53 protein-coding genes (1 of these 53 cut by a window edge) are annotated in these 57671 nt (G+C 71.4%); 31 read left to right on the top strand and 22 right to left on the bottom strand.

The genetic code is table 11. The annotated features are described in order from the left end of the window. Together Vse01_RS05240 and Vse01_RS05245 are read right to left on the bottom strand one after the other, a co-directional pair. Positions 1-466, bottom strand: the 5' portion of a protein-coding gene (locus tag Vse01_RS05240; protein WP_093401466.1) for an MBL fold metallo-hydrolase. 188 nt of this gene lie to the left of the window's left edge; 466 of the gene's 654 nt are visible here — the first part of the coding sequence; it begins with the start codon at positions 464-466; its stop codon lies beyond the left edge, outside the window. Between the two features lie 6 nt (positions 467-472). Then, positions 473-1189 (bottom strand): maleylpyruvate isomerase family mycothiol-dependent enzyme, encoded by a 717-nt coding sequence (locus Vse01_RS05245; RefSeq protein WP_093401465.1) that lies wholly within the window; start codon positions 1187-1189, stop codon positions 473-475. A 251-nt stretch (positions 1190-1440) separates the two neighbouring features. Here Vse01_RS05245 and rsgA point away from each other — a divergent pair, with 251 nt between their 5' ends. The 3 genes from rsgA (at position 1441) to Vse01_RS05260 (ending at position 6376) form a co-directional block, all read left to right on the top strand. Then, entirely contained in the window at positions 1441-2484 is a 1044-nt protein-coding gene (rsgA, locus tag Vse01_RS05250; protein ID WP_093401464.1) for a ribosome small subunit-dependent GTPase A, read from the top strand. A 276-nt stretch (positions 2485-2760) separates the two neighbouring features. Next, positions 2761-5703 carry an excinuclease ABC subunit UvrA gene (gene uvrA / locus Vse01_RS05255; protein ID WP_093401463.1) on the top strand — a complete coding sequence of 981 codons (2943 nt, stop codon included), beginning with the start codon at positions 2761-2763 and terminating at the stop codon, positions 5701-5703. 193 nt (positions 5704-5896) lie between these two features. Beyond that, entirely contained in the window at positions 5897-6376 is a 480-nt protein-coding gene (locus Vse01_RS05260) for a Rieske (2Fe-2S) protein (RefSeq protein WP_373870640.1), read from the top strand. Positions 6377-6432: 56 nt separating this feature from the next. On the opposite strand, the gene Vse01_RS05265 is transcribed toward Vse01_RS05260, so the two are convergent. Further along, positions 6433-9684, bottom strand: a complete 3252-nt coding sequence (locus Vse01_RS05265) for a penicillin acylase family protein (RefSeq protein ID WP_093401461.1) — start codon at positions 9682-9684, stop codon at positions 6433-6435. A 191-nt stretch (positions 9685-9875) separates the two neighbouring features. Here Vse01_RS05265 and uvrC point away from each other — a divergent pair, with 191 nt between their 5' ends. After that, entirely contained in the window at positions 9876-11855 is a 1980-nt protein-coding gene (gene uvrC, locus Vse01_RS05270; RefSeq protein WP_093401460.1) for an excinuclease ABC subunit UvrC, read from the top strand. Positions 11856-11942: 87 nt separating this feature from the next. On the opposite strand, the gene recQ is transcribed toward uvrC, so the two are convergent. The 5 genes from recQ to Vse01_RS05295 all read right to left on the bottom strand — a co-directional run bounded on the left by recQ (position 11943) and on the right by Vse01_RS05295 (position 18272). Then, positions 11943-13823 carry a DNA helicase RecQ gene (gene recQ / locus Vse01_RS05275; protein ID WP_093401459.1) on the bottom strand — a complete coding sequence of 627 codons (1881 nt, stop codon included), beginning with the start codon at positions 13821-13823 and terminating at the stop codon, positions 11943-11945. Between the two features lie 115 nt (positions 13824-13938). Beyond that, complete coding sequence (locus tag Vse01_RS05280; protein WP_093401458.1) at positions 13939-15597, bottom strand: alpha/beta hydrolase; 1659 nt, start codon at positions 15595-15597, stop codon at positions 13939-13941. 92 nt (positions 15598-15689) lie between these two features. Then, positions 15690-16382 carry a response regulator gene (locus Vse01_RS05285; protein ID WP_093401611.1) on the bottom strand — a complete coding sequence of 231 codons (693 nt, stop codon included), beginning with the start codon at positions 16380-16382 and terminating at the stop codon, positions 15690-15692. 8 nt (positions 16383-16390) lie between these two features. Next, complete coding sequence (locus Vse01_RS05290; protein WP_093401457.1) at positions 16391-17566, bottom strand: sensor histidine kinase; 1176 nt, start codon at positions 17564-17566, stop codon at positions 16391-16393. Between the two features lie 52 nt (positions 17567-17618). Next, entirely contained in the window at positions 17619-18272 is a 654-nt protein-coding gene (locus Vse01_RS05295; RefSeq protein ID WP_093401456.1) for a hypothetical protein, read from the bottom strand. A 242-nt stretch (positions 18273-18514) separates the two neighbouring features. Between Vse01_RS05295 and rapZ the strand changes: the two genes are divergently transcribed. The 8 genes from rapZ to Vse01_RS05335 all read left to right on the top strand — a co-directional run bounded on the left by rapZ (position 18515) and on the right by Vse01_RS05335 (position 25467). Next, a complete protein-coding gene (gene rapZ / locus Vse01_RS05300) occupies positions 18515-19387 on the top strand; it encodes an RNase adapter RapZ (RefSeq protein WP_093401610.1) in 873 nt (290 codons plus the stop codon). Next, complete coding sequence (locus Vse01_RS05305; RefSeq protein WP_093401455.1) at positions 19384-20355, top strand: gluconeogenesis factor YvcK family protein; 972 nt, start codon at positions 19384-19386, stop codon at positions 20353-20355. Before rapZ ends, Vse01_RS05305 begins: the two co-directional genes overlap by 4 nt. 54 nt (positions 20356-20409) lie before the next feature. Then, positions 20410-21390, top strand: coding sequence for a DNA-binding protein WhiA (gene whiA / locus Vse01_RS05310; RefSeq protein ID WP_093401454.1), 981 nt, complete (start codon positions 20410-20412; stop codon positions 21388-21390). Positions 21391-21638: 248 nt separating this feature from the next. After that, positions 21639-22643 (top strand): type I glyceraldehyde-3-phosphate dehydrogenase, encoded by a 1005-nt coding sequence (gene gap, locus Vse01_RS05315; RefSeq protein ID WP_093401453.1) that lies wholly within the window; start codon positions 21639-21641, stop codon positions 22641-22643. Then, positions 22640-23839, top strand: a complete 1200-nt coding sequence (locus Vse01_RS05320; protein ID WP_093401452.1) for a phosphoglycerate kinase — start codon at positions 22640-22642, stop codon at positions 23837-23839. The genes gap and Vse01_RS05320 overlap by 4 nt, the downstream gene beginning before the upstream one ends. Continuing rightward, positions 23839-24630: a triose-phosphate isomerase gene (gene tpiA / locus Vse01_RS05325; RefSeq protein ID WP_093401451.1), complete on the top strand. Its 792-nt coding sequence runs from the start codon at positions 23839-23841 to the stop codon at positions 24628-24630. Before Vse01_RS05320 ends, tpiA begins: the two co-directional genes overlap by 1 nt. Positions 24631-24725: 95 nt before the next feature. After that, a complete protein-coding gene (secG, locus tag Vse01_RS05330; RefSeq protein ID WP_093401450.1) occupies positions 24726-24986 on the top strand; it encodes a preprotein translocase subunit SecG in 261 nt (86 codons plus the stop codon). Between the two features lie 136 nt (positions 24987-25122). Next, complete coding sequence (locus tag Vse01_RS05335; protein ID WP_093401449.1) at positions 25123-25467, top strand: RNA polymerase-binding protein RbpA; 345 nt, start codon at positions 25123-25125, stop codon at positions 25465-25467. Between the two features lie 23 nt (positions 25468-25490). Here the strand turns inward: Vse01_RS05335 and pgl are convergent, their stop codons facing one another. From pgl to tkt, 5 genes are all read right to left on the bottom strand, one after another. Then, on the bottom strand, positions 25491-26255 hold the full coding sequence (gene pgl / locus Vse01_RS05340; protein ID WP_093401448.1) for a 6-phosphogluconolactonase: 765 nt from the start codon (positions 26253-26255) through the stop codon (positions 25491-25493). Between the two features lie 58 nt (positions 26256-26313). After that, complete coding sequence (locus Vse01_RS05345) at positions 26314-27330, bottom strand: glucose-6-phosphate dehydrogenase assembly protein OpcA (RefSeq protein ID WP_093401447.1); 1017 nt, start codon at positions 27328-27330, stop codon at positions 26314-26316. Between the two features lie 100 nt (positions 27331-27430). Beyond that, positions 27431-29002: a glucose-6-phosphate dehydrogenase gene (gene zwf, locus Vse01_RS05350; protein ID WP_093401446.1), complete on the bottom strand. Its 1572-nt coding sequence runs from the start codon at positions 29000-29002 to the stop codon at positions 27431-27433. 248 nt (positions 29003-29250) lie between these two features. Then, positions 29251-30432 carry a transaldolase gene (gene tal / locus Vse01_RS05355; RefSeq protein ID WP_093401445.1) on the bottom strand — a complete coding sequence of 394 codons (1182 nt, stop codon included), beginning with the start codon at positions 30430-30432 and terminating at the stop codon, positions 29251-29253. Between the two features lie 17 nt (positions 30433-30449). After that, the gene (gene tkt, locus Vse01_RS05360) at positions 30450-32588 is read right to left on the bottom strand and encodes a transketolase (RefSeq protein WP_093401444.1); all 2139 of its coding nucleotides are present in this window, start codon (positions 32586-32588) and stop codon (positions 30450-30452) included. 289 nt (positions 32589-32877) lie between these two features. Between tkt and Vse01_RS05365 the strand changes: the two genes are divergently transcribed. The 3 genes from Vse01_RS05365 (at position 32878) to Vse01_RS05375 (ending at position 35297) form a co-directional block, all read left to right on the top strand. Continuing rightward, positions 32878-33834, top strand: coding sequence for a heme o synthase (locus tag Vse01_RS05365; protein ID WP_093401443.1), 957 nt, complete (start codon positions 32878-32880; stop codon positions 33832-33834). A gap of 191 nt (positions 33835-34025) precedes the next feature. Next, positions 34026-34361, top strand: a complete 336-nt coding sequence (locus Vse01_RS05370; RefSeq protein WP_093401442.1) for a hypothetical protein — start codon at positions 34026-34028, stop codon at positions 34359-34361. A gap of 6 nt (positions 34362-34367) precedes the next feature. Next, a complete protein-coding gene (locus Vse01_RS05375; protein ID WP_093401441.1) occupies positions 34368-35297 on the top strand; it encodes an ATP-grasp domain-containing protein in 930 nt (309 codons plus the stop codon). Between the two features lie 39 nt (positions 35298-35336). Here the strand turns inward: Vse01_RS05375 and Vse01_RS05380 are convergent, their stop codons facing one another. After that, positions 35337-36290, bottom strand: a complete 954-nt coding sequence (locus tag Vse01_RS05380; RefSeq protein WP_093401440.1) for a COX15/CtaA family protein — start codon at positions 36288-36290, stop codon at positions 35337-35339. A gap of 178 nt (positions 36291-36468) precedes the next feature. Here Vse01_RS05380 and Vse01_RS05385 point away from each other — a divergent pair, with 178 nt between their 5' ends. The 10 genes from Vse01_RS05385 (at position 36469) to Vse01_RS05430 (ending at position 44881) form a co-directional block, all read left to right on the top strand. Further along, positions 36469-37206 (top strand): helix-turn-helix transcriptional regulator, encoded by a 738-nt coding sequence (locus Vse01_RS05385; protein WP_093401609.1) that lies wholly within the window; start codon positions 36469-36471, stop codon positions 37204-37206. Next, complete coding sequence (gene sufB / locus Vse01_RS05390; protein WP_093401439.1) at positions 37203-38633, top strand: Fe-S cluster assembly protein SufB; 1431 nt, start codon at positions 37203-37205, stop codon at positions 38631-38633. The genes Vse01_RS05385 and sufB overlap by 4 nt, the downstream gene beginning before the upstream one ends. Before the next feature lie 54 nt (positions 38634-38687). Further along, positions 38688-39830, top strand: coding sequence for a Fe-S cluster assembly protein SufD (gene sufD / locus Vse01_RS05395; protein WP_093401438.1), 1143 nt, complete (start codon positions 38688-38690; stop codon positions 39828-39830). Next, positions 39830-40156: a non-heme iron oxygenase ferredoxin subunit gene (locus tag Vse01_RS05400; RefSeq protein WP_093401437.1), complete on the top strand. Its 327-nt coding sequence runs from the start codon at positions 39830-39832 to the stop codon at positions 40154-40156. The genes sufD and Vse01_RS05400 overlap by 1 nt, the downstream gene beginning before the upstream one ends. Continuing rightward, complete coding sequence (gene sufC / locus Vse01_RS05405) at positions 40156-40929, top strand: Fe-S cluster assembly ATPase SufC (protein ID WP_093401436.1); 774 nt, start codon at positions 40156-40158, stop codon at positions 40927-40929. Before Vse01_RS05400 ends, sufC begins: the two co-directional genes overlap by 1 nt. 27 nt (positions 40930-40956) lie before the next feature. Beyond that, positions 40957-42261 (top strand): cysteine desulfurase, encoded by a 1305-nt coding sequence (locus Vse01_RS05410; protein WP_093401435.1) that lies wholly within the window; start codon positions 40957-40959, stop codon positions 42259-42261. Beyond that, entirely contained in the window at positions 42261-42737 is a 477-nt protein-coding gene (gene sufU, locus Vse01_RS05415; protein ID WP_093401434.1) for a Fe-S cluster assembly sulfur transfer protein SufU, read from the top strand. Before Vse01_RS05410 ends, sufU begins: the two co-directional genes overlap by 1 nt. After that, complete coding sequence (locus tag Vse01_RS05420; RefSeq protein WP_093401433.1) at positions 42734-43153, top strand: metal-sulfur cluster assembly factor; 420 nt, start codon at positions 42734-42736, stop codon at positions 43151-43153. Before sufU ends, Vse01_RS05420 begins: the two co-directional genes overlap by 4 nt. Positions 43154-43471: 318 nt before the next feature. Next, positions 43472-44188: a LysE/ArgO family amino acid transporter gene (locus Vse01_RS05425; protein ID WP_093401432.1), complete on the top strand. Its 717-nt coding sequence runs from the start codon at positions 43472-43474 to the stop codon at positions 44186-44188. Positions 44189-44218: 30 nt separating this feature from the next. After that, the gene (locus Vse01_RS05430; protein ID WP_093401608.1) at positions 44219-44881 is read left to right on the top strand and encodes an acVLRF1 family peptidyl-tRNA hydrolase; all 663 of its coding nucleotides are present in this window, start codon (positions 44219-44221) and stop codon (positions 44879-44881) included. Between the two features lie 78 nt (positions 44882-44959). Here Vse01_RS05430 and ypfJ read toward each other — a convergent pair whose 3' ends face one another. Further along, positions 44960-45868, bottom strand: a complete 909-nt coding sequence (gene ypfJ, locus Vse01_RS05435) for a KPN_02809 family neutral zinc metallopeptidase (protein ID WP_093401431.1) — start codon at positions 45866-45868, stop codon at positions 44960-44962. Positions 45869-46099: 231 nt separating this feature from the next. Between ypfJ and Vse01_RS05440 the strand changes: the two genes are divergently transcribed. The 4 genes from Vse01_RS05440 to Vse01_RS05455 all read left to right on the top strand — a co-directional run bounded on the left by Vse01_RS05440 (position 46100) and on the right by Vse01_RS05455 (position 50991). After that, a complete protein-coding gene (locus Vse01_RS05440) occupies positions 46100-47704 on the top strand; it encodes an ABC-F family ATP-binding cassette domain-containing protein (RefSeq protein WP_093401430.1) in 1605 nt (534 codons plus the stop codon). A 146-nt stretch (positions 47705-47850) separates the two neighbouring features. Then, the gene (locus Vse01_RS05445; protein WP_007072022.1) at positions 47851-48078 is read left to right on the top strand and encodes a helix-turn-helix domain-containing protein; all 228 of its coding nucleotides are present in this window, start codon (positions 47851-47853) and stop codon (positions 48076-48078) included. A 58-nt stretch (positions 48079-48136) separates the two neighbouring features. Further along, a complete protein-coding gene (locus tag Vse01_RS05450; RefSeq protein WP_093401429.1) occupies positions 48137-48904 on the top strand; it encodes an enoyl-CoA hydratase/isomerase family protein in 768 nt (255 codons plus the stop codon). 110 nt (positions 48905-49014) lie between these two features. Beyond that, positions 49015-50991, top strand: coding sequence for an ABC transporter ATP-binding protein (locus tag Vse01_RS05455; RefSeq protein WP_093401607.1), 1977 nt, complete (start codon positions 49015-49017; stop codon positions 50989-50991). A 21-nt stretch (positions 50992-51012) separates the two neighbouring features. On the opposite strand, the gene mug is transcribed toward Vse01_RS05455, so the two are convergent. The 6 genes from mug to Vse01_RS05485 all read right to left on the bottom strand — a co-directional run bounded on the left by mug (position 51013) and on the right by Vse01_RS05485 (position 55370). Next, positions 51013-51657, bottom strand: a complete 645-nt coding sequence (gene mug, locus Vse01_RS05460; protein WP_093401428.1) for a G/U mismatch-specific DNA glycosylase — start codon at positions 51655-51657, stop codon at positions 51013-51015. Further along, entirely contained in the window at positions 51654-52415 is a 762-nt protein-coding gene (locus Vse01_RS05465) for an SDR family oxidoreductase (RefSeq protein ID WP_093401427.1), read from the bottom strand. Before Vse01_RS05465 ends, mug begins: the two co-directional genes overlap by 4 nt. A 64-nt stretch (positions 52416-52479) precedes the next feature. Then, on the bottom strand, positions 52480-52968 hold the full coding sequence (locus Vse01_RS05470) for an SCO6045 C-terminal-like domain-containing protein (protein ID WP_093401426.1): 489 nt from the start codon (positions 52966-52968) through the stop codon (positions 52480-52482). Continuing rightward, a complete protein-coding gene (locus Vse01_RS05475; protein ID WP_093401606.1) occupies positions 52965-53783 on the bottom strand; it encodes an MbnB/TglH/ChrH family RiPP precursor modification enzyme in 819 nt (272 codons plus the stop codon). Before Vse01_RS05475 ends, Vse01_RS05470 begins: the two co-directional genes overlap by 4 nt. Continuing rightward, positions 53780-54694, bottom strand: a complete 915-nt coding sequence (locus Vse01_RS05480) for a TIGR04222 domain-containing membrane protein (protein ID WP_093401425.1) — start codon at positions 54692-54694, stop codon at positions 53780-53782. The genes Vse01_RS05475 and Vse01_RS05480 overlap by 4 nt, the downstream gene beginning before the upstream one ends. Positions 54695-54797: 103 nt before the next feature. Further along, positions 54798-55370 (bottom strand): TetR/AcrR family transcriptional regulator, encoded by a 573-nt coding sequence (locus tag Vse01_RS05485; RefSeq protein ID WP_093401424.1) that lies wholly within the window; start codon positions 55368-55370, stop codon positions 54798-54800. 153 nt (positions 55371-55523) lie between these two features. On the opposite strand from Vse01_RS05485, the gene Vse01_RS05490 reads away from it, so the two are divergent. Then, a complete protein-coding gene (locus Vse01_RS05490) occupies positions 55524-56168 on the top strand; it encodes an HAD family hydrolase (protein ID WP_093401423.1) in 645 nt (214 codons plus the stop codon). A gap of 161 nt (positions 56169-56329) precedes the next feature. Next, complete coding sequence (locus Vse01_RS05495; protein WP_093401422.1) at positions 56330-57262, top strand: serine protein kinase RIO; 933 nt, start codon at positions 56330-56332, stop codon at positions 57260-57262. A 64-nt stretch (positions 57263-57326) separates the two neighbouring features. Here the strand turns inward: Vse01_RS05495 and Vse01_RS05500 are convergent, their stop codons facing one another. Beyond that, positions 57327-57575 carry a DUF2630 family protein gene (locus Vse01_RS05500; protein ID WP_093401421.1) on the bottom strand — a complete coding sequence of 83 codons (249 nt, stop codon included), beginning with the start codon at positions 57573-57575 and terminating at the stop codon, positions 57327-57329. Positions 57576-57671: the final 96 nt, after the last annotated feature.

Below are 57671 nucleotides of genomic sequence, written 5' to 3' on the forward strand. Positions count from 1 at the left end.
GACTGTCGCCGGTGAAGAGGTGCGGCACGCCACCGGGGTCGCGGTAGAGCAGCGCCACCGAACCCGGGGTGTGCCCCCGCAGGTGGATGACCTCCAGGGCGCAGTCGCCGACCGGTACGACGTCGCCCTCGGCGAGGGTCTGCGCCTCGATCGGCAGCCCGTCGGCGTCGTCGGCGTGCACCAGCGCACGGGCACCGGTCTTGGCCACCACCTCTTCCAGACCCACCCAGTGGTCCATGTGCTGATGGGTGGTCACCACCGCGGTGAGCCCCGCGTCGCCGATCAACTCCAGCAGGCGGGGCGCCTCGTTGGCGGCGTCGATCAGCACCTGCTCACCGGTGTCGCCGCAGCGCAGCAGGTACGCGTTGTTGTCCATCGGGCCGACCGACACCTTGGTGATGGTCAGCCGGTCGAGTTCGCGTACCGCCGGCGGGCCGCCGGGGGTGACTTCTCCGCTGTAGGTCATGGCTCCCTAGATCCATTCGGGCGGGTGGGGCAGCTGCCCGTCGGGGGTGACGGTCAGCGTGGCGCCGGGGTCGCGGCCGGTCAACCATGCGGCGAGTTCGGCCGCCGAACCGGTGACGACCGGTGCCGCTGCCCGGTCGCCGAGCACCAGTTCGTGGCTGCTGCCGTCGAAGCGAAGCACCATCGCCGGTACGTCGTCCCGGTCGGCGAAGCCGCTTGTCACCTCGTGCAACAGCCGGTGACCGAAGTCCGGTGACCAGTCCGTGGGCCGGTAGCCGGCCGCCAGGTCGACATGGTGGATCTCCAGCTCCCGCAGTCGACCCCAGACGAGCAGGGCCGCCGGCTGCGAGCCGTGCCGGGTCTCGACGGTGGCACCCCATGCCGGCACCGGCATCGCGGCCACGGCCTCGGCGAACCGGTCCGCGCTGCGCCGCAGGTCGTCCAGCTGCTCCTCCGGGGTACGCGTGGCCCCCGCCTCGATGTCGGCGGTCCGGGCGGCGGCGCTGGCGTACATCGGGATCGGTTCGCCGGTGCGGGCCGAGGTGAGCAGGTTGACGAAGCCGTCGGCATTGCGGCAGAGGTGGGCCAGCACGTGTCCTCGGCTCCACCCGGGCAGCAGGGACGGTGCGGCGAGGTCGGCGGCGTCGAAGGTGGCCGCCGTGCGCAGCAGGCGCGCCGTGGCCTCGTCCACGTCGCCGGTCAGCAGCAGCGGATCCATCGTCACGGTGCTGACCCTAGTGGCCCGCGCCCACCCGCGTCGCCGGGGAATTCACTTCCGGCGTGGCGTGGCCCGACCTACCGTCTGTGCCAGCGACCCCTTCGACCGGGTCACGCGACGCTCGTCTGCTGCCTCGCGGCCCGGTCACCACCGAGGGAGGTCGACCAGGTTCGTGCGTGGCGCCGGAGCGGAGGAGGTGGTGGTCATGCCGGTCACCGCACCCGTGTATCACCCGCACCGACACTGAACGAGGAGCCATGACCATCTCGCTGACCGCCCTGGGCTGGGACACCGACCGGGCGGCCCACCTGCGACGTATCCGTACCGATCAGCGTCCCGGCCGGGTGGCCCGGGTCGACCGGGGCGTCTGCACCGTACTCACCGAGGCCGGGCCGGTGCGCGCCTCGACCGGCGGGGCGCTGCTGGCCGCCGCCGTGCGCGACGCGACCCGGCTGCCCGGCGTCGGCGACTGGGTGCTGCTGTGCGCCTGGCCCGACGGGCGGGTGACGGTGGAGGTGGTACTGCCCCGGCGTACCGCGTTGATCCGGCGCACCGCCGGTAAGGACGCCAGCGGTCAACTGCTGGCCGCCAACCTCGACGTGGCCGCCGTGGTGGAGCCGGTGCACCCGGCACCGGACGCCGCCCGGATCGAGCGGCTGCTCTCCCTGGTCCACGAGTCCGGTGCCCGGCCGCTGGTGGTGCTGACCAAGACCGACCTGGCGGCCGATCCGGCGGCGGTAGCCCGTCAACTGGCGGCCCTGGCTCCGGGGGTGCCGGTGCTGCCGGTCAGCGCCGAGCACGGCACCGGACTGGAGGCGCTGCGCGCCGAGGTCGGCCCCGGCCGAACCCTCGGGCTGCTCGGGCCCTCCGGCGCTGGCAAGTCCAGCCTGGTCAACGCGCTCGTCTCGGCGGTGGTGATGCCCACCCAGGCGATCCGCCGGGTCGACGGTAAGGGTCGGCACACCACCACCTGGCGGGCGCTGGTGCCGCTGCCGGGTGGGGGCGCCGTGGTGGACACGCCCGGGGTCCGGGCCGTCGGCCTGCTCGACGGCGCGACCGGGCTCGACCGCGCCTTCGCCGACATCGCCGACTTGGCCGCCAGCTGCCGGTACGGCGACTGCCGGCACGAGGCCGAACCCGGCTGCGCGGTGCGGGCGGCGCTGGATGCCGGCGCGCTGACCGCCCGCCGCTACGACAGCTGGCGCCGGCTGCAACGGGAGGTCGCCCACGAGACCCGTCGCCGCTCCACGCGCCCCACCCGTGTGTCCCGCGCCACCCGCCGCACCCCCCACCCCCGCTAACCACTTCCCACCCCACCCGTGTGTCCCGCGATCATGCAGTTGTGGTCGTCGCTACGGGCGATTTGACTGCTTTGTTCCGTGCCACAACTGCATGGTCGCGCGCAGCTGGGCGGGGAGCGGGTGGGTGGGGGAGGGGTGGGATGTGTGGGTGGGGGAAGTTGTCGGGGGTCGGGTCTACAGTTGCCGGGGCGCACTCTCCGCGCTGACACAACCGCTGGGGTCACCTCAAAAGCGGACAGATCTTCCTCTTCATTCTCACCCGGGAGTACACGGACCGTGGCCGACCGTTTGATCATTCGTGGCGCGCGCGAGCACAACCTGCGTGACGTCAGCCTCGACCTGCCCCGGGACGCCCTGATCGTGTTCACCGGGCTGTCCGGGTCGGGCAAGTCGAGCCTGGCCTTCGACACGATCTTCGCCGAGGGGCAGCGACGCTACGTCGAGTCGCTGTCGTCGTACGCCCGGCAGTTCCTCGGCCAGATGGACAAGCCGGACGTCGACTTCATCGAGGGCTTGAGCCCGGCGGTGTCGATCGACCAGAAGTCCACGTCCCGCAACCCCCGCTCCACCGTCGGCACGATCACCGAGGTCTACGACTACCTGCGGTTGCTGTTCGCCCGCGTCGGCGAACCACACTGCCCGGTCTGCGGCGAGCGGATCTCCAAGCAGAGCCCGCAGCAGATCGTCGACCGGGTTCTCGCCATGGTCGAGGGCACCCGGTTCATGGTGCTCGCCCCGGTGGTGCGGGGACGCAAGGGCGAGTACGTCGACCTGTTCGCCGAACTCCAGGCCAAGGGGTACGCGCGGGCCCGGGTCGACGGTGTGGTGCACCAGCTCACCGACCCGCCGAAGCTGAAGAAGCAGGAGAAGCACACCATCGAGGTGGTGATCGACCGGCTCAGCGTCAAGCCCAGCGCCAAGCAGCGGCTGACCGACTCGGTCGAGGCGGCCCTGGGCCTCTCCGGTGGTCTGGTCCTGCTCGACTTCGTCGACCTGGCCGAGGACGACCCCGACCGGGAGCGGCGCTACTCCGAGCATCTGGCCTGCCCCAACGACCACCCGCTCGCCATCGAGGACCTGGAACCCCGGGTCTTCTCCTTCAACGCGCCCTACGGCGCCTGCCCGGAGTGCACCGGCCTCGGCACCAAGAAGGAGGTCGACCCGGAACTGGTCGTCCCCGACCCGGAACGCAGCCTGCGCGAGGGCGCGATCCAGCCCTGGGCGACCGGGCACAACCTGGAATACTTCCTGCGCCTGCTGGAGGCGCTCGGCGAGGCCGAGCACTTCGACGTCGACACCCCGTGGCGGGCGTTGCCGTCGCGGGCGCAGAAGACGATCCTGCACGGCTCCGACGACCAGGTGCACGTGCGCTACCGCAACAAGTACGGCAGGGAGCGGTCGTACTACACCGGCTTCGAGGGTGTGGTGCAGTGGATCGAGCGCCGGCACTCCGACACCGAGAGCGAGTGGTCGCGGGAGAAGTACGAGGGCTACATGCGCGACGTGCCCTGCGCGGCCTGCGGCGGTGCCCGGCTCAAGCCCGAGGTGCTCGCGGTCACCCTGGCCGGGCGCAGCATCGCCGAGGTGTGCAACTTGTCGGTAGGTGAGTGCGCCGACCTGCTGGCCGGCATCGAGCTGACCGACCGGCAGAAGCTGATCGCCGAGCGGGTGCTCAAGGAGATCAACGCCCGGCTGCGCTTCCTGCTCGACGTCGGGCTGGACTACCTCTCCCTGGACCGCCCGGCCGGCACCCTCTCCGGCGGTGAGGCGCAGCGCATCCGGTTGGCCACCCAGATCGGGTCGGGCCTGGTCGGGGTGCTCTACGTGCTCGACGAGCCGTCGATCGGCCTGCACCAGCGGGACAACCACCGGCTGATCGAGACGCTGGTGCGGCTGCGCGGCCTGGGCAACACGCTGATCGTGGTCGAGCACGACGAGGACACCATCCGCACCGCCGACTGGATCGTCGACATCGGTCCCGGCGCGGGGGAGCACGGCGGTCGGATCGTGCACAGCGGCTCGGTGCCGGCGCTGCTGGAGAATCCCGAGTCGCTGACCGGGGCGTACCTGTCGGGTCGGCGGGAGATCCCGACCCCCCGGGGACGCCGCCCGCAGACCCCCGGGCGGGAGCTGGTGGTGCACGGGGCCCGCGAGCACAACCTGCGCAACCTGACCGTGAGCTTCCCGCTCGGCCAGCTGATCGCCGTCACGGGCGTCAGCGGCTCGGGCAAGTCGACGCTGGTAAACGACATCCTCTACGCGGTGCTGGCCAACCAGATCAACGGCGCCCGGCTGGTGCCGGGCCGGCACACCCGGGTCTCCGGCCTGGAGCACGTCGACAAGGTCGTCGGCGTCGACCAGTCACCGATCGGCCGTACCCCGCGCTCCAACCCGGCCACCTACACCGGCGTCTGGGACCACGTGCGCAAGCTGTTCGCCGAGACCACCGAGGCCAAGGTTCGGGGGTACGGCCCCGGACGGTTCTCCTTCAACGTCAAGGGCGGTCGCTGCGAGGCGTGCTCCGGCGACGGCACCATCAAGATCGAGATGAACTTCCTGCCCGACGTGTACGTGCCGTGCGAGGTCTGCAAGGGCGCCCGGTACAACCGGGAGACCCTTGAGGTGCACTACAAGAGCAAGACCGTCTCCGACGTGCTGGAGATGCCGATCGAGGAGGCGGCCGAGTTCTTCTCCGCGATCCCGGCCATCCACCGGCACCTCAAGACGCTCGTCGACGTGGGGCTGGGCTACGTACGGCTGGGGCAGCCCGCGCCGACCCTCTCCGGTGGCGAGGCGCAGCGGGTCAAGCTCGCCTCGGAGTTGCAGAAGCGCTCCACCGGGCGGACGGTCTACGTGCTCGACGAGCCGACCACCGGCCTGCACTTCGAGGACATCCGTAAGCTGCTGCTGGTGCTGGAGGGCCTGGTCGACAAGGGCAACACGGTGATCACGATCGAGCACAACCTGGACGTGATCAAGAGTGCCGACTGGTTGATCGACATGGGCCCGGAGGGTGGCCACCGGGGCGGCACCGTGCTCGCCACCGGCAGCCCGGAGGAGGTCGCCGAGGTCGCCGAGAGCCACACCGGGCAGTTCCTGCGTACCGTCCTCAGGCTCGACGGCGCGGCGAAGGGCGCCGTGGCGGCGACCACCAGGGCGGCGAAGGCGAACGGTAGCCGGGCCCGGGGCGGTCGGAAGACCACAGCTGCCGCGCGCTGACGGGCCGACTCCGCCGGGCGGGATACCGACAGGCGGCGGTCGGCGGGTGTCTGACGGTCGGACGGCGCGCCCGGGTGGCCGATCGGGTGAACCGCCGGGCAGAGTGGTGCGTGCAGGGAGAGTAGCGACACATCATGCACCGGAGTGACCGACGGAGGGGCGAGGCATGAGCGAGCCGCAGGGCAGCGCTGGCATTGGCGACGATCAGGTGCCGGCCGGGCCTGGAGTGCGTAGCCGTCGGGCCGTGCTCACGGGCGCGGGGGCGGTCGGCGCGGCGGTGGTGTTGGCCGCCTGCGGCGGTGAGGACGACGACGGCGGCGCGGCACCGAGTCCTGGACCGCAGGTCACCAACACCGGCGACGCTGGCGGCGGGGATCGTGAGGGCGCCCAGTCACTGGCCCGGACGACCGACATCCCGGTCGGCGGCGGCGCGGTCTTCGCCGCCCAGGGCGTGGTGATCACCCAGCCCACCGCAGGTGACTTCAAGGGTTTCGACCCGGTCTGCACCCATCAGGGCTGCCCGGTGTCGAACGTCGACGGCGGCACCATCAACTGCACCTGCCACGGCAGCAAGTTCTCCATCGAGGACGGCTCCGTCACGGCCGGCCCGGCGACCACGCCGCTGCCGGCCAAGAACATCAAGGTCGACGGCGACCAGATCGCGCTGGCCTGAGCCGGCCGAACGACGGTCGCGGCCGGGACGTGCCGTCCCGGCCGCGACCGTCGACGTCACCGGGCGTAGACCGACATCTCCCACAGCGAGAAGCCGTAGGAGGTGCCCCGAGTCAGCCCGTACATCCGCACGTACCGGGCCTGTTGCGTGGCGAAGCTGACCACGTCGGTTCCGCCGTTCCCGGCGGTGGTCGACCAGGCCGGCCGCCAGGTGGCGCCGTCGGCGGAGACCTCCACCCGGTACGACCGGGCGTAGGCCGCCTCCCAGGCCAGGACCACCCGACCGACCTGCCGTACGGAACCGAGGTCCACCCGCAGCCACTGGTTGTCCGACCAGGAACTCGCCCACCGGGTGCCCAGGTCACCGTCGACGGCGCGGCCGGCACCGTTGAACAGTTGACTGCTGGACGCGGTGACCGGGCGGCCGGCGGCCAGGTTGGTCAGGTCGTCGCCACGGCGGGCGGGGAACGAGACCACCTGCTGGTAGGTGGGGCGGTTCTGCCAGGCGATGGTGGCGTGCTTGACGCCGCCCAGCGGTGACTGGACGATGGCGTCGGCGCACCACTGGTCACCGGCGGCGCACGTCGAGTCACCCGGATAGGTCTGCGTGGCCGGCGTCGCCGCCGCCGTCCGCAGCGTGTCCAGCAGGATCTGCCGGCAGGCGGCGAGGTCGCCGTCGCCGCAGAAGGTACGCCCAGGCCCGCCGGCCACCGGGTCACCCAGGACGGCTCGCAGATCCTTGTCGACCCAACCCCACCACCCGTACTGGAACGCCGAGCCCTTGTGGGTCTGGGCGCTGTTCGCCGACGACGGCAGGTTCGACACGTCGCCCTGCTGGTGGCCGGAGGGTGACTCGTTGACCTGGAGAGTGTTGACCAGGGACTGGTACAGCTCCGTGCCGAGCGGTTCCCGGAACATGCCCCGCACCAGCAGCGGCCACCAGGCGTCGAGGGTCCGGATCGCCTCGGCGTGCTGGTAGACCTTGCTGCCCTCGGCCGTCTCCACCCGCAGCGCGCCGGCCTGCCGCCACGCCTTCAGCCGCGCGATCTCGCTGGCCAGGGCGGTGTCGGTGACCGGTTGGCTCTCCAGTACCCGGATCAGCTCGCCGAGCACTTCGGCGCCGCGTAGATCGGTCAGCCCGGCCCGCTGCACCAGCTCGGTGAGCGAGGCCCGGTCGAAGGTGCGGCCCGCCGCGAGTGCCGCCTTGACCGGCCGGTCCAGCAGGTCCCCGCGGTGTACGGCACCGAAGCTGAAGTTGCCGTCGGCGGCGCCGAAGTCCTTGGCCTGCTTGTTGTTCCAGCTGACGTAGTAGTCCTGGTTCACCGACTGCGGGTGGGCCGACGCCGGCGCGTACCGGGCGGTGCCGGTCTCCGGGTCGAAGTCCTGCCACTCGTACGCCCGTTCGGCCTTCATCGGCAGGCTCGGATTGCTGCCGGATGCCCGCAGCGGGTTGAGTCCGGAGTTGAAGTACGCCGACTCGGTGGAGTTGACGTAGAACCAGTTGAACGCGTACTCGACGTTGTTCGCCGAGGCGCGGAAGGCCGCCGCGGAGCCCATCTGGGTCGGGTCGTTGTACATCTGGAAACCGATCGCGGAGTCGGCTTCCCGGCCGTAGGTGGACCGCAGGTGGGTGAAGGCGTGCGGCACCCCGCCGACGGTGCCCCGCCAGGCCACCAGGCCGAGCTTGGTACGCCAGGCGACAAGCTTGTACGACCCGGCTGCGGTGCCGTCGGCGACGGTCGGGCTCCACCGGTTGACGTGGGACAACTCCTCCATCGCCAGGCACTGGCCGCGGAACAGGTAGTGGTTGCTGCCCAGCGTCGGCGTGCCACCGCCGGGTACGCAGAGCGGCACCGCGTACGTGTCGGTGATGTCGTGCACGGAGGAGGTGGCGCTCCAGGCGTAGTCCTGGCCCCGGCCGAGCAGGACGTACAGGTTCAGCCCGGCGAAGGCGGCACCTCGGGCGCTGATGCCCGGCCCCTGCAACTCCTGGACCATCAGCAGTTGGGGGGAGAAGTAGCCGGTCTGCGGCCCGAACACCGCCACCGGGTGCCCGCTGATGGAGTGCTCTGCCGAGATCACCGCCGCGTTCGACATACCGCGGTGTGCCGGGTCGATGGTCAGCCCGGACAGCGCGGCGGCCAGCTCGGAGCCGCTGTTCGAGGTCGTGGCGGTGGTCGCGGAGCCGGTCGGGTCGGTGAAGATCGGTTCGACCCGGGCCGAGCCCGCGTCCGGCAGCACCACGCTTGGCGCATCGGGGGAGGCGTCGCCGTACGGGAAGCTCTGCCCGTCGTGCAGCGTCAGCACGGTCTCCGGGTCGTTCTGGCCCCGGAAGCCGTTCCACACCCGGTCGCCCTCCACCGGGCCGAACTTGGCCCGGGCGGCGATGCGGACCAGCGCGGACTGTATCTCGGTGCCGCCCCCGCCGCCGAATAGGCCACCGACCACGCCAGCGATGGCGACCAGGTCGGTCAGCACGAACGGCTCGGGCCCACCGGCGTTGGTGATCGCGTCGAGGTGCCCGGTGAGCACGTACTCGCCGGGGCAGTTGCGGTTGGCCATGCAGGTCCGGATGTAGGCGTTGATCCCGGCGATGTACTCCTGCACGTCGGTGTAGAGCTGCTCACCGCGGTCACCCTTCTGCCGCAGCGCGGCGACCTGCGCCGACAGGTCGGCCTCGGTGTACGGGGAGGTCCGCCAGACGCTCTGCTCCAGCGCCCGGTTGCCCGGTGCTCCTCCCGCGAACGGGGTAAGCGTGCCCCGGCCGACGTGCCGCAGCAGGTCCATGGTGAACAGCCGGTCCTCGGCCCCGGCGTACCCGGCGCCGAACATGGTGCCGGCGCGGGTGGTGCCGGTGATGTGTGGGACGCCGGTGGCCCGGTCCCGCAGGATGCGGACGTCCGAGCGGGGTGAGTAGTCGCGTTCCACCTGGCTGGGTGCGACGCCGAAGGAGGCGTCGTTGAAGAAGGTGTCGATCTGGTCCTCGCGCAGCCCGGCGTAGCCGTAGACGAGGTCGGCGTACCTGTCGAGCTGGTCGGCGGAGTGCCGGGGCAGGGTGCCGAGAGCCTGGTTGCCCAGAATTTCGACGAGGGTGGCGTTGCCGTTCTGGCCCGGCGGCAGGATCTCCGAGCATTCCCCGAGGCAGTAGTCGTTGGCGGCGAAGGCGTTGGCGACGTTTGTCGCGAGGGTGCTCTCGGTCGGGGTGCTGGCTGCGGTGGCGGTGGTCGGGGCCGCGACGAGGAGGGCGGCGACGGCGGTGGCGGTCGTGGCACCGGCGAGCAGCCGGCGGGCGGTGGTGTGACCGGTCATGGCGATCCTCTGTGGACGGGGGCCATCGGACGGGATCATTACATGAAGAACATTCGGTTACTGGATGGTAGGCCGCAGTGCTCGATATTGGAAGGCGTCGATCGGGGCGGCGGGGTGCTGGCGTCGGCCAGGGTGAGAACGGCCATCCAGGGATGATTCGGGCTGTCGGGGGCGGCGACTAATCTCGGAGTGTGGCTGATCCGTCGACCTACCGGCCCGCGCCGGGCACGATCCCCGAGGCGCCGGGGGTCTACCGCTTCTACGACGGCACCGGCCGGGTGATCTACGTAGGCAAGGCGAAGAACCTGCGCAGTCGGCTCAACTCCTACTTCGCCGACCTGTGGGGGCTGCACCAGCGCACCCAGCAGATGGTCACCACTGCCGAGTCGGTCGACTGGGTCACCGTGGGCACCGAGGTCGAGGCGCTCCAGCTCGAATACCTCTGGATCAAGCAGTACGACCCGAGATTCAACGTCCGGTACCGCGACGACAAGTCGTACCCCTACCTGGCGGTGACCCTCGACGAGGAGTATCCCCGGCTCCAGGTGATGCGCGGCGCAAAGCGCAAGGGGGTGCGCTACTTCGGGCCGTACTCGCACGCCTGGGCGATCCGCGAGACGCTCGATCTGCTGCTGCGCGTCTTCCCGGCCCGCACCTGCTCCGCCGGGGTGTTCAAGCGGGCCGGCCAGGTCGGCCGCCCCTGCCTGCTGGGTTACATCGGCAAGTGCTCGGCCCCCTGTGTCGGCAGCGTCTCCGCCGAGCGGCACCGCGAGATCGTCGACGACTTCTGCGACTTCATGGCCGGGCGCACCGACACCATGGTCCGCAAACTGGAACGCGAGATGGCCGAGGCCAGCGAGCAGTTGGAGTTCGAGCGGGCGGCCCGGCTGCGCGACGACGTCGCCGCGCTGCGCCGGGCGATGGAGAAGCAGACCGTGGTGCTCGGCGACGGCACCGACGCCGACGTGGTGGCCTTCGCGGACGACCCGCTCGAAGCCGCGGTCCAGGTCTTCCACGTGCGGGGCGGCCGGGTACGCGGCCAGCGCGGCTGGGTGGTGGAGAAGACCGAGGAACTGACCACCGGTGACCTGGTGCACCACTTCTGCACCCAGGTCTACGGCGGCGAACACGGCGAGGCCGATGTGCCACGTGAGTTGCTGGTGCCCGAGCTGCCCGCCGACGCCGACGCGTTGGCCGACTGGCTCTCCACCCACCGGGGCGGCCGGGTGACGCTGCGGGTGCCGCAGCGCGGCGACAAACGGGCCCTGATGGAGACGGTGGAACGCAACGCGAAGGACGCCCTGGCCCGGCACAAGCTCAAGCGGGCCGGTGACCTCACCACCCGCAGCAAGGCCCTCGACGAGATCACCGAGGCGCTCGGGCTGCGGACGGCGCCGCTGCGCATCGAGTGTTTCGACATCTCGCAGATCCAGGGCACCGACGTGGTGGCGAGCATGGTCGTCTTCGAGGACGGGCTGCCCCGCAAGAGCGAGTACCGGCGATTCATCATCCGGGGTGCCACCGACGACCTCTCGGCGATGTCCGAGGTGCTGCGCCGCCGCTTCGCCCGCTACCTCGACGCCCGCGCCGAGACCGGTGAGGTGGGTGTCGAAGCCGACGCCCCCCCGGCTGAGCTGGGCGCGACCGACGGCAGCGACGAGCCGCGGATCGGAACGTTGGTGGACCCGACCACCGGCCGGCCACGCAGGTTCGCGTACCCGCCGCAGCTGGTGGTGGTCGACGGCGGAGCGCCGCAGGTCGCCGCCGCCGCGCAGGCCCTCGCCGAGCTGGGTATCGACGATGTGGCGCTCTGCGGGCTGGCCAAGCGGTTGGAGGAGGTCTGGCTGCCCGACGACGACTTCCCGGTCATCCTGCCGCGCGCCTCCGAGGGGCTCTACCTGCTGCAACGGGTACGCGACGAGGCCCACCGCTTCGCCATCACCTTCCACCGGCAGCGCCGCTCCAAGCGGATGACCACCTCGGCGTTGGACAACGTCCCCGGCCTGGGCGAGGTACGCCGCAAGGCGCTGCTACGTCACTTCGGCTCGCTGAAACGCCTCTCGGCCGCCACCGTCGAGGAGATCACCGAGGTCCCCGGCGTCGGCCGCCGTACCGCCGAAGCAATCCTCACCGCCCTCCGCACCCCCACCCCCGAACCTCCCGCAAGCTGACAACATCGGGGATGTTGCGGTCTCCACGGCGTCTGGGACAGCAACATCCCCGAAAGTGCGCGGATCTTGATGAGGGTGGGCGGCACCTCAGGTGGCGTCGGCGAGCACCCCGAGGAGCTGCTCGCCGTACTTGGCCAGCTTGTTCTCGCCGACGCCGCTGATCCGGGACAGCTCGGCCAGCGACGACGGCGCGTCGGCGGCGATCTGGCGCAGCGTCGCGTCGTGGAAGATGACGTACGCGGGTACGCCCTGCTCCTTCGCGGTGGCCGCCCGCCAGGCCCGCAGCCGCTCGAACGTGCCGGCCGCCTCCGCCGGCAGCTCGGCGACCACGGTGGCCGCGCCGCGGGGCTTGGCCGCCTTCGCCGGGCGGGCCGCCTCACGACGCAGCATCACGGTACGACGCCGGCTGAGCACCTCGGCGCTGGCGTCGGTGAGTGTCAGGGTGCCGTAGTCGCCCTCGACGGCGAGCAGTCCCTCGGCGAGTAGTTGTCGGACCACGCCGCGCCACTCCGCCTCGCTCAGCTCCCCGCCGATGCCGAACACGGTAAGCGAGTCGTGTCGATGCTGGCTGATCTTGTCGGTGCTACGACCGAGCAGGATGTCGATGCAGTGCCCGGCGCCGAACCGCTGGTTGCGCTCCCGGTCCAGCCGAAAGACGGTGGAGAGCAGCTTCTGCGCGGCCACCGTGCCGTCCCAGGACTCGGGTGGCTCCAGGCAGGTGTCGCAGTTGCCGCAGCCGCCGGTGGCCGGCTCGCCGAAGTACTCCAGCAGCTGCGCCCGGCGGCAGCGGACCGTCTCGCAGAGCGCCAGCATCGCGTCGAGGTGGGCGGCGAGATTGCGCCGATGCGCCAGGTCACCCTCGGACGTGTCGATCATCTTTCGCTGCTGGACCACGTCCTGAAGCCCGTACGCCAGCCAGGCGGTCGACGGCAGGCCGTCGCGGCCGGCGCGACCGGTCTCCTGGTAGTAGCCCTCAACCGACTTCGGCAGGTCGAGGTGGGCGACGAACCGTACGTCGGGCTTGTCGATGCCCATTCCGAAGGCGATCGTCGCCACCATCACCACGCCGTCGGCGCGTAGGAAGCGCTGCTGATTGGCGGCGCGGGTGGCCGCGTCCAGGCCGGCGTGGTAGGGCAGCGCGTCGATGCCGTTGGCGACCAGAAAGTCGGCGGTCTTCTCCACCGAGGCGCGGGACAGGCAGTAGACGATGCCCGCGTCGCCGGGATGTTCGTCGCGCAGCAGGGCCAGCAGTTGCTTGCGCGGCTCCCGCTTGGGCACGATCCGGTACTGGATGTTGGGCCTGTCGAAGCTGGCCACGAAGTGCCGCGCGTCGGTGAGGCTGAGCCGGGTGGCGATCTCGGCCCGGGTGGCACTTGTCGCGGTGGCGGTCAGCGCGATGCGGGGTACGCCCGGCCAGCGTTCGTGCAGCATCGACAGGTTGAGGTAGTCGGGCCGGAAGTCGTGGCCCCACTGCGACACGCAGTGCGCCTCGTCGATGGCGAAGAGGCTGATCCGCCCCCGGTCCAGCAGGTTCAGCGTGCCCCGGCTGGCCAGCGCCTCCGGCGCGAGGTAGAGCAGGTCGATCTCGCCGGCCACGAACTCCGCCTCCACCAGCCGGCGGGTGTCCGGGTCGAGGGTGGAGTTGAGGAAACCGGCCCGCACCCCGACCGCGGTCAACGCGTCCACCTGGTCCTGCATCAGCGCGATCAGCGGCGAGATCACCACGGCGACACCGTCGCGGACCAGCGCCGGAATCTGGTAGCACAACGACTTGCCGCCGCCGGTGGGCATCAGCACCAGCGCGTCGCCGCCGGCCACCACATGGTCGATGACCTCCCGCTGGAAGCCCCGGAACGAGTCGTACCCGAAGACCCTCCGCAGCACGTCGAGCGTCGCTGTCACCTTCTCGGCGGTGGGTGCGTCGGAGGCGGCCAGGTCGGTGACGCTCACGTCGGCGGGAGAGACCATCCGAGGATTCTACGAGCCACGTTGGGTGACACGGGTTGCGGCATGTCGCGGGTATCCGCGCTGGCGGAAGCCACGACATGCCGCATCTCGCGTACCGGGTAGATCGATGACGCGGTTACCCCGCCGGTGCCGCGCCGGCGGACCCGGACGGCGAGGGCCCCAGCGGCCGGGTGGTGGCGGGTGGCACGGCGTCGCACACGGTGCCCTCAGCGGGTAGCACTCCGTCGATCAGTGCGGCGTCGATGGCCGCGTCGACGCACGGGCCGCTGGTGCGGTAGGAGGTGTGGCCGACGCCCTCGCGGGTGAGCAGGACGGCGTCCTCCAGCCGCTCCGCCATCGCCTCGGCCCAGTGGTGCGGGGACACGTTGTCCAACCGGCCGCCGACCACCAGGATCGGCGGGGCGCCCGCGCCGGTGAGTTCCCGGGTGACCCGGTCCTCATTCTCGACGGGCCACAGCGCGCAGTTGAGCGCACTGTAGGCGGCCCGGCTGCCGAGCCGTTCGCCGCGTTCGGTGATCTTCTTGGCCGCGACATGATGCTCGGACAGTTTGTCCAGCTTCGGCCAGTCGACGCATCGCACGGCGGTGTGCGGTTCCTGAAGGATCGCGAACGGGCCACCGAACGGCGCAACGGTGACGAATGAGACCACGAAGTGCAGGCCCGTGCCATCACCCTGCTGCGCGGCAAGGAGGCCCGCGGTGAGTACGGGCCAGAGTGCCCGGTTGCCCGCGGCGGCCCGTGCAGCCTCCAGGGCCATTGCCCCGTCGAGCGTGCCACCCGGCGTGAGGCCCTCGACCGGGGGGACCACCAGCGGCTTCGCCTCCAGCTTGGTGATCAGGGCGTCGAAGGCGGCCCGCGGGTCGCCGTCGCCGAACGCGCACACCTGCACGCCCTCGGCGCGGCACGTGTCGAACCAGGCGTCGAGCGTCTCTTCGTTGGAGCGGGCGACGTCGTCCAGGAGTCGCAGCGGGTCGTTCTGCCACAGGTCGGTGTCGACCGGGGCGTCGATCACCATCTGGCGTACGCGGTCGGGGAAGAGTGTGGCGTACATCGGACCCACCACCGTGCCGTACGAGGCACCGTAAAAGGTGATCTTCTCCTCGCCGAGCGCGGCACGCACCTGGTCCAGGTCGCGGGCCACGTTGTCGGTGGACAGGCTCGCCAGGAACTCGGGGCTCTGCTGGTCCAGACAGCCCTTGATGAAGGTGCGGGCGTCGATGAGCAACTTCCCGAACGGCTTCCCACCCGGGATGCGTGGGTCGCGGTTTTCGGTTGCCTGCTCGGCCCGCTGCTCGTCGGTGAGGCAGCGCACGGCACCGGACTGACCGACACCGCGCGGGTCCATGCCGACAACGTCGAACCGGGCGACGACCTCGGGCGTGTAGGGGCCGGTGTCGTTGGCGGCGTCGATGGACGCGACCGTCTCGGTAGCCGGCACCCCCGGACCACCCGGATTGATGAACAGGCTGCCGATGCGCCGGTCCGGGTCGGTGGCCCGGTGCCGGGTCACGGCGAGGCTGATCTGCTCCCCGTCGGGTTCGGTGTACTCCAGCGGCACCTCGACGGTGGCGCAGTCGAGGCTCGGCCCGCACTCCTCCCACTGCACCGGGTCCGGGATCGGGGCGGGCACGGTCGGGCCGGAGGAAGGCCGGCCCGCTGCCGCCGTACTGACCCCACCGGTGCAACCGGTCAGGGCAAGCACGGCGGCGGCCAGCACCGCGGCGGTCCGTCGGGGTACCGGTGACACGCGGGTATGTCGGAGTGAAGGTGGCATGACATCGACGCTAGGCGGGCCGGCTGGCTGCGTTCTCCGTCCAAGGCTCCGGATCCACAGACCAAAGTAGGAACGTGCCCGGTGCTGCCCGATCAGTCCGGGGGAACGAGCCCCGCCTCCTGCACGAGGAGTGCGACCTGCACGCGATTGTTGAGATCCAGCTTGGTGAGGATCGCCGACACGTGGGTCTTGACCGTGGTCAGGCCGAGGTGGTGCCGCGCGGCGATCTCCGCGTTGGTGCGCCCAGCGCCGATCTCGACCGCGACCGTCCGCTCGCGGTCGGCGAGTACGTCGAGACGGCGTCGGGCGGTGTGCTGCCGGCCGTCCTGCCCCGACTCCGCGACCCGCGCGATGAGTCGACGCGTCACCTCGGGCGAGAGCACGGGACGCCCCTGTGCCGCGTGCCGGATCGCGACGACGAGTTCGTCCGGCGGCGTGTCCTTCAGCAGGAACCCGGCCGCGCCCGCCCGTAGGGCACGCAGCACGTGGGCATCGGCGTCGAAGGTGGTGAACACGATGACCTGCGGCGCGGACGATTCGCCGCGCAGCGTTTCCGTGGCGGTGAGCCCATCGGTGCCCGGCATCCGGATGTCCATCAACACCACGTCGGGTCGGTGACGCCGGGTCAGTTCCACCGCCTCCGCGCCGTCGCTCGCCTCAGCCACTACCCGCAGATCGGGAGCTCCGCTCAGCATCATCTTCAGCCCGAACCGGACCACCGGGTCGTCGTCGACCACCAGTACGTCGATGACTGGCTGGCCGCCGACCGCGTTGTCGGCAGGCATCGGGTGGGTCACGACGGCCAGGGTAACCGGAGCCGGACCCGCCAGCCGCCCGACTCCGTCGGGCCGTGGTCGAGCTGCCCGCCCACGAGCCGGGCGCGCTCACCAAGCCCGCGCAACCCCGCCCCGGAACCGTCGGGGCGCGAGCGTGGACCCGCCGGCCGGGCGTTCACCACCTCGGCGGTCACGTGGTCGCCGGGCCGCCCGGTGATCCGGACCACCACCGGCGTACCCGGGGCGTGCTTGCGCACGTTGGTCAGGGCCTCCTGCACGAGGCGGTAGAGCGTGCGACCCGGCGTCGCCGGGAGGATCCGGTCATCGGTCGTCACCCCGGCCTCGTCCCGCAGCTCGACCGGTGTTCCGGCCTGGCGAGCCTCGTCGATCAGCTCCAGAACGTCCACGACGCCCGGCAGCGGCAGCTCGCCCACGGGGGCCCGGAGTACCCCGATCACCTCGCGGAGATCCTGCAGGGCGCGGTGCGCGTTCTCGCGGACCACCTCGGCCGCCCGCGCCCGGTCCTCGGCCGGCGCGTCGCGGGAGTAGGTGAGGGCGCCCGCATGGACGCTGAGCAACGAGAGCCGGTGTCCGAGGACGTCGTGCATCTCCCGCGCGAGCGCCTCCCGAGCCTCCCGCGCGGCGTGCTCGGCCCGCAGCAGCGCCTCGACCTCGGCTGCTGCCGCCCGCTCCCGCAGGGATGCGACCAACGCCCGGCGGCTGCGCACCGACAGTCCCCACGCCACGGTGGCGAGGTGCCCCAGCACGATGATGATGAACACCGTCAACGGTGGAGCCGTCGTCTCGGGCCACTGCAGCTGATACGTGCCGAGTGCGGCGAGACTGATCGTGCACACCACGACCGTCGCCCTGATCGAGCGGTGCACCGCGACGGTGAACAGCGCGACGATCGCGGCCGGGGCGACCGTTTCGGAGAATGAACTCGCCACGGCCAGGACGACGCCGAGCACGACCGGGAACCGGCGTCGCCACCACAGTGCGAGGTAGCCGAGCGCCCCCGTGACCCAGTCCGCGTACCGGACCCAGGCGGAAACCGGCGCGGGGTCGTTCACCTGGTCGACCACCGTGATCAGTCCCACCGCGGCGGCCAGCACGATCAGGGTGGCGTCGACCGTCCGGTCGCCCACCGCCTCGCGGAAGGTCCGCCCCGGGAGTTGCGTTGCTCCGGCCATCGGCCCGAGCTTAGAGCGCGTTGCAGCCCGAGCGAGGTTCCGTGCTACGCCGTCATGGGGCAGGCGGGACCGGCACCTGTTTGGCCCAGCGGACGTCGCCGTCGGGTTCGACGTAGCAGAACGCCACCACCAGGCGCGACGGGTCGGTCATCGGGAGGGCACCGGGCAGCAGTTGGAAGACGGCGATCAGGCTGCCGTCGGCGGTCGCGCGGGTGCCCACCGCGCCGACGTGGGGCGGGGTGGTGAACGTGCCCTCGGGGCCCTCGCGGGTGGCGGTGTCGGCGAGCCAGGCGTACCGCTCGGCCAGCACGTCGTACGCCCCGGCCCAGTTGGAACCGGTGTCGCCGTCGGCGTCCCAGCCGGCGTACGGCTGTACCACCCTCGCCGGTTCCACCCGGCCGTCGAGCAGGATGACCTGGTAGTGGCCCTTGCGGGGCGGCCCGGACCAGCGCAGCCGCAACACCACCGACTGCCGGTCGGGGTCGCCGACGACGTTGTCCACCGGCTCGGGCCAGCCGAAGGCGACGACCGCGTCCGCCACCTGGTCCGGCTCCGGCAGCACCGCCTCGACGGTCACCGCCACCTGGTCGCCGCCGCGAGCCCATTCGCGTTCGCGGTCGACGTACCGGTCCACCGTGGCCAGCACGGCGATGGTGACCGACACCAGGGCAACCACCCAGCGCAGCCGCGCCCCGTGCCTGCCCATGGCCGGAGGATAGCCGTGTCGCGCGTCGCGCGCCGTCAGTCAGCCGACACGACGGGTGCGCGCTTCCGGCGGCCTGCGGCGTGGCGACGGTACGTCCCCCCGGAGCCGGACACCGGCGAGTTAGAGTCGCTGCTTGACCATGCCCGGCCAATCGGCCGGGGCGGCACGGTTGGAGGGGCAGACGGGTGGGCGAGGCGCACACGACCGGTCACCGTGCGGGCGTACCCGGTGAGCAGACCGCGGTGCCCGCCGAAACGGACACCACACTGGTCGTGGTCACCGGTCTCTCCGGTGGTGGACGTAGCACCGTGGCCCGGGCGCTGGAGAACGTCGGCTTCTACGTCGTCGACAATCTGCCGCAGGCGCTGCTGCTGGACATGGCCGAGCTGGCCGTGAAGGCGGGTGGGGCGGCCCGGCGTACCGCGATGGTGCTGGACGTGCGCTCCCGGGCCTTCTCCACCGATCTGGCCGAGGCGATCCGGGAGCTGAAGGAGCGTGGCTACGCCCCCCGGGTGGTCTTCGTCGACGCCGACGACGAGGTGCTGATCCGCCGGTTCGAGAGCGTGCGACGCTCGCATCCGTTGCAGGGTGACGGCCGGCTCGCCGACGGCATCGCCGTCGAGCGGGGACTGCTGGAAGAGGCCCGCGACCAGGCCGACGTGATCATCGACACCAGCCACCTCAACGTGAACCAGTTGCGCCGCCGGGTCGAGGAACTGTTCGGCGGGGAGGACGCCCGCCGGTTGCGGCTCACGGTGATCTCCTTCGGCTTCAAGTACGGCCTGCCGCCGGATGCCGACTTCGTGATGGACGCCCGGTTCCTGCCCAACCCGTACTGGGTACCTGAACTGCGCGAGCACACCGGGCGTGAGGAGGCGGTCAGCGCGTACGTGCTGGGGCAGGAGGGCGCGAACGCCTTCGTCGACGCGTACGCGGACCTGGTGAACGCCACCACGGCCGGCTTCGAGCGGGAGGGCAAGCGGTACCTGACCGTGGCGGTCGGTTGCACCGGCGGCAAGCACCGCAGCGTGGCGATCGCCGAGGAGTTGGCCGCCCGGCTGCGTCGTGCCGGGCTGGCCGCCAACGCCCAACACCGCGACCTGGGGCGGGAATGACGATCCGGGTGGTGGCGTTCGGCGGCGGGCACGGCCTGGCCGCCTCGCTGCGAGCGTTGCGGCGCTGCGCCCCGGAGCTGGATCTGGACATCACGGCGGTGGTGACCGTCGGCGACGACGGCGGCTCCAGCGGCCGGCTGCGCGCCGAACGGGGCGGACTACCCCCCGGTGACCTGCGGCAGGCGCTTGTGGCGTTGGCCGGCGACCACCCCGCCACCCGACGCAGCGCGGGGTTGTTCCAGCACCGCTTCGCGGACACCACCACGGGCGGCAGGGGCGACGGGCTGGCCGGGCACGCGGTGGGCAACCTGGTGCTCTGCGGTCTGATGGAGCTGCTCGGCGACCCGGTGGCCGCCCTGGAGCACGCGGGAGCGATGCTCGGCTCGGTCGGCCGGGTGCTGCCGATGTCCCGCCAGCCGGTCGACATCGAGGCCCGGGTCCGCGGGGCCGACCCGGGACGTCCCGACGAGGTGTGCACCGTACGCGGACAGCATCAGGTCGCGGTCACCACGGGCCGGGTCGAGTCGCTTCGGCTCACCCCGCAGGCGCCGGCGGCGTGTGTCGAGGCGGTCGCCGCGATCGGCGCCGCCGACTGGCTGATCTTCGGGCCGGGCAGCTGGTACACCAGCGTGCTGCCGCACCTGCTGGTGCCGCAGCTGGCTGCGGCTATCCTGGCCAGCCCGGCCCGGCGGCTGGTCACCCTCAACCTCGCCGCCGAGAAGGAGACCCTCGGTCTCTCTGTCGCCGACCACCTGGCGGCGCTGCGCTGGTACCTGCCGGAGCTGACTGTCGACTTCGTGCTCGCCGACGCCAAGGCGGTCGGTGACCCCGAACCGGTCCACGGTGCGGCAGAATCCCTGGGAGCCCGGCTGGTCCTCGCTCCCGTCGCGGTCGACGACGGCACGCCCCGTCATGATCCGGCTGCTCTGGGCGCCGCCCTGGTGCCTGTACTGGGCGCCGATCGTTAGACACGTACGTAATCTCCGGCGACACGCCGGAACCGGTCCGTGAGGGGACGCACAATGGCGATGACGGCTGCGGTGAAGGACGAGCTGAGTCGGGTCGACGTGCCCAAGCCCTGCTGCCGGCGGGCGGAGATGGCGGCGCTGCTGCGGTTCGCCGGTGGGCTGCACATCGTGTCCGGGCGGGTGGTGGTGGAGGCCGAGCTCGACACCGGCGCGGTGGCCCGGCGGTTGCGGCGCGAGATCGCCGAGGTCTACGGCTATCCGAGCGAGATCCACGTGCTCGCCTCCGGTGGGCTGCGCAAGGGCAGCCATTTCATTGTCCGGGTCGTCAAGGACGGCGAGGCCCTGGCCCGGCAGACCGGGCTGCTCGACGTGCGCGGCCGGCCGGTACGCGGGCTGCCGCCGCACGTCGTCGCCGCCAGCGTCTGCTGCGCGGTGTCCGCCTGGCGGGGCGCGTTCATGGCGCACGGCTCGTTGACCGAGCCGGGCCGGTCCAGCGCCCTGGAGATCACCTGCCCCGGGCCGGAGTCGGCGCTGGCGCTTGTCGGCGCGGCCCGGCGGTTGGGCATCACCGCCAAGAACCGCGAGGTACGCGGCGTCGACCGGGTGGTGGTCAAGGACGGCGACGCGATCGCCGCGCTGCTCACCCGCATCGGCGCACACTCCAGTGTGCTGGCCTGGGAGGAGCGCCGGGTCCGGCGGGAGGTGCGGGCGACGGCCAACCGGCTGGCGAACTTCGACGACGCCAACCTGCGGCGTTCGGCCCGCGCGGCGGTCGCCGCCGCGGCCCGGGTGACCCGGGCGCTGGAGATCCTCGCCGACGACGCGCCGGAGCACCTCACCTCGGCCGGCCGGCTACGCCTGGAGCACCGGCAGGCCTCTCTGGAGGAGCTGGGTGCGCTGGCCGACCCGCCGCTGACCAAGGACGCCATCGCCGGGCGGATCCGCCGGTTGCTGGCGCTGGCCGACAAGCGGGCCCGCGACCTCGGCATCCCGGATACCGAAGCGGCCGTCACGCCCGACATGCTCGTGGTCTGATAGGACGGTGGGGCGACCACCCGGCGCAGCGTGGCTCAGCGCGCTCGGATAAGGTCGCTGCGTACGGCAAGGGGGCCGGCACCGGTGTTCCCCGCCGTATCCACCGCCTCGACGGCGGTCAGGTCCCTCGGACCGCGGCGGGGTGGCCGGGATGAACCGTCAACGGCCGGCTCCAACGGTCGGCGCACACAACTTCGCCGGCCGAGGGTCTCCACGCCGGCGGACCAGAACGCGAGGAGATGGGACCTGTGACCATCCGGGTTGGCATCAACGGCTTCGGCCGGATCGGCCGTAACTTCTTCCGGGCAGTGCTGGCGTCCGGCGCTGACGTCGAGGTCGTGGCCGTCAACGACCTGACCGACAACGCGACGCTCGCCCACCTGCTCAAGTACGACAGCATCCTGGGCCGCCTCCCGCAGGAGGTCAAGGCCACCGCCGACGAGATCACCGTCGGTGGCAAGTCCATCAAGGCGTACGCCGAGAAGGACCCGGCGGCGCTGCCGTGGGGCGACGTCGGCGCGGACGTGGTCATCGAGTCGACCGGCTTCTTCACCGACGCCACCAAGGCCAAGGCGCACATCGACGGCGGGGCCAAGAAGGTCATCATCTCCGCTCCGGCGAAGAACGAGGACGTCACGGTCGTGATGGGCGTCAACGACGGCCAGTACGACCCGGCGAAGCACAACATCATCTCGAACGCCTCCTGCACCACCAACTGCCTGGCGCCGATGGCGAAGGTCCTGCACGACACGTTCGGCATCCAGCAGGGTCTGATGACCACCATCCACGCGTACACCCAGGACCAGAACCTCCAGGACGCGCCGCACAAGGACCTGCGCCGGGCCCGTGCCGCCGCGCTGAACATCGTGCCGACCTCGACCGGTGCCGCGAAGGCCATCGGCCTGGTGCTGCCGGACCTCAAGGGCAAGCTCGACGGGTACGCGCTGCGGGTGCCGATCCCGACCGGCTCCGCCACCGACCTCACCGTCACCGTCGGTCGGGAGACCTCGGTGGACGAGGTCAACGCCGCGCTGAAGGCCGCCGCCGAGGGCCCGCTGCGGGGCATCCTGACCTACAACGAGGACCCGATCGTCTCCGCCGACATCGTCACCGACCCGGCGTCGTGCATCTTCGACGCGCCGCTGACCAAGGTCATCGGCAACCAGGTCAAGGTCGTCGGCTGGTACGACAACGAGTGGGGCTACTCCAACCGCCTGGTCGACCTGGTGAAGCTGGTTGGTTCGTCGCTGTGAGCATCCGTAACCTCGACGACCTGCTCGCCGAGGGGGTCTCGGGTCGGCGCGTGCTGGTGCGCGCCGACCTGAACGTCCCGCTCGACAAGCAGACCGGTGCGATCACGGACGACGGTCGGATCCGGGCGGTGCTGCCGACCCTCGGCGCGCTGACCGAGGCCGGTGCCAAGGTCGTCGTCTGCTCCCACCTGGGTCGGCCGAAGGGTGCGCCGGACCCGCAGTTCAGCCTCGCCCCGGTCGCCGGGCGGCTCGGTGAGCTGCTCGGCACGCCGGTGCACGCCGCCACCGACACGGTCGGCGAGTCCGCCCGGGCGACGGTGGCGGCGCTCGCCGACGGCGAGGTGGCGCTGCTGGAGAATCTCCGCTTCAACAAGGGGGAGACCAGCAAGGACGACGCCGAGCGGGGCGCCTTCGCCGATCAGCTCGCCGCCCTCGGCGACGTGTACGTCGACGACGCCTTCGGCGCGGTGCACCGCAAGCACGCAAGCGTCCACGACGTGCCCGCCCGGCTGCCGCACTTCGCCGGCCGGCTGGTGCTGCGCGAGGTGGAGGTGCTCTCGCAGCTCACCGGCGACCCGCAGCGGCCGTACGTGGTGGTGCTCGGCGGGTCGAAGGTCTCCGACAAGCTCGCGGTGATCGAGGCGTTGCTGCCGAAGGTCGACCGGCTGCTCATCGGTGGTGGCATGTGCTTCACCTTCCTCAAGGCCCGAGGCCACGAGGTCGGCTCCTCCCTGCTGGAGGCGGAGATGGTGGAGACCTGCCGCAACCTGCTGGAGCGTTCCGAGGGCAAGATCATGCTTCCGGTCGACGTGGTGGCCGCCGACGCGTTCGCCCCGGACGCCGCGCACGACACCGTGCCGGCCGACGGCATCCCCAGCAAGCGGGTGGGGCTGGACGTCGGCCCGAAGACGGTGGCGGGCTTCGCTGCCGCGCTGAAGGGCGCCCGGACGATCTTCTGGAACGGCCCGATGGGCGTGTTCGAGATGCCCGCCTTCGCGCACGGCACCCGTGGGGTGGCCGAGGCGATCGCCGGCTCGGACGCGTTCAGCGTGGTCGGTGGTGGTGACTCCGCCGCCGCGGTGCGGGCCCTGGGTCTGGACGAGAAGTCCTTCGGGCACATCTCGACCGGCGGTGGCGCGTCCCTGGAGTACCTGGAGGGCAAGACCCTCCCCGGCATCGCGGCTCTGGAGAACTGATGGCGAGCGCCCCCCGCCGGCCACTGATGGCCGGCAACTGGAAGATGAACCTGAACCACCTCGAGGCGAACCTGCTGGTGCAGAAGCTGGCGGCCAGCCTCACCGAGAAGCAGCTGACCGAGGTGGAGACGGTGGTGCTGCCGCCGTTCACCGACCTGCGCACGGTGCAGACCGTGGTGGAGGGCGACAAGCTGCTCATCGGCTACGGCGGACAGGACCTGTCACCGCACGCCTCCGGCGCGTACACCGGGGAGGTCTCCGGCGCGATGCTGGCCAAGCTCGGCTGCACGTACGTGGTGGTCGGGCACTCCGAGCGGCGGCAGTACCACCGTGAGGACGACGCGTTGGTGGGCGCCAAGGTGCAGGCGGCGCTGACCCACGGGCTCACCCCGATCCTCTGCGTGGGGGAGGGGCTGGACGTCCGGGAGCAGGGCACCCACGTGGCGCACTGCACCGACCAGCTCGACGCTGCCCTCAAGGGGCTCAGCCCGGAGCAGGTGCTCCGGGTGGTGGTCGCGTACGAGCCGGTCTGGGCGATCGGCACCGGCAAGACGGCCACCCCGGAGGACGCCCAGGAGGTGTGTGGCGCGCTGCGGGCCCGGCTGGCCGAGACCGTGGACCAGGCCACCGCCGACGGCGTACGCATCCTCTACGGCGGCTCGGTGAAGTCGTCGAACGTCGCCTCGATCATGGCGCAGCCGGACGTGGACGGCGCCCTGGTGGGCGGCGCCAGCCTGGACGCCGAGGAGTTCGCGAAGATCTGCCGGTTCCCGGAGCACATCTCCGGCTGATCGCTCGCTATCCTTGACTCCGCCCGTCCGCCGGTCGGTGCCGCCGTGCCCGAACTGCCCGGGCGAGGATCGTAACGAGAGGACTGACCCCCGCCATGCCGATCTGGTTCGCCTACACGTTGATCGTGTTGCTGGTCATCACGAGCGTCCTGCTCACCCTGCTGATCCTGCTGCACCGAGGCAAGGGCGGTGGGATGTCCAGCATGTTCGGCGGTGGCGTCAGCTCCAGCCTGGCCGGCTCGTCGGTGGCCGAGAAGAACCTGGACCGCTACACCGTGCTGGTGGGCATCGTCTGGTTCGCCTGCATCATCGGGCTCGGTCTCTGGCTCCGGCTTGAGGTGGGTACGGGCGTCTGATTCGACCCCCGAGGCGTACAATCTGCGCGCGGTCCGTCACCCGACGGGCCGCGCGCAGTCCGTTTCACCCGCTGCACCGCGTCGCCCGCCGTCCACCCCCCGACGGCGGTCCCCTCCGACGACAGGAGTCAGCGCCGTGCCGAACGGCCACGTCATCCGGGGCGCCCGCGTCGGGTCCGCGCCCCCACGTCCCCCCGAACGCCACCAGCCGGTCCCGTGCCGGTCGGTCAGCTACTGGTGTCGCAACGGGCACCGCACCGACATCCGGATCGTCGCCGACGTGGCGGCCCCGACCGTCTGGGACTGCCCCCGTTGCGGGCTGCCCGCCGGTCAGGACGCCCAGGATCCGCCGGGCCGTACCCGGGCCGAGCCGTACAAGACCCACCTGGCGTACGTGAAGGAACGTCGTACCGACGCCGAGGGGGAGGCGATCCTCGCCGAGGCTCTCGCCGCGCTACGCCAGCGCCGCGGCCGGTCGTAGCTTCGGGCCCGCCGCCGGCCGCGTCAGCGCAGGCTGCGGAAGCGGGCCGGCAGGTCGGCCGCCGCGGCCCGGTCCAGCAGCCAGAGGGTACGCCCGGTGCCCTGCACGCCGGCCGCCGGCACCTGTACCGGGCCGGCACCGGACAGCGCCATGCCGACCGCGTGCGCCTTGTCGCCGCCACCGGCCACCAGCCACACCTCCTCGGCGGTGTTGATCGTCGGGAGGGTGAGGGTGATGCGTACCGGCGGCGGCTTCGGGCTGCCCCGCACCGCGCTGACGGGTCGGCTCTCGTAGTGGACCGGGTGCTCCGGGAAGACCGAGGCGACGTGCCCGTCCTCGCCGACGCCGAGCATCAGCACGTCGAAGTGGGGCAGCAGGGCGGTGCCGGGCCGGGCCGCCTGGGCGAGTTCTGCCGCGTACCGGGCGGCGGCCTCCTCCGGGTCGGCGTCGCCGTCCGAGGCCGGCATGGCGTGGATCCGGGCCGGGTCCACCGGCAACGCGTCGAGCAACGCCGCGCGGGCCTGGGTCTCGTTGCGCTCCGGGTCTCCGGAGGGCAGGAACCGTTCGTCGCCCCACCAGAAGTCGACCCGGGACCAGTCGACCGCGTCCCGGGCGGGCAGTGCGCCCACCGCTCGGTAGACCGCCGCGGCGATCCGACCGCCGGTGAGCACCACCGACGCCTGGCCGCGTGCGGCCTGGGCGTCGAGCAGTCGCACCACCAGTCGGGCCGCGACCGCCTGCGCCAGCAGGTCGGCGTCGGCGTGGACGGCGACACTCGCCTCACTCATGGTGTCCTTCCGCGACCGCCGGGCGGTCGGTGTCGTGCGTACCGGAGGGGTGGGAGGGTCAGGAGCCGGCGTTCGTCGTGGCGTGGGCGGCGACGCCGGCCTCGGCCCGCTGGGCGGTGGCCGGGTCCTTCCAGACGTGCACCCGCTGGCTGGGCCGTCGATCCAAGTTGTTGAGCCCGGCGAAAGCGCCCAACGCCTCCGCGTACACCTGGTCGGTGCCGAGCCGGCGCAGCTCCTCGGCCAGTTCGTCGCCGAGCGGCCGGCGCACCAGCGGCAGGATCCGATCCTCCTGGCCGGTACGCCGGAACGTGGCCACGCTGTCCTCGCGGGTCAGCGTCAACTCGTCGCCGTTGGCACAACGCAACTGGACCTCCCGCATCCGGGGGAACTCCCGGGTCCGGTCCCAGCGCGGCTTGATGCCGAGCCGGCTGCGCAGCCAGCCCCGCATCAGCGCGGCGGTCGGGTCGGTGGGTGGCGCGACCACCGCCGCCTCGGTGAGCTGGGCGTCCGTGGTGTCGAACGCGCCGGCCACCAGGGTGCGCCACGGGGTGATCCTGGTCCAGGCGAGGTCGGTGTCGCCGGAGAAGTAGTCGCGGGCCCGCTGCCGCAGTGCCGCGATCGGGTCGGCGGCCTGCGCGGAGTCGGTGATGCGCCGGTCGGCCACCACACCGAGGAAGTCGGTGGCGATCTCCTCCGGCGGCTCACCGTGCCACCAGGTGACCACCGGTACGTCCGGCACCAGCAGCGGCATGACCACGGACTCGGCGTGCAGCGCCAGCCGACCGTACATCCGCATCACCACGGCCTCGCAGGGGCCCAGCCGCCCGCCGACCACGATCTCGGCGTCGAGCCGGTTGCGGTCGCGGTCCACGTCGGAGCGAACCACCACCAGCAGCCGGCACGGATGCGCGGCGGCGGCGATGGTGGCTGCCGCCTCCGCCTCGCGGACCCGCTTCTCGTCGACCACCACGATCAGGGTCAGCGCCATTCCGCTGGCCACCCCGCCCGCGCTGCGTCGTTCCGCGGCGAGCGCCTTGACCACCTCGTTGCCGGTGGTGTCCCACAGTCCGATCACCGCAGCCTCCTGCTTCGCTCGCCTCGCGCCGCCTCGCTCCGCTCACCGGCGGCGCGAGACGCCACGCTGCTGAGCCTGATGGTTCGCTCGCTTCGCTCGCTCACGCCCGCCGCCAGGCCCGGCCCTCGCGGGCCAGCATCTCGTCGGCGGCCCGGGGGCCCCACTCGCCGGAGCGGTAGGGCTCGGGCTTGGTGCCCTCCCAGGCGTGCTCCAGCGGGTCCACCACGGCCCAGCTCTGCTCGACCTCGGCGGCGTCCGGGAACAGCGTCCGGTCGCCGATCAGCACATCCAGCACCAGCCGCTCGTACGCCTCCGGGCTGGACTCGGTGAACGCTTCGCCGTACTGGAAGTCCATCGCGATGTCGCGGACCTCCATCGTGGTGCCGGGCACCTTCGAACCGAACTTGAGCACCACGCCCTCGTCCGGCTGGACCCGGATCACCAGCTGGTTGTTGCCGAGCATCTCCATGTCGGCCGGATTGAACGGCAGGTGCGGCGCCTGCTTGAACATCACCGCGACCTCGGTGACCCGCCGCGGCAGCCGCTTGCCGGCCCGGATGTAGAACGGCACCTCCGCCCACCGGCGGTTCTGAATGCCCAGCCGCACCGCCACGTACGTCTCGGTGGTCGACGTCGACGGGACGCCGTCCTCCTCCAGGTAGCCCCTGGCCCGCTGCCCGCCGACCCAGCCGGGCAGGTACTGACCGCGTACCGTGCCCTGGGTGACGTCCTTCGGCAACGTGATGGCCTTGAGCACCTTGAGCTTCTCGGCCCGGATCTCGTCGGCGTCGAAGCTGGTCGGCTCCTCCATCGCCACCAGGGCGAGCAGTTGCAGCAGGTGGTTCTGCAACACGTCGCGGGCGGTGCCGACCGAGTCGTAGAACCCCGCCCGGCTACCGATACCCACGTCCTCGGCCATGGTGATCTGCACCGAGTCGACGTACTGCGAGTTCCACAGCGGCTCGAAGAGGCTGTTGGCGAAGCGTAGGGCGAGGATGTTCTGAACCGTCTCCTTGCCCAGGTAGTGGTCGATGCGGAAGACATCCTGCCGGGTGAAGACGTCGTCGACCAGGTCGTTGAGCGCCTTGGCCGAGGGCAGGTCGTTGCCGAACGGCTTCTCCACCACCACCCGGCGCCAACCGCCGCACTTCTCGTTGTCGGCCATGCCGGTGCGGGCCAGCTGCTTGAGCACCACCGGGAACGCCGCCGGTGGGATGGAGAAGTAGAAGGCCGCGTTGCCGTGGATGCCGTGGCTGTCGCGCAGACCGTCCAGGCAGCGGGCGAGGTTGTCAAAGGCGGTGTCGTCGTCGAACGACCCGCCGACGAACTTGATGTTGTGTTCGAGTCGCGACCACACCTCCTCCCGCCACGGGGTCCGGGCGTGGGCCATTGCCGCCTCGCGGGCCAGCGAAGCGAAATCGCCGTCGCCCCAGTCCCGCCGGGCGAACCCGACGACCACGAAGCCGGGCGGCAGCAGCCCCCGGTTGGCCAGGTCGTAGACCGCAGGTAGCAGTTTCTTCTGAGCCAGGTCACCGGTCACCCCGAAGATCACCAGAGCACATGGCTCCGGAATTCGGGGCAAACGCCGATCCTGCGGGTCGCGCAGCGGGTTCACGCCGCCTCCTCGCTCCGCTCGTCCACGTCGTCCATCGTCATGCCCGTAGCGACCCATCGCGCCAAGGCCCGCCGACCGATCGGTCGGATGCCGGTGCGGCAGCGGACGTCACCGACCGGCCAGGGACGCCGGCCACCGCCGGCGACTCCCCGACAGGAGTACGGGTTGCCGGGCACCGGTAGATCAACGTCGACCGTACCGGTTGTCTGAAGAAAGCTACCCACCTGCGAACCGTTCGCGTAGCGCCACCGACCCACGCCGCCACCCGATGCAGGTGGCGGCGTGGGTGCTGCCGGACGGCAGCGTCACGCGTTTCCTCCGGCGCGCGCGGCGGCGTCGGCGTTGCCCCGGGCGGCGTCGCCGGGACTGCTGCTGCCCTGACCGGCGGCGGCCAGCGACTTGCGGACACCGTCGAGCAGTTCCTGCCAGCTCGCCTCGAACTTCTCCACACCCTCCCGCTCCAGGGTGGCGATCACGTCGGCCAGGTCCACGCCCACCGACTCCAGGGCGGCGAAGACCCCCCGGGCGTCGTCGTACGCGCCGGTGACCGTGTCCGGGTGGGTCTCGCCGTGCTCGGCGTAGGCGTGGATGACCGGCTCCGGCATGGTGTTGACCGTGCCCGGCGCGATCAGCTCCTCGACGTAGATGACGTCCCGGTAATCCGGATTCTTGGTCGAGGTGGAGGCCCACAGCGGGCGCTGCGGGTGGGCACCGGCGTCAGCCAGCGCCCGCCACCGGTCGGTGGAGAAGACCTCGCTGTAGCGCTCGAACGCCAACCGGGCGTTGGCCACCGCCGCCTTGCCACGCAGCGCCTTGGCCTCGGTGGAGCCGATCTTCTCCAGCCGGGCGTCGACCTCGCTGTCGACCCGGGAGACGAAGAACGAGGCCACCGAGCCGATCGTGCTCAGGTCGTGGCCGTTCGCCTTGGCCTGCTCCAGCCCGGCCAGGAACGCCTCCATCACCTGGGAGTAGCGGTCCAGGCCGAAGATGAGCGTGACGTTGACGCTGATCCCCTCGGCCAGCGCCGCGGTGATCGCCGGCAGACCGGCCTCGGTCGCCGGGATCTTGATGAACAGGTTCGGCCGGTCGACCAGCCACCACAGCGCCCGGGCCTCGGCCACGGTGCGTTGCGAATCGTGGGCCAGCCGCGGATCCACCTCGATGGAGACCCGGCCATCGACGCCCGCGCTGGCGTCGTACGACGGGCGCATCACGTCGCAGGCCCACCGCACGTCGTACGTGGTGAGCATGCGGACGGCCTCTTCCACGTCGACGCCCCGGGCGGCCAGGTCCCGCAGCTGCCAGTCGTACTCGTCGGCGTCGCTCAACGCCTTCGCGAAGATGGTCGGGTTGGTGGTGACCCCGACCACGTGCTTGTCCCGGCGCAGCTGGTCCAGCCCGCCGGAGTTCAGACGTACCCGGGATAGATCGTCGAGCCAGACCGCCACTCCCGCGGCGGTCAGCTCGCCCAGCCTGTCGGTCGTCATGTGCGCCAACGCCTCCCTCAGTTGCCGGTCGTGAAACCGGTGATGTCGCCGACCCGGGTCTGCGCCGCGTGCGCGGCGGCGACGATCCGGTCCGGCGTGAAGCCGAACTGCTCGAAGAGCACGGTGTGCGGGGCACTCGCGCCGTAGTGCTCGATGCTGACGCTCTCGCCGCAGTCGCCGATGATCCCGCGCCAGGACATCGCGATGCCCGCCTCCACGCTCACCCGGGCCTTTACCCCGCGCGGCAGCACCGACTCGCGGTACGCCTCGTCCTGCTCGAAGAACCACTCCTGGCACGGCATCGACACGACCCGGGTGGGGGTGCCGTCGGCCTCCAGCCGCTCCCGGGCGGTGAGGCAGAGCTGCACCTCGGAACCGGTCCCGATGATGATCACCTCGGGCTTGCCGTTGGACGCCTCGGCCAGCACGTAGCCGCCCTTGGCGACCCCCTCCGCGCCGGCCAGCTGGGTGCGGTCCAGGGTCGGCAGCGCCTGCCGGCTCAGGGCCAACGCGGTCGGCCGGTCGGTGTGCTCCAGGGCCTGCCGCCAGGCCCAGGCGGTCTCGTTGGCGTCGGCCGGGCGAACCACGTCCAGGCCGGGAATGGACCGCAGCGCGGTCAGGTGTTCCACCGGCTGATGGGTCGGGCCGTCCTCACCCAGACCGATGGAGTCGTGCGTCCAGACGTAGACCACCGGCAGCTTCATCAACGCGGCCAACCGGACCGACGGCCGCATGTAGTCGCTGAAGACCAGGAAGGTACCGCCGTACGGGCGGGTGCCGCCGTGCAGGGCGATGCCGTTGAGGATCGCGCCCATGGCGTGCTCGCGGATGCCGAAGTGCAGCGTGCGGCCGTACTCGTGGCCGGGGAACTCCTTGGTGGCGTACTGGCTGGGCACGAAGGAGGGCTCGCCCTTCATCGTGGTGTTGTTGCTCTCGGCCAGGTCGGCGGAGCCGCCCCACAGCTCGGGCAGCACCGGCGCGAGCGCGGCCAGCACCTTGCCGGAGGCGGCCCGGGTGGCGACGCCCTTGGCATCGGCGGGGAACTCCGGCAGGGCGTCGGCCCAGCCCTCGGGCAGCGCCCGGCCGGCCAGCCGGTCGTAGAGGGCGCGGCGCTCGGGGTTGGCCTTCGACCACGAGTCGAAGGTGGTCGTCCACTCCTGCTGTGCGGTCTCGCCACGCCGCAGCGCCGACCGGGTGTGGCCGAGCACCTCCTCGGTGACCTCGAAGGTGCCGGCCGGGTCGAAGCCGAGGATCTCCTTGGTGGCGGCCACCTCGTCGGCGCCGAGCGCCGAGCCGTGGATCTTGCCGGTGTTCTGCTTGTTCGGCGCCGGCCAGCCGATGATGGTGCGCAGCGCGATGAACGACGGACGGGCGGTCTCCGCCTTGGCGGCCAGCAGTGCCTGGTACAGCTCCTCGACGTTCTCGTGGTAGTCGCCCTTCTCGGCGTCGCCGCGCCGCCAGTCGACCGTCTGCACGTGCCAGCCGTACGCGGCGTAGCGGGCCGCGACGTCCTCGCTGAGCGCGATGCGGGTGTCGTCCTCGATCGAGATCTCGTTGTCGTCGTAGATCACGCAGAGGTTGCCCAGCTGCTGGTGCCCGGCCAGGGCGCTGGCCTCGTGGCTGATGCCCTCCTCGATGTCGCCGTCAGAGGCGATGCACCAGATGTGGTGGTCGAAGGCGGACTCACCGGCCTCGGCCTCCGGGTCGAACAGGCCGCGTTCGCGCCGCGCCGCCATCGCCATGCCGACGGCGTTGCCCAGGCCCTGCCCGAGCGGGCCCGTGGTGGTCTCCACACCCGGGGTGTGCCCGTGCTCGGGGTGCCCCGGGGTGAGTGAACCCCACTGCCGCAGCGACTTGAGGTCGTCCAGGCTGAGCGGGTAGCCGGCGAGGAAGAGCTGGATGTAGAGCGTCAGGCTGGAGTGCCCGGCGGAGAGCACGAAGCGGTCCCGGCCGGGCCAGTTCGGATCGGCGGGGTTGTGCCGCATCACCCGGTTGAACAGCAGGTACGCCGCGGGGGCGAGACTCATCGCGGTGCCCGGGTGGCCGTTGCCGGATTTCTCCACGGCATCCATGGCCAGTACGCGGACGGTGTCCACGGCACGGCGGTCGAGGTCGGACCAGTCAAGTGCGGGGTGCGCGGGTCGGTTGGCAGCCACGGTGGTTTGTGCTCCTCGGCGAGATGGGCGGAACCCTCAGTGGTGACCCTATCGAGCGCGGCTAAACGTGCGCCCGAGGATCTCAGCATGCTGGTCTGTACGTTTCGGGTGCGCTTCGCGGTTCACCCTCGTCGCGGGCCCGCCCGCCAGCCTCCGGTGTGACGACTGGCACCGTTGCCGGGTCGCCCGGGCAGCCAAAACGACGACGCGTAGTGTGTGGGTCGGTGTGTGGACCCGAGTCGGTCCCGCCGCCGTGACCTCCCCTCCCGACGCCGGAAGGTGGCAATCCGTGAGCATGATCACCGAGCGCCCCGTCAGTAACCCTGCCGGGCAGCCGCCGGTGCGTACGGCCGGGGAGACCCCAGCCCGCCCCCGCGACCTGCGGGCGGTGGTGGCGGCGTACGTGACGCTTACCAAGCCGCGGATCGTCGAGTTGCTGCTGGTCACCACGGTGCCGGCGATGATGCTCGCGGATGGCGGGTTGCCCTCGCTGTGGCTGGTCGCGGTGGTGCTTGTCGGTGGCTCGCTCGCGGCGGGCGCGGCCAGCGTGCTCAACTGCTACATCGACCGGGACATCGACCAGTTGATGCGGCGGACGAAGCGACGTCCGCTGCCGGCGCACACCGTGACGCCCCGCAACGCGCTGGTCTTCGGTCTGGTGCTGGCGGTGGTCTCGGTCGCCTTGATGGCGGTCTTCACCAATCTGCTCGCCGCCGGGCTCACGCTGGCCGCGATCGTCTACTACGACGTCGTCTACACCCTGTGGCTCAAGCGCACGACGACGGCGAACACCTTCTGGGGCGGCGCCTGCGGCGCCGCGCCGGTGTTGATCGGCTGGGCCGCGGTGACCGGCTCCCTGTCGCCGGTGGCGTGGGCGTTGTTCGGGGTGGTCTTCTTCTGGCAGATGCCGCACTTCTACCCATTGGCCATGAAGTACAAGGACGACTACGCGCGGGCCGGCATCCCGATGCTCCCGGTGGTCGCCTCGGTCCGGCGGGTCAACGCCGAGATCGTGCTGTTCGCCTGGCTGACCGTGCTGACCTCGCTGGCCGTGTGGGCGTTGGGGCTGAGCGCGGTCTACGGCGTCCCGACGCTTGTGGTCGGCGCGATCTTCCTGGCCGAGGCGCACCGGCTCGCCGGTCGGGCTCGTCGGGGCGAGCCGGTCAAGCCGATGCGGCTGTTCCACTGGTCGACGTCGTACCTGACCATCGTCTTCGCCGCCGCGGCCCTCGACGCCCTGCTTTGACGGCTGACCGCGCCGGACCCCCAACCCTGCGAAGCCCGCTTGGTGACGTTTTGCGTTCCGATTGACCCGGTTTGGTGCTGATAAATACGGGCGAAACGTCTTTGGTCTTCCTTAAACCTGCGGGTAATGGGTATCACAAAAGGTTGATGGTTCTCGCCCTTCCGAGTGCACCTCTGCTTAGTCTTCACGTTATGGCAGATGGTTCCGATACGACGCTGACGACTGATCAGACCGCCTCCGGGCAGACCCCCAACGGGTTGGTCGCGGGCATCAAGTCGTTCGCCGCCGAGCACGGCGGGGCGAAGGCGGTCATCGAGTACGTCGGCAAGCGCGGTGCCCGCATCGTCCTGGTGGGCGCCGACGGCGCGTGGGGCGACCAGTTCGCCGAGGACACGGTGACCGCCCGCGAGGCCTGCGCGCAGGCCGGGGTCGCCGTGGAGAACGCCTGGGAACGGGAACTGATGGACCAGATGCGCCCGAGCAACGACCTCTGGCGTTCGATGGCCCGCCGCACGATGGCCCGTTGAGATAAATTGACCGATCACCACCAGCCGACCCGGGGGAAACCCCGGGTCGCTCTCATTACCTGCACTGACCTGGCCGACCTGCACGACGACGATCGTCTGGTGGTGGCCCCGCTGGCCGCCCGGGGGATCGTCGCCGAACCCGTCGTCTGGGACGACCCGGCAATCGACTGGGCCGGCTACGACCTGGCCGTGCTCCGCTCGACCTGGGACTACACGTTCCGCCGGGACGAGTTTCTCGCCTGGACGGCGCGGGTACCGCGGCTGGTCAACCCGGCCGACGTGGTGCGCTGGAACACCGACAAGCGCTACCTCGACGAGTTGTGCACGGCCGGTGTGCCCACCGTCCCCACCGGCTGGGTGTCGCCCGGCGAGCCGTGGCAGCCGCCCGCCGACGGTGGTGAGTACGTCATCAAACCGACGGTGAGCGCGGGCAGCCGGGGCACCGGCCGTTACGACCTGGCCGGCCCGGAGCACCGGGATCTCGCGGCGGCCCACGTACGTAGGCTCGGCGCGACCGGTCGGGTGGCCATGGTCCAGCCGTACCTGAGCGCGGTCGACACCGTCGGTGAGACCGCGCTGCTCTTCCTCGCCGGCCCGGCCGGGCTGACCTTCAGCCACGCCGTCCGTAAGGGGCCGATACTGACCGGGCCGGAGCAGGGTGACGGCGTGCTGAACGGGGCCGAGGAGACCAGCGCCCGCACCGCCCAGCCGGCGCAGCTCGCCGTCGCCGCGCAAGCCCTCGCGGCCGTGCCCGGCGGGACCGAGCGCCTGCTCTACGCCCGGGTCGACCTGATCCCCGCTGCCGACGGCGCCCCGGTGCTCGTGGAACTCGAACTGACCGAGCCCTCACTCTTCCTCGCCCACGCCGACCACGCCCCCGACCGCCTGGCCGACGCCATCCTCACCCAGCTGTCCCACCCCACCCCTTCTCGTTGATCATAAGGTTGATCTTCTCAGGTGCCGCTAGCCTCATGATCAACTAGAAGCTCGGGCGGGGGTCAGGGTTTCGGTGGGGGTCTGAGGGTGGGGGAGTTGGGTGGGGTGGCGTTCGTGGGTTGACCAGAGCAGGGCGAGGGTGGCGAGCCAGACCAGGCAGGAGCCGAGCATGTGCAGGCCGACCAGCAGCGCCGGCAGGTTTGTGAAGTACTGCACGAAGCCGATCACCCCCTGCCCCAGCTCGACCAGGAGCAGGGTCAGCGCGGCCCGGACGGCCCGCGCCGGTGCGCCGACCGCGCGCAGCGCCAGCCACAGCCCCACGGTCAGGCCGACGAGCAGGAACACCAGGTCGGCGTGGACCTGGGAGATCGTCTGCGGGTCCAGGCCGTTGCGGACGGCGTCCGCGTCGCCCGCGTGCGGGCCGCTGCCGGTCACCGCCACCCCGACAACGATGACCGCCGCGCTGGCCACCAGGGTGATCCAGGTCAGGGACCGCAGCGCCGGCGGCACCACCGGCACCTTGCGGCCGTCCGGCTCGCTCACCCGACGCCACAGGGCGTACGCGACGAGCAGCAGCAGCATCGACACCACGAAGTGAATGCCCACGATCGAGGGATGCAACTGGGTGCGGACGGTGATCCCGCCGATCACCGCCTGCGCCACGATGCCGAGCACAACGGCCAGCGCCAGGGGCGCCGCACCGCGACGCCGGGGACGGTACGCCAGCACGGCCAGCAGGGTCGCGCCCGCGATCAGCACCAGCACGAAGGTGAGCAGGCGGTTGCCGAACTCGATCACCCCGTGCATGCCCATCTCGGCGGTGGTGGTGTACGACTCGTCGGTGCACCGGGGCCAGGTGGGGCAGCCCAACCCGGAGGCGGTCAACCGCACCGCCCCGCCGGTGACGACGATCGCGGCGTTCGCGACGATGTTGGCGAACGCCAGGCGACGCAGCAGGGTGCGGGAGACCAGGGAGCGGTCGGGTCGCTTCACGAAGCGAATCCTACGCAACGTAGTTGTCGCCGATCGGGTGACTCCGCCCGTGCGGTGGTTCGGATCACCGGGGTCACGTTTGCGGGCCCTGGTCGAATTACGTAACGTGGGCGTTGTGAAAAAGGCGGCGGCGCTCACCGGGCACCAGCCGACGACCGCTGTGGTCGCCGGCCGGTCGCTGTCAGGTGCCGACGTCACGCCTGAGCAGCCGGCTCCGGCCGGCACGCTCGCCAGTGAGCCGTCGACCCGGGACCGGGTCACCCTGCTGCTCCTGGAACGCCGCGCCGCGACCGCCGCGCAGTTGGGCGACGCGCTCGGGCTGAGCCCGGCGGCGATCCGCCGGCACCTGGACGCGATGCTCGCCGACGGCGACGTCGTGGCCCGTGAGCAGACCGTACGCGGTCACCGCGGGCGGGGCCGGCCGGCAAAGGTGTTCCTGCTCACTGATGCCGCCCGCAGCCGGTGTGGCACCCACCACTACGACAACATGGCCACCGCCGCGCTGCGCTGGATCGCCCGCACCGGTGGCACGCAGGCGGTGGAGCGCTTCGCCGCCGAGCAGGTGGCCGCCCTGGAGACACGCTGTCAGGCCGCGCTGGCCGACGCCGGCGACGATCCGATGGCCCGTGCCGAGGCTCTCGCCGCGGCGCTGACCGCCGAGGGATACGCTGCCAGTGCCTCCACGATCGCCTCCGGCGGCCAGCTCTGCCAGCACCACTGCCCGGTGGCGCACGTGGCCGCCGAGTTTCCCCAACTGTGCGAGGCCGAGACCACGGTGATCTCCCGCCTGGTCGGTACCCACGTGCAGCGCCTGGCCACCATCGCGCACGGCGACGGGGTGTGCACCACGCACATCCCGGGTTCGCCGCACGCCCAGTCCGGTAAGACCGTCACCACTGTGAGGACAGATAGATGACCGAGCAGATCGTCCAGCCCCTGACCCAGGAGGAGCAGCTCGCCGCCCTGGGCAACTACGAGTACGGCTGGGCCGACCCGGACGTCGCCGGAGCCTCGGCTCAGCGCGGCCTCAACGAGGCGGTGGTGCGGGACATCTCGGCCAAGAAGAACGAGCCGGCCTGGATGCTCGACCTGCGCCTGAAGGGCCTGCGGCTGTTCGAGCGCAAGCCGATGCCGGCCTGGGGCGCCGACCTCACCGGGATCGACTTCGACAACATCAAGTACTTCGTACGCTCCACCGAGAAGCAGGCCGCCAGCTGGGAGGACCTGCCCGAGGACATCAAGAACACCTACGACAAGCTGGGCATCCCGGAGGCGGAGAAGCAGCGCCTCGTCGCCGGTGTCGCCGCCCAGTACGAGTCCGAGGTGGTCTACCACAAGATCCGTGAGGACCTGGAGGAGCAGGGTGTCGTCTTCCTCGACACCGACACCGCCCTCAAGGAGCACGAGGATCTGTTCAAGGAGTACTTCGGCACGGTGATCCCGGTCGGCGACAACAAGTTCGCCGCGCTGAACACCTCCGTGTGGTCCGGCGGCTCGTTCATCTACGTGCCGAAGGGTGTGCACGTGGAGATCCCGCTACAGGCGTACTTCCGGATCAACACCGAGAACATGGGCCAGTTCGAGCGGACGCTGATCATCGTCGACGAGGGTGCGTACGTGCACTACGTCGAGGGCTGCACCGCGCCCATCTACTCCTCGGACTCGCTGCACAGCGCGGTGGTGGAGATCGTCGTCAAGAAGAACGCCCGGTGCCGTTACACGACCATCCAGAACTGGTCGAACAACGTCTACAACCTGGTCACCAAGCGCGCCGTGTGCCACGAGGGCGCGACCATGGAGTGGATCGACGGCAACATCGGCTCCAAGGTCACCATGAAGTACCCGGCGGTCTACATGACCGGCGAGCACGCCAAGGGCGAGGTGCTCTCGGTGGCGATGGCCGGCGAGGGGCAGCACCAGGACGCCGGCGCCAAGATGGTGCACGCGGCACCGCACACCAGCAGCACCATCGTGTCGAAGTCGATCGCCCGGGGCGGCGGCCGGACCTCGTACCGGGGGCTGGTGCAGGTGCTGGAGGGCTCGTACAGCAGCGCCAGCACGGTCAAGTGCGACGCCCTGCTGGTGGACACCATCTCCCGCTCCGACACCTACCCGTACGTCGACATCCGCGAGGACGACGTGTCGATGGGGCACGAGGCGACCGTCTCCAAGGTCAGCGAGGACCAGCTCTTCTACCTGATGAGCCGGGGCCTGAGCGAGGACGAGGCGATGGCGATGATCGTGCGCGGCTTCATCGAGCCGATCGCCAAGGAACTGCCCATGGAGTACGCCCTGGAGCTCAACCGCCTGATCGAGCTGCAGATGGAGGGCGCGGTCGGCTGACCCTGGCCCACCAGAGCACCGGACACCGTCGTCGTAGACACAAACAAGGACGAGATGACTACCCAGGCTTCCGCGCCGCCCAGCACCAAGTCGCAGGCGCTGCGTTCGTACGATGTCGCCGCCTTCCCGGCCCTGACCGGCCTGGAGGAGGAGTGGCGTTTCACCCCGCTCAAGCGGCTGCGCGGGCTGGTCGGCGACGATCCGACCGCCACCGGCACGGTCCGGCACGAGTACGCCGATCTGCCCGAGGGCGTGTCCGTGGAGCGGGTCGGCCGCGACGACCCACGGGTCGGCAGCGTGCTCACCCCGTTCGACCGGGTCAGCGCGCTGGCCTACGGCGGGGCGGAGCAGGCGCTGCTGGTCCGGGTGGCGCAGGACGCGGTGATCAGCGGTCCGGCGATTCTCCGGGCGGTCGGTGCGGGCGTCGAGGGCCTGGCCTTCGGGCACACGGTCATCGAGGTGGGCCGGTTCGCCGAGGCGATCCTGGTACTGGAGCACGTCGGCTCGGCCACCCTCGCGGACAACGTCGAGGTGTCGGTGGGCGACGGGGCGAAGCTCACCCTGGTCACCGTGGCCGACTGGGCTGACGACGCGGTGCAGGCGCAGCACCTCAAGGTGCGGTTGGGGCGCGACGCGCGGGTGCTGCACGTTCAGGTCACCCTCGGTGGCGATCTGGTCCGGCAGTACACCACTGTCGAGTACACCGACCGCGGTGGCGAGGCCGAGCTGTACGGCCTCTACTTCGCCGACTCCGGCCAGCACCAGGAGCACCGCCAGCTGGTCGACCACACCGTGCCGGACTGCCGCAGCTACGTCGGCTACCGGGGCGCGTTGCAGGGGGAGAGCGCCCGTACCGTCTGGGTCGGCGACGTGCTGATCCGGGCCGAGGCGACCGGCACCGACACGTACGAGATCAACCGGAACCTGCTGCTCACCGACGGTGCCCGGGCCGACTCCGTGCCGAACCTGGAGATCGAGACCGGCGAGATCGCCGGTGCCGGTCACGCCAGCGCCACCGGCCGCTTCGACGACGAGCAGTTGTTCTACCTGATGGCCCGGGGCATCCCGGAGGCCGAGGCGCGCCGGCTGGTGGTGCGCGGCTTCTTCGCCGAGCTGCTGAACAAGATCCCGGTGGAGTCCCTGCGTGAGCGGCTGGGGGACGCTATCGAGGCGCGGCTGACGAAGGCGGGCGCCTGATGATCCGCATCTGCGCCAGCGAGGACGTGCCGAAGGGCACCGCGATCAGCGCGGACGTCGACGGCACCCAGATCGCGCTCGTGCACGGCGAGGACGACCAGTTCTACGCCGTGTTCGACGAGTGCTCGCACGCGGCCGTGGCGCTCTCCGAGGGCGAGGTCGAAGGCTGCACGCTTGAGTGCTGGCTGCACGGCTCCCGTTTCGATCTGCGTACCGGCGAGCCGACCGGGCTGCCCGCCACCGAACCCGTACCCGTCTACCCCGTCGAAGTCCGCGACGGTGACATCTACGTCAGTCTGACGCCGAGCAATGGAGTGACCCGATAATGAGCACCCTGGAGATCCGCGACCTACAGGTGTCGGTGAAGCTGCCCGAGGGTGAGCTCAAGCCGATCCTGCACGGTGTCGACCTGACCGTGAAGTCGGGGGAGACCCACGCCATCATGGGCCCGAACGGCTCCGGCAAGTCGACCCTGGCGTACTCCGTCGCCGGCCACCCGAAGTACGAGATCACCGGCGGCTCGGTGACCCTGGACGGCGAGGACGTCCTGGAGATGTCCGTCGACGAGCGGGCCCGCGCCGGCCTCTTCCTCGCCATGCAGTACCCGGTCGAGGTGCCCGGCGTGTCGGTGGCGAACTTCCTGCGTACCGCCAAGACCGCCATCGACGGCGAAGCGCCGAAGCTGCGCACCTGGGGCGGCGAACTGCGCGGTGCCATGGAGCGGTTGCACATGGACCCGGCCTTCGCCCAGCGCAACGTCAACGAGGGCTTCTCCGGCGGTGAGAAGAAGCGCCACGAGATCGTGCAGTTGGAGCTGCTCAAGCCGAAGATGGCCATCCTTGACGAGACCGACTCCGGCCTCGACGTGGACGCGCTGCGCGTGGTGAGTGAGGGCGTGAACCGGGTGCGCGACACCGGCGACACCGGCCTGCTGCTGATCACCCACTACACCCGGATCCTGCGCTACATCAAGCCCGACTTCGTGCACGTCTTCGTCGCCGGTCGGATCGTCGAGCAGGGCGGCCCGGAACTGGCCGACAAGCTTGAGGAGTCCGGCTACGAGCGGTACGCGGCCGGGGCCGGTCCGGCGCGGGTCTGATCTGCGAAGGAAGGGGCGGTCACGACGATGACCACCATCGCGATCCCGCCGGGGATGCCGCAGTACGACGACGTGCCCCGCTACGACGTGACGGCGGTACGCGCCGACTTCCCGATCCTCGATCGGGAGGTCAACGGGCATCCGCTTGTCTACCTGGACAGCGCCAACACCTCGCACAAGCCGCGCCAGGTGCTCGACGTGCTGGCCGAACACTACGCCCGGCACAACGCGAACGTGTCCCGCTCGGTGCACACGCTCGGCACCGAGGCGACCGAGGCGTACGAAGGGGCCCGGGCGAAGGTCGCCACGTTCGTCAACGCGCCGAGCGTCGACGAGGTGGTCTTCACCAAGAACTCCACCGAGGCGATCAACATCGTGGCGTACGCGTTCTCCAACGCCTCGCTGCGGGCGGACGCCGACCCTCGGCTCCGCCTCGGGCCGGGTGACGAGATCGTCATCTCCGAGATGGAGCACCACTCGAACATCGTCCCGTGGCAGTTGCTGGCCGAACGTACCGGCGCGACGCTGCGCTGGTTCCCGGTCACCGACAACGGCCGGCTGGACGAGTCGGGCCTGACCGACCTGGTCAACGAGCGGACGAAGATCGTCTCACTGGTGCACATGTCCAACATCCTCGGCACCGTCAACGCCACCTCGCGGATCACCGCCCGGGTCCGCGAGGTGGGGGCGCTGCTGCTGCTGGACTGCTCGCAGTCGGTGCCGCACATGCCGATCGACGTGGTCGACCTGGACGCGGACTTCATCGTCTTCACCGGGCACAAGATGTGCGGACCGACCGGGATCGGCGTCCTCTGGGGCCGCATGGAGCTGCTGGCGGCGATGCCGCCGGTGTTCGGTGGCGGTTCGATGATCGAAACGGTGACGATGGGCGGCTCCACGTACGCCGCGCCACCGGCCCGGTTCGAGGCCGGTACCCCGCCGATCGCCGAGGCGGTCGCGCTCGGCGCGGCAGTGGACTATCTCTCCGGCATCGGCATGCGGGCGATCCAGTGGCACGAGAAGCAGCTGACCGCGTACGCGCTGGACGCCCTGGGCACCGTGCCCGGCCTGCGGATCTTCGGCCCGGAGGTGCCGGTCGGCCGGGGCGGCACCATCTCGTTCGCGCTCGGCGACGTGCACCCGCACGACGTGGGTCAGGTGCTCGACTCCCTCGGCGTGCAGGTGCGGGTGGGCCATCACTGCGCCCGCCCGGTCTGCACCCGGTTCGGGGTGCCGGCCACCACCCGGGCCTCGTTCTACCTCTACACGACGACCGAGGAGATCGACGCGCTGGTGGCGGGCCTGGAGCAGGTGCGGAAGGTGTTCTGCTGATGCAGCTTGAGTCGCTGTACCAGGAGATCATCCTGGACCACTACAAGCACCCGCACGGTCGCGGGCTGCGCGACGCCGAGGATCCGGCCGACCGGGTCGGCGAGGCGCACCACGTCAACCCGACCTGTGGGGACGAGATCACCGTCCGGGTGGCCACCGACGGTGCGACGCTGCACGACGTGTCGTACGACGGGATGGGCTGTTCGATCAGCCAGGCGTCCGCCAGCGTGCTGCACGAGCTGCTGACCGGCCGGGGCGCGACGGAGGCGTTCGAGGTGCACGAGGCGTTTCTGGCGCTGATGTCCGGTCGTGGTCAGGTCACGCCGGACGAGGACGTGCTCGGTGACGGGGTGGCGTTCGAGGGCGTCGCCCGCTACCCCGCCCGGGTCAAGTGCGCGCTGTTGCCGTGGATGGCGTTCAAGGACGCCGCGGCACGCGCCGGTGTGGGCGCGAGCCCGACGGAGGTGAAGGCATGAGCGAGAACACTGCGACCGAGGCGACCTCGGCGGCCGGTGAAGGCACGGCCACCGGCCCGGTGGCTGACGGCAGCGTCGCGCCGACCGGCGGCAAGGCCGCCGTCGCCGACATCGAAGAGGCGATGAAGGACGTCGTCGACCCGGAGCTGGGCATCAACGTGGTCGACCTCGGCCTGGTGTACGGCGTGCACGTCGACGATCAGAACGTCGCCACCCTGGACATGACGTTGACCTCGGCGGCCTGCCCGCTCACCGACGTGATCGAGGACCAGGCCCGCCAGGCGCTGACCACCGGGCCCGGCGGTGGTCTGGTCGACGACATCCGGATCAACTGGGTCTGGCTCCCCCCGTGGGGCCCCGACAAGATCACCGACGAGGGCCGCGACCAGCTCCGCTCTCTCGGCTTCAACGTCTGACAGTTCCTCCGGGCAGGCTCAACAGTTCCGCCTCGGGCGCGGCATCCACCGGATGTCGCGCCCGACGTCGTCTTGTTCTCGGCCGGGGCCGTACTCCCGACTGCGGGATACCGCAATGTGTGGCGTCGGGCTGCCTGCGACCGACCGACATACCGCAGCTCGGCCCGGCCCGGAAAAGCCGTGGCGTCGGTGCGGCGGATCGCCGCAGGATGACGCGGTGAGTGAGGCGTACCCGATGAAGCTGAGTCCTGTCGCCGTGGCCACCGCCGCGCGCCGACAGCGGCTGGCGTCGGGCCGCGTCTCGGCACGGCGTCCGTCGTGACCGGCGCGTTCCTCGCCGGTCTGGTCGCCGGCTACGGAGTGGCCGTCCCGGTCGGCGCGATCGCCGTGCTCATCCTCGGGCTCACCGCGCGGACCTCGTTCCGGGTCGGTGCGGGGGCCGCACTCGGGGTGGCCACCGCCGACGGGCTGTACGCCGGTGTCGCGGCGCTCGGTGGCGCGGTGGTCGCGGGGTGGCTCGCGCCGGTCGCCGGGCCGCTGCGACTGGTCGGCGCGACGGTGCTGCTCGCCCTCGCCGCCCACGGCGCGTGGCGGGCCCTGCGGGTGCGCGGCCCACGCCGCTCACCGGACCACGTACCGACCTCCGTGGCGCACCCGTCGGCGGGTGGCCCGGGTCGGTCAGGGGCGGCCGAGGCCACCACGGGGTCCGGTCCCCAACCGGCGCGGCGTGGGCTGGACACGCCGGCCCGGGCGTTTGTCGGGATCCTCGCGCTGACCCTGCTCAACCCGGCGACCGTTGTCTACTTCACGGCCCTGGTGCTCGGCCGGGCGGACCTGGGTGGCTCCGGCACGGCCGTCGCGGTGGTCTTCACCCTCGGGGTGTTCATCGCCTCGGCCAGTTGGCAGCTGCTGATCGCCGGGGGCGGCTCGCTGATCGGGCAGGTGCTCACCAGCAACCGCGGTCGCCTGGTCACCGCCCTGCTGTCCAGCGCGATCATCACCGTGCTCGCCGTCGCCATGCTCCTCGGTGGCTGACCCGAGCTGGCCGTGCCGTACGGTCGGGTGATGAGCAGCCGACCCGCCGCCGGGGGCGGCCGGTGGGTGGAGGTCGATCCGGGCCGGGCCGCCCGCTGGGTCGCCGGTTTCGCCGACCGGCACGGCCCGCCCACCGTCGACGTGCAGGAGTACGGCCTGCTGCTGTCCGCTCCGGACGGTGCCACCGCCGAACTGCACGCGCCCCCGGGCTCGTCGCCGGCCACCGATCTGGCGGGTTTCGTGGCGGCGGTGACCGTGCCGCGCCGGCTCGGGCTGCTGCTGGTCCGCAAGGGCGCGGTGGCGGTGGGCATCGCGGAGGGGGAGCGGCTGCCGGTGCACAAGGTGGACACCCGCTACGTTCAGGGGCGCACCGCCGCCGGCGGCTGGTCCCAGCAGCGTTTCGCGCGCCGCCGGGACAACCAGACCAAGGCGGCGCTGGCCGACGCCGTCGAGTTGGCCGTCCGGCTGCTGCTGCCCGCGGTCGACCGGCTGGACGCGCTTGTCGCCGGTGGGGACCGGCGGGCTGTGGACACCGTGCTGGCCGACCGTCGACTCGCCCCGCTGGCCGCGCTGCGCGCCGACCGCCTGCTCGACGTCCCCGAACCCCGGCACGCGGTGCTGCTGGCCGCGGTGGCCGCCGCCCGGGCGGTTCGCATTCTGGTCCGCGAACCGCAGCCGGAAGTCGGCCGCTAGCACCGGCCCGGCGGACCGGGCGCGTCGGGCGGCGGCGGGCCCGGTCACCAGTGACCGGGCCCGCAGTGTGCCGGGTCGTCAGACCGCGCCGCTGAACGTGTCGCAGGAGGCGGGGTCGCCGTTTTCGTAGCCCCGGTTGAACCACTGCTTACGCTGCTCCGACGAGCCGTGCGTGAACTCCTCCGGGTTGACCGGCCGGTCGGCCCGCTTGGAGATGGCGTCGTCACCGATCGCCTCGGCGGTGTCGATGGCCTCGGCGATGTCCTGCTCGGTGATGCTTGTGAAGATCTTCTGGCCGCTGTTGTCGGCCGTGCCGGTGGCGTTCTTCGCCCAGGCTCCCGCGTAACAGTCGGCCTGCAACTCCAGCCGTACCGACAGGTCGTTGGCGTTGCCCGGGTCGCGCTGCTGCTGGCGGCGCACCTGCTCGTTGGTGCCGAGCAGGTTCTGCACGTGGTGGCCGTACTCGTGGGCCAGCACGTACGGCTGGGCGAACTCGCCCTCGGCGCCGAGCTGCGTGGCGAGCACCTCGTAGAAGGAGAGGTCGATGTAGACAAGCGAGTCGGCCGGGCAGTAGAACGGGCCGACGCCGGAGTCGGCCTGGCCGCAGGCGGTGTTGACGGCCTGGCTGAAGAAGACGGTGCGGGTCGGGCGGTACTGCTCGCCGAGGGCCTGCGGCAGGGCGGTGCGCCAGTACGCCTGGATCGAGTTGACGTAGAGGGTGTTGCGGCAGTCGAGTTGCTCAAGGGCGTTCTCGGCGGCGCAGCGCTGCTCCAGCGCGGCGTTGTCGCCCTGCTCCTCACCGCCGGTCATGGCGTTCAGGCCGAAGCCGCCACCGACGAGGGCCACCAGCACGGCGATGACGATGCCGACGATGCCGCCGCGCCCGCCGCCGATCGGGATGGGGATGCCCATCCCGCCGCCTCCGCCGCTGCCTCGCCGGTCCTCCACCTGGCTGGTGTCGATCCGTGCGTTCTCGTTCAGCTCCATGGTGACCCCGATCAGTCAGTGGCTCGTGGGCCGGAACCGGTCCGGTCGGCGATCCGGTACCCGACGATCTTGGTCGGTAATCCGCAGGGGCTGCCGGCCGGGGCCCGGTACACTTGACGCCGTGCTGCGCTGCGAAGGCTGAACGCCCCGCGCCGACGGGTCACCGGGATCCGCCGGCGCTTTCGTGTGCCCTGAGTCAGCCCTTCGGATCCCGAGAGCGAGTACCTGGAAATGATCACTGCCACCGGCCTGGAACTGCGCGCCGGAGCCCGGATCCTGCTGTCCGACACCACGCTGCGGGTGCAGCCGGGCGACCGGATTGGTCTGGTCGGGCGCAACGGCGCCGGCAAGACCACCACCCTGAAGGTGCTCGCCGGGGAGGGACAGCCGTACGCCGGGCAGGTCGACCGGCGCAGCGCCGTCGGCTACCTCCCGCAGGACCCGCGTACCGGTGACCTGGACGTCACCGGCCGCGACCGGGTGCTGTCCGCCCGCGGGCTGGATGCGCTGATGGCCGGGATGAAGGAACTGGAGGCGCAGCTGGCCGAGGATGCCGACGAGCGACTGGTGCGCCGCTACGGCGCGCTGGAGGACCAGTTCGCCGCGCTCGGCGGGTACGCGGCGGAGGCCGAGGCGGCCCGCATCTGCGCCAACCTGGGGCTGCCCGATCGGGCCCTGGCGCAGACCATCGGCACCCTCTCCGGCGGTCAGCGTCGCCGGATCGAGCTGGCCCGGATCCTGTTCCGCGACGCGGGCGAGAACGGCGGCGGGATTCTGCTGCTGGACGAGCCCACCAACCACCTCGACGCCGACTCGATCACCTGGCTGCGAGGTTTCCTGGCCAACCACAAGGGCGGTCTGATCGTGATCTCTCACGACGGCGACCTGCTGGAGTCGGTGGTCAACAAGGTGTGGTTCCTGGACGCCACCCGTAGCGTGGTCGACGTCTACAACCTGGGTTGGAAGGCGTACCTGGAGGCGCGGGAGACCGACGAGCGTCGCCGCCGCCGGGAGCGGGCCAACGCCGAGAAGAAGGCCGGCGCGCTGATGGCCCAGGCCGACAAGATGCGGGCCAAGGCCACCAAGACGGTCGCCGCCCAGAACATGGCCCGCCGCGCCGAACGGCTGATGTCCGGCCTGGAGGAGGTCCGCGTCGCCGACAAGGTGGCCAAGGTTCGCTTCCCCGCACCGGCACCGTGCGGAAAGACCCCGCTGACCGCGACCGGCCTGTCCAAGTCGTACGGCTCGCTGGAGATCTTCACCGACGTGAACGTGGCGGTGGACCGAGGTTCCCGGGTGGCCATCCTCGGGCTCAACGGTGCCGGCAAGACCACCCTGCTGCGGATGCTCGGCGGCCTGCTGGAGCCGGACACCGGCGAGGTGCGCCCCGGTCACGGGCTGCGACTGGGCTACTACGCTCAGGAGCACGAGACGCTTGATGTGGAACGGACCGTGCTGGAGAACATGCGGGCGGCGGCGGTCGAGCAGACCGACACCGAACTGCGGAAGATCCTGGGGGCGTTCCTCTTCTCCGGCGAGGACGTCGACAAGCCCGCCGGCGTGCTCTCCGGCGGGGAGAAGACCCGGCTGGCCCTGTCCACCCTGGTCTGCTCGGGCGCCAACGTGCTGCTGCTCGACGAGCCGACAAACAACCTCGACCCGGTCAGCCGCGAGCAGGTGCTCGACGCCATCGCCCGCTATCCCGGCGCAATCGTGCTGGTCACGCACGACCCGGGCGCGGTTCTCGCGCTCAAGCCGGACCGGGCGATCCTGCTGCCGGACGGTGACGAGGACGCCTGGAGCGACGACCTGCTGGAACTGGTCGAGCTGGCCTGAGCCTCGTGCGGCATCACCTATCGGGAAGCTGACATTGCATAGCGTGTCGGTTGGCGAATAGTTGATATCTGGCGCATGATCGTTCGAGACGGTCTAATAGGTGGGACCGTATCCGAACCGCACAGTCTGGGACGTGAGGACACAGCATGGCAGCCACTGGCACAGCCACCAGCACTGAGAAGGGTCGCCGGATCGTCGGAGCCGAGCGTCAGACGCTCGCGAAGGACCTCGTCAAGCGGTACACCGGGGGCGAGAGCATCCGGGCGCTCGCGGCCTCGACCGGGCGATCGTACGGGTTCATCCACCGCGTACTCACCGAGTCCGGGGTGCAGCTGCGGCAGCGCGGCGGCGCCCGGCGCCGCAAGAAGGCGTGACCCGCCCGTCAGCGTCGTCCAGCAGCACCGCCACCACCACCGCGACCCGGGCCGCCTGGTGACCGCCGAGGCGACCGGGGTCCGGCTGGAATGCGACGGGCCGGTTGCCACGGTCACCCTGTGCCGGCCCGACGTGCTCAACGCGCAGACCGCGGCGATGTGGCGCGCGATGAGCGACTTCTCCCGGGAGCTTCCCGGTGACGTGCGGGTGGTCGTGGTACGCGGCGAGGGGCGTGCCTTCTCCGCCGGTATCGACCTGGCCGTCGCCGGTGCCTCCGGGCCCGGCTCCTTCGCCGAGCTGACCACCCTGTCGGAGCAGGAGTGCGCCGACAAGATCGCTGAGTACCAGGGCGGATTCACCTGGCTGCACCGCCCGGACGTGATCTCGATCGCCGCCGTCCAGGGGCACGCCATCGGCGCCGGTTTCCAACTCGCCCTCGCCTGCGACCTGCGGGTGCTTGCCGAGAACGCGACGTTCTCCATGGCCGAGGTGACGTTGGGCCTGGTCCCTGACCTGGCCGGCACCAAGCGCCTGGTCGAGTTGGTCGGTTACGCCCGGGCGTTGGAGATCTGCACCACCGGGCGGCGGATGGACGCGGCCGAGGCCGACCGGATCGGGCTGGCCACCCTGGTCGTGCCGGCCGCGGAGCTTGACGACGCGGTGCGCGACCTGACCGCCGGGCTGCTCACTCACAACCGGGACGCCGTCGTCGAGATCAAGGCGCTGCTCGCCGGTGCCGCTGGGCGTACCCACGCCGAGCAGCAGCGCGCCGAGCGGGAGGCGCAGACGCGACGGCTGCGGGATCTCGCCGGCCGGGGCGAATAGTAAGGACCGTTCGGGAAGATCCGGGTTACTCGCGTGGTTGTCGTAGTCATCGGGAGAATTGACCCGACGGTGTACGACGTCCTGATCCGGAGGTGAGCGTGTCCAACCACATGGCCGCTGGTGGCATGGGCGGTTGGAGCATGCTCCGGTCGATGCGCAGCCAGGACGACATCGCCGCGCACCGGCTGAAGCGCGGTGTCGCCCGCCGGATCGTCGCCTTCGCCCACCCCTACCGGCGCGACATCGTCGTATTCCTGCTCACCGTGATCGTCGCCGCGGTGATCGGGGTGGCGACCCCGCTGCTGGCCGGCGACGTGATCGACGCGATCACCCGGGGTGGCGCCGAGGCAGGGGCGCTGGTGATCCGGCTGGCCCTGTTCATCGCCGCGCTCGCGGTCGCCGACGCTCTCCTGTCGCTGGCCCAACGGTGGTATTCGGCCCGCATCGGCGAGGGCATCATCCTCGACCTGCGTACCCGCGTCTACGACCATGTGCAGCGGATGCCGTTGCAGTTCTTCACCCGGACCCAGACCGGTGCCCTGGTCAGTCGGCTCAACAACGACGTGATGGGTGCCCAGCGGGCCTTCACCTCGACGCTGTCGGGCGTGGTCAGCAACGTGATCCAGCTGGTCCTCACCGCCGCGGTGATGCTCACCCTCTCCTGGCAGATCACGGCGCTGTCGCTGGTGCTGCTTCCGGTGTTCATCATCCCGGCGCGTCGGGTGGGCCGGCGGCTGGCCGAGATCACCCGTGAGTCGTACGACCTCGACGCCAAGATGAACGCGACGATGACCGAGCGGTTCGGGGTCGCCGGGGCGTTGCTGGTGAAGCTCTTCGGCCGACCCGACGCGGAGGCGGCCCGCTTCGCCGCCCGCGCCGAGCGGGTCCGCGACATCGGCATCACCTCCGCGATGTACTCGCGTACCTTCTTCGTGGCCATGCTGCTGGTGGCCTCGCTGGCCCAGGCCCTGACCTACGGCCTGGGCGGCTGGCTCGCGGTCAGCGGCCAGGTAAGCGCCGGCACCGTGGTGACCCTCGCGCTGCTGCTCACCCGCCTCTACGGCCCGCTCACCGCGCTGAGCAACGTCCGGGTGGATGTGATGAGCGCGCTGGTCTCGTTCGACCGGGTCTTCGAGGTGCTGGACCTGCAACCGGGCATCAAGGAGCGACCCGACGCGGTGCGGATTCCCGAGGGCGCGGGGACTGTCGAGTTCCGCGACGTACGGTTCCGCTACCCGAGCGCCGCCGAGATCTCCCTCGCGTCGCTGGAGGAGGTCGCCGCGCTGGATCGTACGGTCAACGAACCGGTGCTCAAGGGCGTCTCGTTCAGCGTCGATCCGGGGCAGATGGTGGCCCTGGTCGGGCCCTCCGGCGCCGGCAAGTCCACGCTGTCCATGCTGATCTCCCGCATCTACGACGTGACCGACGGGCAGGTGCTGGTCGGCGGAGTCGACGTCCGGGACGCCCGGCTCGACTCGCTGCGCGACGAGATCGGGGTGGTCACCCAGGATTCGCACCTGTTCCACGAGACCATCGCGGAAAATCTGCGCTATGCGAAGCCGGACGCCACCGACGACGAGCTGTGGGCGGCGTTGGCCGGGGCGCAGGTCGCCGACCTGGTCAGGTCCCTGCCGGACGGGCTTGAGACGACCGTCGGTGAGCGTGGATACCGCTTCTCCGGTGGCGAGAAGCAGCGCATCGCCATCGCCCGGCTGCTGCTCAAGGCACCGTCGATCGTGATTCTCGACGAGGCGACCGCGCACCTGGATTCGGAGAGCGAGGCGGCGGTGCAGCGGGCGCTGTCGGTGGCGTTGACCGGGCGTACCGCCCTGGTGATCGCCCACCGGCTCTCCACCGTCCGGGACGCCGACCAGATCCTGGTCCTCGACGACGGCCGCATCGTGGAGCGGGGCCGCCACGACGAGCTGGTCGCGGTCGGCGGCCTCTACGCCGAGCTGTACCGCACCCAGTTCGCGGTGGCCGACTCACCCACGCCGTACGCCGACGCCACCGGCCCGGAGCCGGTGGTCATCCCCAGCCGGGAGTACATCGCCGACGAGGCCATGCCGCCCGCCGCCGCCAACTGAGGCTGCTGGTCCATTCGCCGCTCACCCGAGGGCGGCCGAGTGGAGTTCGGCGAAGGCGGCACCGAGGGTCTGCGGTGTGTAGTGGGCGTTCAGCCCGCTGGGGTTGGGCAGCACCCACAGCCGGGCATCGGCCAACTGCTCCGGTTGCGGCCCGAACCCCGCCTTCGGTCGGGCAAAGCCGATCCGGTACGCCGTCACGCCGACCACCGCGACCCAGCGCGGCCGGTACCGACCCACCTTGTCGGTGAGCTGCCGTGCGCCGTCGACCAGTTCGCCGGCGGTCAGCTCGTCGGCGCGGGCGCTGGCCCGGGCCACCATGTTGGTGATCCCGAGCCCGAGGGCCGGCAGTTCGTCCTGCTCGCTGGGGTGCAGCAGCCGGGGAGTGAATCCACCCCGGTGCAGCGCCGGCCAGAACCGGTTGCCGGGGCGGGCGAAGTGCCACCCGGTCGCGGCCGACCAGAGCCCCGGGTTGATCCCGACGAAGAGCACGTCCAGCCCGACGCCGATGATGTCCGGGATGGTCTTGTCGGCCGCGGCGGCCAGCTCCTCCCGGCTCGGGCGTGGGTACGGGCGTGGCTGCGGCTCCTCTCGCCCCGGCCGGGACTGGGGGGTCGACCTGCCGTGCGTGGCCCGCCGGTCGCGGCGGGACGGCTGTCCGGCGGTCACAGGCCGCGCAGCGCGCCACCGTCGACCGGAACGGTGACGCCGGTGAGGTAGCTGGCCGCGGGGGAGAGCACGAAGGCGGCAACCCGACCGAATTCTGCGGGGTCACCGATGCGGCGGAGCGGGATGGCGGCCTCCACCTCGGTCCGGGCCCGTTCCGGGTCGCCGGAGGCAGCGAAGAGTTCCCGGTTGCGGTCGGTCAGGATCCGTCCCGGCAGCAGCCCGACCACCCGTACGCCCCGGGGGCCGTACTCGTCGGCGACATCCTTGGCAACACCGGCCAGACCCGGCCGCAGGCCGTTGGAGATGCCCAGCCCGGGTACCGGGCCGCGCGCCGAAGTGGAGAGCACCAGCGCGATGGCGCCACCGTCGGGCATCGCGGCGGCGACCGTTCGTACGGTGCGGACGCTACCGAGGAAGACAGTCTCGAAGGCCTGCCGCCACTGCTCGTCGTCGACCGACGCGGCACTGCCGGCGGGCGGTCCGCCGACGGAGACCAGGGCACCGTCGATGCGGCCGAAGTGGTGCTGTGCGGTGGTCAGCAGCCGCTCGGGGGTCGTCGGGTCCGCCAGGTCGGCGGTGACGCCGACGGCCCGGTCGGGGCCGCCGAGACTGGCCACGGCGGCCTCCACCGCGTCGGCGTGCCGGGCGGAGAGCACCACCCGGGCACCGTCGGCCACCAGGCACTGCGCGGTGGCGTAACCAAGCCCACGGGAGGCCCCGGTGAGCACGTACACCCGATCGGTCAGTCCGAGATCCATGCCGACGATCCTGCCCCAGCCCGCTGGGCCGGAAACAGCCCCGGTCCCGTGTCGTGGGTCAGGTTCAGGGGCGGGCCGGGCGCAGCAGGCGTACCCGGCCGGCGACCTGAAGGGCGAGCACGGCGCCGACCCGGCCGAGGGCGGGTGAGCGGCGGCGACGCGGTGCCCTTTGCCCGTCGTAGCGGAACTGCGCCTCGCGGACGGCCAGTTCCTCGGCGCCGAGTGCCGGCAGGGCGGTGCGGGCGTGCAGTGCACGGGCCAGGTCCCAGCCGTCGCGCAACCCGCCGCCGGTGGGTCGGTCGGCCGCCCATTCGACGAACACCGTCGGCCAGGTGGGGCCGAGCCCGGCGGCGAGCAGCGGCCAGTGTCGGGCGACCTCGCCGGCCCGCTTGCGCAGCAACGCGGCACGGGCGGCGGCCAACGGGCCGGGCGCGAAGCCGGGCGGCGGCGGAGCGCCGGCCACCAGGGCCGCGACCAGTTCCGCCTGCCGCGAGGCGAGCGATCCGACCGGCCTTCCGGCCGGGCCGGCGGGCCCCGCCCCGGCCGGCGTCACGTCACCTCCGGAAAGCCGCAGGCGGCGGCGACGGCGTCCAGCTCGGTGCGCAGCTCGGCCGCGGGTGGGTAGTGCCCGTCGCGTTCCAGCAGGGCCGCCGGTGGGCGGTGCCGGGCGCACAACTCGGCGAGCAGCTCCAACACCTCCCGCCCGATCGGATCGGTGTGCGTGTCGTGGTAGAAGCCGCCACCCTCGGCACCGCCCGCGACGTGCAGGTACGCCACCCGTTCCAGCGGCAGCCGGTCCAGCAGCGCTAGCGGGTCGGTGCCGCGGTTGCGGGCGTTGGCATACACGTTGGCGACGTCGAGCAGCAGCAGTGCTCCGGTGCGGTCCAGGATCTCGTTGAGAAACGCCGCCTCGTCGAGTTCGTCGTCCGGCCAGTCGAACAGGGCGGCGATCGGTTCCAGCGCGATCGGCACCGGCAGGTCCGCCTGGGCACGGGTGATGTTGGCGCAGATCGCGTCGACCGCTTCGTGGGTGCGGGGCAGGGGTAGCAGGTGGCCGGCCTCCAGGCCGCCGGCCCGGACGAAGGCGATGTGCTCACTGACCAGCGGCGCCGCCAGCTGCTGCGCGACGGCCGCCAGGTGGGCGACCCGGGTCGGATCGACCGGTTCCGCGCCGCCGAGGGAGAGTCGCACGCCGTGCGGTACCACGGTGACGCCGCGGTCCCGCAGCTCGATCAGGTCGTCCGGTGGTGGTCCGGCGGTCGGTACCGACTCGGCGATCACCTCGACGAAGCGCAGGCCGGGCAGCTCGGCGACGAACCCGGCAATTTCCGGGCGCCAGCCGATCCCCACGCCATGCGGGGTGTTCATCCGCCGCACCCGCCGCCGCAGCCCCCGCCGCCGCAACTGCCGCCACCGCAGCCGCCGCCGCCCGCGGCACCGCCGCCGCCACACCCGCCGGTGGACGTCGCGCCGCCGGCCACGGCTTGGCGTTGGATCTCGGCCTGCTGGGCGAAGGTCGGATCTAGTGCCCAGAGTGACGCGGTGCCGTAGAGGGCCACCGCCATGGCGGCTCCCGCCGCTCCATAGGTGGCGTACGCCGGGTTCGCGGTGGGCGCGAGGTGCCGGTTGCGCTGGCGCAGTGTCCGCAGGGCGGCCTCGGCTGCCCGGGTTCGGCGGGGCACCCGGACGAGCAGCACAGCGGTCAGTACGCCGAGCGCGACGACGGTGAGCACCAGATACCAGACCGGGCGGTCGTTGGCGATCCCGGCGACGATTCGGGTGACACCGAGCACCAGGAGCGCGACCAGCAGCAGCGGACCGTGCCGCAGCGCGGCCCGCCGGTCCGGACCGATCGCGAGACCGCGCTGGTCGAGGCCGTCACGCAGCTCGGTGAGGGCCCGCTCGACCCACTCGGTGCGCCGTAGCTCCCGGGCCAGGGTGCGCTGCGTCGCGGCGTAGTGGATGGCCCGGTCGAGTGGGGTGGCGGCGGGCGGCAGCGGACCGTCGGCGGTCAGCCGGCGGTCCGGGTCCACGCCGATCGCGCCCTGGCTGCGCAACGCGCCGAGCGAGGTCCAGACGGCGAAGTCATCGCCGCCGTTGAGGTAGGCGACCTGCTGCGGGTTCAGCTGGTCGGCGGGGGGCGCGGCACGCCCGCCCAGCAGCGCCCGGCGGCGGATCAGCACGACGGTGACGGCGGTCACCGCAGCCACCAGGTAGAGCGTGATGAAGGTGGGACCGGGAACTCCCCAGGTGTCGTAATCGACCGCGAAACCCGTCATGGCCTGCTCCTGTCACGCGAGGGAACGCGGCTTCATTGTGGAGCGGCGATGCCAGCATCCGGCTGCCCGTACGGTCGAGTTATCTTCTCGTTACCTGACGGGTTCAGCGTCGGCGCACCGCTTCCTCGACCAGATCGAGCACCGCGCCCAGGTCACCGGCGGGCCGACCCATGGCCAGGTGCAGCACCAGCCCGTCGTAGGCGAGTTCGAGGAACCGGGCCAGCACGTCGATGGGGATGTCCTCGCGGAGTACGCCGGCCTCCCGTTGACGGGCCAGCCGGTCCCGGGTCGCCTCGGCGATGGCGGCCGACCGCTGTGCCCAGCGGGTGGCGAAGGTCGGGTCGGTACGCAGTCGTCGCGACACCTCCAGTTGGCTGCCCAGCCAACCTGTGGTGTCCGGGGAGACCGCCCGGGCGAGCAGGTCACGCATGACCTGGACCAGTCCGTTGCGGGCGACCGTCTCCACCATCGTGGCCGCGTCGTCCTCGGCGACGGCGAGGAAGAGGGAGTCCTTGTCCCGGAAGTGGTGGAAGATGGCGCCACGGGAGAGGCCGGTGGCCTCCTCCAGGCGTCGCACGGTCGCGCCCTCATAGCCGTGCCGGGCGAAGCAGGCTCGCGCGGCGGCGAGGATTTCCTGGCGGCGGGCGTCGAGCTGATCCTGGCTTACTCTGGGCACGTGTCGATCGTGTCAGCTCCCCTCGACTGACGCAAACCGTACGTACGGCTTGGTTCCTGGTGGTCGGCCGCCCGCGACGGCTGTTCCGGACCGACACCACCGCGTAACCTTCCGCCCTGTCGGCGAGGTACCCGATTCCCGTAAGGTGCCCGAGTGCCGCTGCTCCTGCTGGACCTGGACAACACCCTGCTCGATCGGGCCGGGCCGTTCCGCACCTGGGCAGAGCGCTTCCTCGACGGCATCGGAGCGCCGCCGCACGACATCGAGTGGCTGCTGTCAATCGACGCCGACGGATTGACAGACCGCTGGGACGTGGCGGACGCGATCCGGGACCGCTATCGGTTGCGGATCCCCTCCATCGACCTGGTGGAGGAGCTGCACGACGGGGTGGTCGAGTTCACCCGGCTGGACCCGCTGGTGGCGTGCGCCCTGCGGATCGCCGACGACGCCGGCTGGATGCCGGTCGTGGTGACCAACGGCGCGGTTCGGCAACAGGACACCAAGATCCGCCGCACCGGGTTGGACCGGTACGTCGCCGACTGGGTGATCTCCGAAGAGGCGGGGGTCAGCAAGCCCAACCCCCGCATCTTCGCGCTCGCCGCGCAGCGGGCCAGAATGCCGCTGCGCGGTGCCTGGGTGGTCGGCGACGGCCCGGAGGCGGACATCGGCGGAGCCACCGCCGTCGGCCTGCCCAGCATCTGGCTGCACCGGGGGCGTCCCTGGACCGACGCCCGGTTCGCGCCCACGGCGACGGTGGACACCGTGATCGCCGCCATCGCCGAGATCATGGGCGCCTGAGTCGCGCTAATTGGGTTGACCCGACCGGTGCCGCCGACAAGCATGGTCCGCGCATCGTGCACTCCGGGCGTGCGCCCGGTCGAGGAGAGGGGGTCGGTCATGGCCGTCTTCGCAGGTCACTTCCTGCCTCCCCACACCTCGACCAAGGGATTACCAGCGTCATGCGTGATCACGACTTTCCGGCGCCCGAGCGCCGAACCCGCGGCCGACGCCGCTTCGACGACGACGAACCGCACTTCCTGAAGCGCGGCCGGCCGACCGGCCCCGCTCCCACCGACCCCGAAGAGCCCGACCCGGGGACCGGCGAAACGTGGTCCTCCTGGGACGACGCGCTGCACGGCCCGCAGCCCCACCCGCACTGGCTGGTCACCGAACTGGCGGCGAAGGACACCGAGCTCGGTGTGCTCAAGACCGGCAAGGAGGCCGACGTTCACCTGGTGCGCCGAGGTCTACCCGGCACCGACCGGTCCTGCCTGCTGGCGGCGAAACGATACCGGGATCCTCGGCACCGGCTGTTTCACCGGGACGCGGGATACCTCGAAGGGCGCCGGGTGCGCCGCTCACGTGAGATGCGGGCAATGACCGGCCGGACCGCGTTCGGCCGGCAGATGATCGCCGGACAGTGGGCGGCGGCGGAGTTCGCCGCCCTGAGCCGGCTCTGGGAGATCGGCCAGCGCTACGGCACCATCACCGTGCCGTACCCGGTGCAGTTGCGGGGCACCGAGCTGATGCTGGAGTTCCTCGGCGACGCCGAGGAGGGACGCGCCGCACCCCGGCTGGCCGAGTTGCGCCCAGCACCGGCCGAACTACGTGCTCTGTGGGGGCAACTGGTCGACGCGCTTGTCGTCCTGGCCCGAGCCGGGTACGCGCACGGCGACCTGTCGCCGTACAACCTGCTGGTGCACGCGGGGCGACTGGCGCTGATCGACCTGCCGCAGGTGGTCGACGTGGTGGTGAACCCGCAGGGGCGGGAGTTCCTGGCCCGCGATGTTCGGATCGTCGCCGCCTGGTTCGTCGCCCGGGGACTGCCGGCGGACCTCGTGGACCCGACGGTGCTCACCGAACTGCTGTGCCGCGAGGCAGGTCTGGCCTGACCGACCGGGCTCCGGGTGGTGGCCACCGCCACCCGGAGCCCGTCGCGGGGCGTGGGAGCGGAATTCACTGCAGATAGCGTTCGACCTCGGACGTCGGGCGTGCGCCCTGGGCCTCAGGATCGCCATGGGCCTGCCGAGCTGCACGGCGGCGGCGCAGCAGATCCCAGCACTGGTCGAGGGACTCCTCCAGCTCCCGCAGGCGGGTGCGTGCCTCATCGTCGGTGCCAGTCTCGTGGGCCTGCGCCTGTGCGCGCAGCCGGTGCTCCTCGTCAACCAGATCCGAGATCCGGCTCAGGATGGTCTTGTCGTCCATGTCCCTGAGCCTGGCACAGCGGGGCCGACCACGGCTCGCATTCCCGTCGGCGAATCGCACAGACCGGCCGATGTGCCCCCGGCGGCCAGCCGCCGC

Source organism: Micromonospora sediminimaris (genome assembly GCF_016863575.1).
GTDB classification, from domain to species: Bacteria; Actinomycetota; Actinomycetes; order Mycobacteriales; family Micromonosporaceae; genus Micromonospora; species Micromonospora sediminimaris.

Excerpts from the sequence above, each read along its gene's own strand:
- rsgA (WP_093401464.1), top strand. The coding sequence starts at position 1,441 with ATGACCATCTCGCTGACCGCCCTGGGCTGGGACACCGACCGGGCGGCC.
- Vse01_RS05265 (WP_093401461.1), bottom strand. The coding sequence starts at position 9,684 with ATGACCGGTCACACCACCGCCCGCCGGCTGCTCGCCGGTGCCACGACC.
- recQ (WP_093401459.1), bottom strand. The coding sequence starts at position 13,823 with ATGGTCTCTCCCGCCGACGTGAGCGTCACCGACCTGGCCGCCTCCGAC.
- Vse01_RS05280 (WP_093401458.1), bottom strand. The coding sequence starts at position 15,597 with ATGCCACCTTCACTCCGACATACCCGCGTGTCACCGGTACCCCGACGG.
- Vse01_RS05285 (WP_093401611.1), bottom strand. The coding sequence starts at position 16,382 with ATGCCTGCCGACAACGCGGTCGGCGGCCAGCCAGTCATCGACGTACTG.
- Vse01_RS05290 (WP_093401457.1), bottom strand. The coding sequence starts at position 17,566 with ATGGCCGGAGCAACGCAACTCCCGGGGCGGACCTTCCGCGAGGCGGTG.
- Vse01_RS05295 (WP_093401456.1), bottom strand. The coding sequence starts at position 18,272 with ATGGGCAGGCACGGGGCGCGGCTGCGCTGGGTGGTTGCCCTGGTGTCG.
- Vse01_RS05305 (WP_093401455.1), top strand. The coding sequence starts at position 19,384 with ATGACGATCCGGGTGGTGGCGTTCGGCGGCGGGCACGGCCTGGCCGCC.
- whiA (WP_093401454.1), top strand. The coding sequence starts at position 20,410 with ATGGCGATGACGGCTGCGGTGAAGGACGAGCTGAGTCGGGTCGACGTG.
- tpiA (WP_093401451.1), top strand. The coding sequence starts at position 23,839 with ATGGCGAGCGCCCCCCGCCGGCCACTGATGGCCGGCAACTGGAAGATG.
- secG (WP_093401450.1), top strand. The coding sequence starts at position 24,726 with ATGCCGATCTGGTTCGCCTACACGTTGATCGTGTTGCTGGTCATCACG.
- pgl (WP_093401448.1), bottom strand. The coding sequence starts at position 26,255 with ATGAGTGAGGCGAGTGTCGCCGTCCACGCCGACGCCGACCTGCTGGCG.
- zwf (WP_093401446.1), bottom strand. The coding sequence starts at position 29,002 with ATGGGTCGCTACGGGCATGACGATGGACGACGTGGACGAGCGGAGCGA.
- tal (WP_093401445.1), bottom strand. The coding sequence starts at position 30,432 with ATGACGACCGACAGGCTGGGCGAGCTGACCGCCGCGGGAGTGGCGGTC.
- Vse01_RS05370 (WP_093401442.1), top strand. The coding sequence starts at position 34,026 with ATGGCAGATGGTTCCGATACGACGCTGACGACTGATCAGACCGCCTCC.
- sufB (WP_093401439.1), top strand. The coding sequence starts at position 37,203 with ATGACCGAGCAGATCGTCCAGCCCCTGACCCAGGAGGAGCAGCTCGCC.
- sufD (WP_093401438.1), top strand. The coding sequence starts at position 38,688 with ATGACTACCCAGGCTTCCGCGCCGCCCAGCACCAAGTCGCAGGCGCTG.
- Vse01_RS05400 (WP_093401437.1), top strand. The coding sequence starts at position 39,830 with ATGATCCGCATCTGCGCCAGCGAGGACGTGCCGAAGGGCACCGCGATC.
- sufC (WP_093401436.1), top strand. The coding sequence starts at position 40,156 with ATGAGCACCCTGGAGATCCGCGACCTACAGGTGTCGGTGAAGCTGCCC.
- Vse01_RS05410 (WP_093401435.1), top strand. The coding sequence starts at position 40,957 with ATGACCACCATCGCGATCCCGCCGGGGATGCCGCAGTACGACGACGTG.
- sufU (WP_093401434.1), top strand. The coding sequence starts at position 42,261 with ATGCAGCTTGAGTCGCTGTACCAGGAGATCATCCTGGACCACTACAAG.
- Vse01_RS05420 (WP_093401433.1), top strand. The coding sequence starts at position 42,734 with ATGAGCGAGAACACTGCGACCGAGGCGACCTCGGCGGCCGGTGAAGGC.
- Vse01_RS05430 (WP_093401608.1), top strand. The coding sequence starts at position 44,219 with ATGAGCAGCCGACCCGCCGCCGGGGGCGGCCGGTGGGTGGAGGTCGAT.
- ypfJ (WP_093401431.1), bottom strand. The coding sequence starts at position 45,868 with ATGGAGCTGAACGAGAACGCACGGATCGACACCAGCCAGGTGGAGGAC.
- Vse01_RS05440 (WP_093401430.1), top strand. The coding sequence starts at position 46,100 with ATGATCACTGCCACCGGCCTGGAACTGCGCGCCGGAGCCCGGATCCTG.
- Vse01_RS05445 (WP_007072022.1), top strand. The coding sequence starts at position 47,851 with ATGGCAGCCACTGGCACAGCCACCAGCACTGAGAAGGGTCGCCGGATC.
- Vse01_RS05455 (WP_093401607.1), top strand. The coding sequence starts at position 49,015 with ATGGCCGCTGGTGGCATGGGCGGTTGGAGCATGCTCCGGTCGATGCGC.
- Vse01_RS05465 (WP_093401427.1), bottom strand. The coding sequence starts at position 52,415 with ATGGATCTCGGACTGACCGATCGGGTGTACGTGCTCACCGGGGCCTCC.
- Vse01_RS05475 (WP_093401606.1), bottom strand. The coding sequence starts at position 53,783 with ATGAACACCCCGCATGGCGTGGGGATCGGCTGGCGCCCGGAAATTGCC.
- Vse01_RS05480 (WP_093401425.1), bottom strand. The coding sequence starts at position 54,694 with ATGACGGGTTTCGCGGTCGATTACGACACCTGGGGAGTTCCCGGTCCC.
- Vse01_RS05495 (WP_093401422.1), top strand. The coding sequence starts at position 56,330 with ATGCGTGATCACGACTTTCCGGCGCCCGAGCGCCGAACCCGCGGCCGA.
- Vse01_RS05500 (WP_093401421.1), bottom strand. The coding sequence starts at position 57,575 with ATGGACGACAAGACCATCCTGAGCCGGATCTCGGATCTGGTTGACGAG.